The organism is Agrobacterium sp. ICMP 6402 (genome assembly GCF_009498615.1).
Lineage (GTDB): Bacteria > Pseudomonadota > Alphaproteobacteria > Rhizobiales > Rhizobiaceae > Agrobacterium > Agrobacterium burrii.
On record NZ_QSNV01000001.1, the window covers coordinates 752,560 to 808,246 of the forward strand.

56 protein-coding genes and 5 tRNA genes (2 of these 61 running past the window's edge) are annotated in these 55,687 nt (G+C 58.0%); 35 read left to right on the forward strand and 26 right to left on the reverse strand.

From position 1 onward, the window contains the following. Window positions 1–993 carry the 5' portion of a deoxyribodipyrimidine photo-lyase gene (locus DXT96_RS03785; protein ID WP_153513562.1) on the reverse strand. Its footprint begins 447 nt before the window's first position, so only the first 993 of its 1,440 coding nucleotides appear in the window; the start codon lies at window positions 991–993; its stop codon lies beyond the left edge, outside the window. A 188-nt stretch (window positions 994–1,181) separates the two neighbouring features. Here DXT96_RS03785 and DXT96_RS03790 point away from each other — a divergent pair, with 188 nt between their 5' ends. The 3 genes from DXT96_RS03790 to DXT96_RS03800 all read left to right on the forward strand — a co-directional run bounded on the left by DXT96_RS03790 (window position 1,182) and on the right by DXT96_RS03800 (window position 2,714). Next, window positions 1,182–1,463 (forward strand): DUF982 domain-containing protein, encoded by a 282-nt coding sequence (locus tag DXT96_RS03790; RefSeq protein WP_174373118.1) that lies wholly within the window; start codon window positions 1,182–1,184, stop codon window positions 1,461–1,463. A 136-nt stretch (window positions 1,464–1,599) separates the two neighbouring features. Further along, the gene (locus DXT96_RS03795; RefSeq protein WP_153513564.1) at window positions 1,600–2,157 is read left to right on the forward strand and encodes a methylated-DNA--[protein]-cysteine S-methyltransferase; all 558 of its coding nucleotides are present in this window, start codon (window positions 1,600–1,602) and stop codon (window positions 2,155–2,157) included. Window positions 2,158–2,270: 113 nt separating this feature from the next. Further along, entirely contained in the window at window positions 2,271–2,714 is a 444-nt protein-coding gene (locus DXT96_RS03800) for a TIGR02594 family protein (protein WP_153513565.1), read from the forward strand. Between the two features lie 65 nt (window positions 2,715–2,779). Here the strand turns inward: DXT96_RS03800 and DXT96_RS03805 are convergent, their stop codons facing one another. Next, window positions 2,780–3,019 (reverse strand): hypothetical protein, encoded by a 240-nt coding sequence (locus DXT96_RS03805; RefSeq protein ID WP_153513566.1) that lies wholly within the window; start codon window positions 3,017–3,019, stop codon window positions 2,780–2,782. Window positions 3,020–3,189: 170 nt separating this feature from the next. Between DXT96_RS03805 and DXT96_RS03810 the strand changes: the two genes are divergently transcribed. Next, a complete protein-coding gene (locus tag DXT96_RS03810; RefSeq protein ID WP_153513567.1) occupies window positions 3,190–3,609 on the forward strand; it encodes a DUF2934 domain-containing protein in 420 nt (139 codons plus the stop codon). Window positions 3,610–3,707: 98 nt separating this feature from the next. Here DXT96_RS03810 and DXT96_RS03815 read toward each other — a convergent pair. After that, window positions 3,708–3,782: transfer RNA gene (locus DXT96_RS03815), tRNA-Asn, on the reverse strand. Window positions 3,783–3,958: 176 nt separating this feature from the next. Here DXT96_RS03815 and DXT96_RS03820 point away from each other — a divergent pair. After that, a complete protein-coding gene (locus DXT96_RS03820) occupies window positions 3,959–4,237 on the forward strand; it encodes a hypothetical protein (protein WP_142839582.1) in 279 nt (92 codons plus the stop codon). Window positions 4,238–4,241: 4 nt separating this feature from the next. Here the strand turns inward: DXT96_RS03820 and DXT96_RS03825 are convergent, their stop codons facing one another. Continuing rightward, window positions 4,242–4,886, reverse strand: a complete 645-nt coding sequence (locus tag DXT96_RS03825; RefSeq protein WP_149897785.1) for an exopolysaccharide biosynthesis protein — start codon at window positions 4,884–4,886, stop codon at window positions 4,242–4,244. Window positions 4,887–5,406: 520 nt separating this feature from the next. Here DXT96_RS03825 and DXT96_RS03830 point away from each other — a divergent pair. Both DXT96_RS03830 and DXT96_RS03835 read left to right on the forward strand, forming a co-directional pair. After that, a complete protein-coding gene (locus DXT96_RS03830; protein ID WP_153513568.1) occupies window positions 5,407–5,994 on the forward strand; it encodes a YqaA family protein in 588 nt (195 codons plus the stop codon). Between the two features lie 138 nt (window positions 5,995–6,132). Beyond that, entirely contained in the window at window positions 6,133–6,687 is a 555-nt protein-coding gene (locus DXT96_RS03835; protein WP_188355896.1) for a dual specificity protein phosphatase family protein, read from the forward strand. Window positions 6,688–7,000: 313 nt separating this feature from the next. Here DXT96_RS03835 and DXT96_RS03840 read toward each other — a convergent pair whose 3' ends face one another. From DXT96_RS03840 to DXT96_RS03855, 3 genes are all read right to left on the reverse strand, one after another. Continuing rightward, on the reverse strand, window positions 7,001–7,204 hold the full coding sequence (locus tag DXT96_RS03840; protein ID WP_153514179.1) for a hypothetical protein: 204 nt from the start codon (window positions 7,202–7,204) through the stop codon (window positions 7,001–7,003). 877 nt (window positions 7,205–8,081) lie between these two features. Continuing rightward, window positions 8,082–8,342 (reverse strand): hypothetical protein, encoded by a 261-nt coding sequence (locus tag DXT96_RS03850; protein ID WP_153513569.1) that lies wholly within the window; start codon window positions 8,340–8,342, stop codon window positions 8,082–8,084. Between the two features lie 270 nt (window positions 8,343–8,612). Continuing rightward, window positions 8,613–8,689 (reverse strand) — tRNA-Pro (locus DXT96_RS03855). Window positions 8,690–8,917: 228 nt separating this feature from the next. On the opposite strand from DXT96_RS03855, the gene DXT96_RS03860 reads away from it, so the two are divergent. Next, window positions 8,918–9,454, forward strand: coding sequence for a DUF1269 domain-containing protein (locus DXT96_RS03860; protein WP_149897781.1), 537 nt, complete (start codon window positions 8,918–8,920; stop codon window positions 9,452–9,454). A gap of 73 nt (window positions 9,455–9,527) precedes the next feature. On the opposite strand, the gene DXT96_RS03865 is transcribed toward DXT96_RS03860, so the two are convergent. The 6 genes from DXT96_RS03865 to uppC all read right to left on the reverse strand — a co-directional run bounded on the left by DXT96_RS03865 (window position 9,528) and on the right by uppC (window position 15,338). Beyond that, on the reverse strand, window positions 9,528–10,172 hold the full coding sequence (locus DXT96_RS03865) for a hypothetical protein (RefSeq protein ID WP_153513570.1): 645 nt from the start codon (window positions 10,170–10,172) through the stop codon (window positions 9,528–9,530). Window positions 10,173–10,346: 174 nt separating this feature from the next. Next, window positions 10,347–10,496 (reverse strand): hypothetical protein, encoded by a 150-nt coding sequence (locus tag DXT96_RS03870; protein ID WP_188355895.1) that lies wholly within the window; start codon window positions 10,494–10,496, stop codon window positions 10,347–10,349. A 78-nt stretch (window positions 10,497–10,574) separates the two neighbouring features. Beyond that, window positions 10,575–11,816: a polysaccharide biosynthesis O-antigen ligase family protein UppF gene (gene uppF / locus DXT96_RS03875; RefSeq protein WP_153513571.1), complete on the reverse strand. Its 1,242-nt coding sequence runs from the start codon at window positions 11,814–11,816 to the stop codon at window positions 10,575–10,577. Beyond that, window positions 11,813–13,366, reverse strand: a complete 1,554-nt coding sequence (gene uppE / locus DXT96_RS03880) for a polysaccharide biosynthesis glycosyltransferase UppE (protein WP_153513572.1) — start codon at window positions 13,364–13,366, stop codon at window positions 11,813–11,815. Before uppE ends, uppF begins: the two co-directional genes overlap by 4 nt. 240 nt (window positions 13,367–13,606) lie before the next feature. Beyond that, a complete protein-coding gene (gene uppD, locus DXT96_RS03885) occupies window positions 13,607–14,749 on the reverse strand; it encodes a polysaccharide biosynthesis type 4 glycosyltransferase UppD (RefSeq protein ID WP_371418785.1) in 1,143 nt (380 codons plus the stop codon). 16 nt (window positions 14,750–14,765) lie between these two features. Then, a complete protein-coding gene (gene uppC / locus DXT96_RS03890; RefSeq protein ID WP_046800338.1) occupies window positions 14,766–15,338 on the reverse strand; it encodes a polysaccharide export protein UppC in 573 nt (190 codons plus the stop codon). A gap of 210 nt (window positions 15,339–15,548) precedes the next feature. Here uppC and uppB point away from each other — a divergent pair, with 210 nt between their 5' ends. After that, window positions 15,549–17,819, forward strand: a complete 2,271-nt coding sequence (gene uppB, locus DXT96_RS03895; protein WP_153513574.1) for a polysaccharide biosynthesis protein UppB — start codon at window positions 15,549–15,551, stop codon at window positions 17,817–17,819. 16 nt (window positions 17,820–17,835) lie between these two features. Here uppB and uppA read toward each other — a convergent pair whose 3' ends face one another. Further along, on the reverse strand, window positions 17,836–19,068 hold the full coding sequence (gene uppA / locus DXT96_RS03900; protein WP_153513575.1) for a polysaccharide biosynthesis GNAT family N-acetyltransferase UppA: 1,233 nt from the start codon (window positions 19,066–19,068) through the stop codon (window positions 17,836–17,838). A 97-nt stretch (window positions 19,069–19,165) separates the two neighbouring features. Next, the gene (locus DXT96_RS03905) at window positions 19,166–19,378 is read right to left on the reverse strand and encodes a DUF2842 domain-containing protein (protein ID WP_153514180.1); all 213 of its coding nucleotides are present in this window, start codon (window positions 19,376–19,378) and stop codon (window positions 19,166–19,168) included. Between the two features lie 228 nt (window positions 19,379–19,606). Here DXT96_RS03905 and DXT96_RS03910 point away from each other — a divergent pair, with 228 nt between their 5' ends. After that, the gene (locus DXT96_RS03910) at window positions 19,607–20,725 is read left to right on the forward strand and encodes a COX15/CtaA family protein (protein ID WP_149897772.1); all 1,119 of its coding nucleotides are present in this window, start codon (window positions 19,607–19,609) and stop codon (window positions 20,723–20,725) included. A gap of 6 nt (window positions 20,726–20,731) precedes the next feature. Here DXT96_RS03910 and DXT96_RS03915 read toward each other — a convergent pair whose 3' ends face one another. The 7 genes from DXT96_RS03915 to DXT96_RS03945 form a co-directional block, all read right to left on the reverse strand. Continuing rightward, complete coding sequence (locus tag DXT96_RS03915; RefSeq protein ID WP_153513576.1) at window positions 20,732–21,577, reverse strand: aminoglycoside phosphotransferase family protein; 846 nt, start codon at window positions 21,575–21,577, stop codon at window positions 20,732–20,734. 10 nt (window positions 21,578–21,587) lie between these two features. Continuing rightward, entirely contained in the window at window positions 21,588–22,520 is a 933-nt protein-coding gene (gene argC, locus DXT96_RS03920; RefSeq protein WP_153513577.1) for an N-acetyl-gamma-glutamyl-phosphate reductase, read from the reverse strand. A 69-nt stretch (window positions 22,521–22,589) separates the two neighbouring features. Beyond that, window positions 22,590–23,543 (reverse strand): agmatinase, encoded by a 954-nt coding sequence (gene speB, locus DXT96_RS03925; protein WP_153513578.1) that lies wholly within the window; start codon window positions 23,541–23,543, stop codon window positions 22,590–22,592. A gap of 123 nt (window positions 23,544–23,666) precedes the next feature. Beyond that, window positions 23,667–24,134 carry a 30S ribosomal protein S9 gene (gene rpsI / locus DXT96_RS03930; protein WP_149897768.1) on the reverse strand — a complete coding sequence of 156 codons (468 nt, stop codon included), beginning with the start codon at window positions 24,132–24,134 and terminating at the stop codon, window positions 23,667–23,669. A gap of 2 nt (window positions 24,135–24,136) precedes the next feature. Beyond that, the gene (gene rplM, locus DXT96_RS03935) at window positions 24,137–24,601 is read right to left on the reverse strand and encodes a 50S ribosomal protein L13 (RefSeq protein ID WP_149897767.1); all 465 of its coding nucleotides are present in this window, start codon (window positions 24,599–24,601) and stop codon (window positions 24,137–24,139) included. A 253-nt stretch (window positions 24,602–24,854) separates the two neighbouring features. After that, window positions 24,855–25,691 carry an EamA family transporter gene (locus tag DXT96_RS03940; protein ID WP_149897766.1) on the reverse strand — a complete coding sequence of 279 codons (837 nt, stop codon included), beginning with the start codon at window positions 25,689–25,691 and terminating at the stop codon, window positions 24,855–24,857. A 104-nt stretch (window positions 25,692–25,795) separates the two neighbouring features. Then, window positions 25,796–25,933 (reverse strand): hypothetical protein, encoded by a 138-nt coding sequence (locus tag DXT96_RS03945; protein WP_153513579.1) that lies wholly within the window; start codon window positions 25,931–25,933, stop codon window positions 25,796–25,798. Window positions 25,934–26,618: 685 nt separating this feature from the next. Between DXT96_RS03945 and DXT96_RS03950 the strand changes: the two genes are divergently transcribed. From DXT96_RS03950 to DXT96_RS03960, 3 genes are all read left to right on the forward strand, one after another. Beyond that, window positions 26,619–27,053, forward strand: coding sequence for a CoA-binding protein (locus tag DXT96_RS03950; protein ID WP_153513580.1), 435 nt, complete (start codon window positions 26,619–26,621; stop codon window positions 27,051–27,053). 74 nt (window positions 27,054–27,127) lie between these two features. After that, a complete protein-coding gene (locus tag DXT96_RS03955; protein ID WP_153513581.1) occupies window positions 27,128–28,411 on the forward strand; it encodes an O-acetylhomoserine aminocarboxypropyltransferase in 1,284 nt (427 codons plus the stop codon). Window positions 28,412–28,425: 14 nt separating this feature from the next. Continuing rightward, window positions 28,426–28,767 (forward strand): cupin domain-containing protein, encoded by a 342-nt coding sequence (locus tag DXT96_RS03960; protein WP_142839600.1) that lies wholly within the window; start codon window positions 28,426–28,428, stop codon window positions 28,765–28,767. Window positions 28,768–28,790: 23 nt separating this feature from the next. Here the strand turns inward: DXT96_RS03960 and DXT96_RS03965 are convergent, their stop codons facing one another. Continuing rightward, window positions 28,791–29,105 carry a helix-turn-helix transcriptional regulator gene (locus tag DXT96_RS03965; protein WP_149897762.1) on the reverse strand — a complete coding sequence of 105 codons (315 nt, stop codon included), beginning with the start codon at window positions 29,103–29,105 and terminating at the stop codon, window positions 28,791–28,793. Between the two features lie 102 nt (window positions 29,106–29,207). Between DXT96_RS03965 and DXT96_RS03970 the strand changes: the two genes are divergently transcribed. Further along, entirely contained in the window at window positions 29,208–29,966 is a 759-nt protein-coding gene (locus tag DXT96_RS03970; protein WP_149898140.1) for an SDR family NAD(P)-dependent oxidoreductase, read from the forward strand. Between the two features lie 20 nt (window positions 29,967–29,986). On the opposite strand, the gene DXT96_RS03975 is transcribed toward DXT96_RS03970, so the two are convergent. Both DXT96_RS03975 and DXT96_RS03980 read right to left on the reverse strand, forming a co-directional pair. Beyond that, window positions 29,987–31,234 carry a cytochrome P450 gene (locus tag DXT96_RS03975; protein ID WP_153513582.1) on the reverse strand — a complete coding sequence of 416 codons (1,248 nt, stop codon included), beginning with the start codon at window positions 31,232–31,234 and terminating at the stop codon, window positions 29,987–29,989. Between the two features lie 89 nt (window positions 31,235–31,323). Continuing rightward, window positions 31,324–32,571 (reverse strand): diguanylate cyclase, encoded by a 1,248-nt coding sequence (locus DXT96_RS03980; protein WP_153513583.1) that lies wholly within the window; start codon window positions 32,569–32,571, stop codon window positions 31,324–31,326. 454 nt (window positions 32,572–33,025) lie between these two features. Between DXT96_RS03980 and clpP the strand changes: the two genes are divergently transcribed. From clpP to DXT96_RS04010, 5 genes are all read left to right on the forward strand, one after another. After that, window positions 33,026–33,658 (forward strand): ATP-dependent Clp endopeptidase proteolytic subunit ClpP, encoded by a 633-nt coding sequence (clpP, locus tag DXT96_RS03985; protein ID WP_046800320.1) that lies wholly within the window; start codon window positions 33,026–33,028, stop codon window positions 33,656–33,658. 292 nt (window positions 33,659–33,950) lie between these two features. Beyond that, entirely contained in the window at window positions 33,951–35,228 is a 1,278-nt protein-coding gene (clpX, locus tag DXT96_RS03990) for an ATP-dependent Clp protease ATP-binding subunit ClpX (protein ID WP_149897759.1), read from the forward strand. A gap of 413 nt (window positions 35,229–35,641) precedes the next feature. Beyond that, the gene (lon, locus tag DXT96_RS04000) at window positions 35,642–38,059 is read left to right on the forward strand and encodes an endopeptidase La (RefSeq protein ID WP_149897757.1); all 2,418 of its coding nucleotides are present in this window, start codon (window positions 35,642–35,644) and stop codon (window positions 38,057–38,059) included. A 288-nt stretch (window positions 38,060–38,347) separates the two neighbouring features. Continuing rightward, the gene (hupB, locus tag DXT96_RS04005; RefSeq protein WP_003496481.1) at window positions 38,348–38,623 is read left to right on the forward strand and encodes a DNA-binding protein HupB; all 276 of its coding nucleotides are present in this window, start codon (window positions 38,348–38,350) and stop codon (window positions 38,621–38,623) included. Window positions 38,624–38,976: 353 nt separating this feature from the next. After that, complete coding sequence (locus tag DXT96_RS04010) at window positions 38,977–41,175, forward strand: esterase-like activity of phytase family protein (protein ID WP_153513584.1); 2,199 nt, start codon at window positions 38,977–38,979, stop codon at window positions 41,173–41,175. A 644-nt stretch (window positions 41,176–41,819) separates the two neighbouring features. Here the strand turns inward: DXT96_RS04010 and DXT96_RS04015 are convergent. Further along, window positions 41,820–41,895 (reverse strand) — tRNA-Val (locus tag DXT96_RS04015). Window positions 41,896–42,340: 445 nt separating this feature from the next. On the opposite strand from DXT96_RS04015, the gene DXT96_RS04020 reads away from it, so the two are divergent. The 16 genes from DXT96_RS04020 to nuoL all read left to right on the forward strand — a co-directional run. Further along, window positions 42,341–42,417: transfer RNA gene (locus tag DXT96_RS04020), tRNA-Asp, on the forward strand. A gap of 42 nt (window positions 42,418–42,459) precedes the next feature. Continuing rightward, window positions 42,460–42,536 (forward strand) — tRNA-Asp (locus tag DXT96_RS04025). Window positions 42,537–42,971: 435 nt separating this feature from the next. Beyond that, a complete protein-coding gene (locus DXT96_RS04030) occupies window positions 42,972–43,337 on the forward strand; it encodes an NADH-quinone oxidoreductase subunit A (RefSeq protein WP_046800315.1) in 366 nt (121 codons plus the stop codon). Continuing rightward, window positions 43,328–43,912, forward strand: coding sequence for an NADH-quinone oxidoreductase subunit B family protein (locus DXT96_RS04035; RefSeq protein WP_149897755.1), 585 nt, complete (start codon window positions 43,328–43,330; stop codon window positions 43,910–43,912). The genes DXT96_RS04030 and DXT96_RS04035 overlap by 10 nt, the downstream gene beginning before the upstream one ends. A gap of 20 nt (window positions 43,913–43,932) precedes the next feature. Next, entirely contained in the window at window positions 43,933–44,535 is a 603-nt protein-coding gene (locus DXT96_RS04040; RefSeq protein ID WP_046800314.1) for an NADH-quinone oxidoreductase subunit C, read from the forward strand. Beyond that, a complete protein-coding gene (locus tag DXT96_RS04045) occupies window positions 44,532–44,960 on the forward strand; it encodes a GFA family protein (RefSeq protein ID WP_153513585.1) in 429 nt (142 codons plus the stop codon). Before DXT96_RS04040 ends, DXT96_RS04045 begins: the two co-directional genes overlap by 4 nt. A gap of 1 nt (window position 44,961) precedes the next feature. Then, on the forward strand, window positions 44,962–46,152 hold the full coding sequence (locus DXT96_RS04050; protein ID WP_020012326.1) for an NADH-quinone oxidoreductase subunit D: 1,191 nt from the start codon (window positions 44,962–44,964) through the stop codon (window positions 46,150–46,152). Next, entirely contained in the window at window positions 46,152–46,412 is a 261-nt protein-coding gene (locus tag DXT96_RS04055; protein WP_046800312.1) for a hypothetical protein, read from the forward strand. The genes DXT96_RS04050 and DXT96_RS04055 overlap by 1 nt, the downstream gene beginning before the upstream one ends. Before the next feature lie 16 nt (window positions 46,413–46,428). Continuing rightward, a complete protein-coding gene (locus DXT96_RS04060) occupies window positions 46,429–47,538 on the forward strand; it encodes an NADH-quinone oxidoreductase subunit E (protein WP_153513586.1) in 1,110 nt (369 codons plus the stop codon). 10 nt (window positions 47,539–47,548) lie between these two features. Further along, window positions 47,549–48,853: an NADH-quinone oxidoreductase subunit NuoF gene (gene nuoF, locus DXT96_RS04065; RefSeq protein ID WP_149897752.1), complete on the forward strand. Its 1,305-nt coding sequence runs from the start codon at window positions 47,549–47,551 to the stop codon at window positions 48,851–48,853. 149 nt (window positions 48,854–49,002) lie between these two features. Beyond that, on the forward strand, window positions 49,003–51,084 hold the full coding sequence (gene nuoG / locus DXT96_RS04070; RefSeq protein WP_153513587.1) for an NADH-quinone oxidoreductase subunit NuoG: 2,082 nt from the start codon (window positions 49,003–49,005) through the stop codon (window positions 51,082–51,084). A 13-nt stretch (window positions 51,085–51,097) separates the two neighbouring features. Continuing rightward, the gene (gene nuoH, locus DXT96_RS04075; protein ID WP_010971512.1) at window positions 51,098–52,144 is read left to right on the forward strand and encodes an NADH-quinone oxidoreductase subunit NuoH; all 1,047 of its coding nucleotides are present in this window, start codon (window positions 51,098–51,100) and stop codon (window positions 52,142–52,144) included. Window positions 52,145–52,180: 36 nt separating this feature from the next. Continuing rightward, the gene (gene nuoI, locus DXT96_RS04080; RefSeq protein ID WP_149897750.1) at window positions 52,181–52,672 is read left to right on the forward strand and encodes an NADH-quinone oxidoreductase subunit NuoI; all 492 of its coding nucleotides are present in this window, start codon (window positions 52,181–52,183) and stop codon (window positions 52,670–52,672) included. 137 nt (window positions 52,673–52,809) lie between these two features. Next, entirely contained in the window at window positions 52,810–53,424 is a 615-nt protein-coding gene (locus DXT96_RS04085) for an NADH-quinone oxidoreductase subunit J (RefSeq protein ID WP_080809276.1), read from the forward strand. Between the two features lie 27 nt (window positions 53,425–53,451). Then, window positions 53,452–53,760 (forward strand): NADH-quinone oxidoreductase subunit NuoK, encoded by a 309-nt coding sequence (gene nuoK, locus DXT96_RS04090; RefSeq protein WP_003521516.1) that lies wholly within the window; start codon window positions 53,452–53,454, stop codon window positions 53,758–53,760. 7 nt (window positions 53,761–53,767) lie between these two features. Further along, a protein-coding gene (gene nuoL / locus DXT96_RS04095) for an NADH-quinone oxidoreductase subunit L (protein WP_153513588.1) crosses the window boundary here: on the forward strand, window positions 53,768–55,687 show its 5' portion. 78 nt of this gene lie beyond the right edge of the window; only the first 1,920 of its 1,998 coding nucleotides appear in the window; the start codon lies at window positions 53,768–53,770; its stop codon lies off the right edge, out of view.

Here is a 55,687-nt window from a genome sequence, read left to right on the forward strand (position 1 = left end):
GCCGGCATCGACGATGGGATAACCCGTCATGCCGCGCGTCCAGGCCTTGAAGGATTTCTCATCGTCCCGCCAGCCAAAGGCGTCGAAACTGTCGTTCCAGTTTTTCTCGTCCAGTTCGGGGAAATGAAACAGCAGGTGATAGCAGAATTCCCGCCAGACGATTTCCTTGCGAAAACGGCTGATATCGTTTGAGGCGATGTGGCGGGAAAGCCCCTTCGTTGCGTGCCAGACGGTGGCAGGCGATATTTCACCCAAGGCCAGATGCGGCGAGAGCATAGAGGTTGCGCCCTTTGCCGGAAAATCGCGGCCTTCCTCATATCCCTTCAAAGCGCCGTCGATAAAGTCATCGAGTTTTTCCCGCGCGCTGTTTTCGCCGGGTGCCCATATCTCGCTGAAATCCGTCGCCCAGTCAGGCTTGACCGGCAGCAGCTTCCAGTCATCAAGCTTTTCCGATTTCGGCCATGTCGCAGGTGCCTTGAGGCTCTTCGGCGCATCCGCCGGGGCATGTGGCTCCTCGCCACCCTCAAGCGCCCGCCAGAAGGGCGTATAGACCCGGTAGGGGCCGCCGGATTTCGTCTTCAACCGGGAGGGTTCGTGCAGCAGGTGGCCGGAAAAGCTGTGAACGGTCAGACCGTCATCCCTCAGGTTTTGTTTCAGCGCCTTGTCGGTCGCCAAGCCGGCTGGTTCGTACCGGCGATTCCAGAATACGGCTTCAGCGCCGGTTTCGGATATCAACTGGCGCAGCGTCTTTTCGGCGTCGCCGCTTCGAAGCAGCAGACGACCGCCTTTTTCTTGGAGTGCTGCGGAAAGCGAGGTGAGCGAATGGTGAAGCCACCATTCCTGCGCACCGCCGAGCGGACAAGAGGATTTTTCCCTGACATAGACGGGGATGATGGGACCGCCGTGATCCACTGCTGCGAGAAGGGCAAGATTGTCCGAAAGGCGCAAATCCTTGCGGAACCAGACGATGACGGGGGAGGCTGTTATTGGCATGAAAGAACCCGGTTCACTTCCGCTTGAACGAGTGTTGAAACGCTTTGTTCCGCAAATCGGCTAGAATGGAAAGATGGGGCACATGGTTTCTCGAGGGTTATTTTTTCGCTCTTGAAACAGCAGGTGAAGGGAACCAACTGGAGGAGCCGGCGTTTGTCGCGGGTTAATAGAGCATGGAAGTGCAATCAATGTTGCTGAAAGACGTTAAGTGGGAAAAGCCCGTTACCATCTCCCTTGAAAACGGTGCTCCCCGGATTTTCAACGGCGTTTACGAAGCCTTCGATTTTCTGCAGCACGAATGGCCGGAACGCGGCGATAAGGCGCATGAGCAGGCGCTTCGCCTGTGCCGCGCCTCGTTGATGGGTGATGTGGCGGGAGAAATCGCCCGTACCGCATTCGTTGCCGCAAGCCGGCAGGCGCAATGCCTGATGGAGGACAAGGCGGAGGAGCCGAATAAAATCGCATCCTGAGCGGATTTTCAGGACCGATCCGTTAAAGGCCACCCGCCAGAGCAGGGTGGCCTTGTTTTTTTTGAGATCAGGAAACGGGTTGTTTCGGACGCAGGATATGGCATCGTGTGCGCCCGAAAGCGGATGAATGAATGCGATGACCAACCACTACGGCTATATTGTTTTTCCAACCGCACTCGGCCATTGCGGCCTAGCATGGGCAGGACGCGGCATCGCCCGTCTGCAATTGCCCGGTGCTGACGCAGGGGAAACCGAAAAGCTTCTCCTTAAACGTTTTCCGTCGTCCACGATTGCGGTTCCCGACACACGCACGCGTGAAGTGATCGCGATGATCACCCGCTATTTCAATGGTGAGGCGATTGATTTTACCCCCGTCGAACTCGATCTTGCCGGACAGGATCGTTTCTTTCTCGATGTTTACGCGGTGGCGCGGCAAATCGGCTGGGGCCACACGACGACTTATGGCGGCATAGTAAGGGACCTTGGCCTTGGCATGGAAAAGGCCCGCGATGTCGGTCAGGCCATGGCGAAAAACCCGGTGCCGCTCATCATTCCCTGCCACCGCGTTCTGGCTGCCGGCGGCCGGCTGGGCGGCTTTTCCGCACCGGGCGGAACCAACACCAAATTGCGCATGCTGGATCTCGAAAATGGCGGCCGCAGCCGCGCCGATGAGGCGCAGGGCAGCCTGTTTTGAAGCAATGACAGATCAGGCCGCATGAATAGCTGTCTGATTTCTGCCCATTTCTCGTCAAATTGTCGCTAAATTGTCACAATACACGGACGCCCTCCAACATAAGGGCGAGACGTTTGAGAGTATCCGCGTTAATTCTATCCGCTGCCTTGGCTTTTACAGTCGCGGCGCCGGCCTCTGCCGGCATGCTGAACCAGGCAGAAAAATACACCGGGCTGCATGAGTCCAAGAACAACAAGAGCCTGAAGAATATTCTTGGGGCAAACCCCCGCAGCACCCCCTGGTGCGGCCTTTTCCTGCATGCCGTTGCCGGCAAGGCCGGCCGGCAGTCGCCGAAATCCTACGGATTTGCAAAATCCTGGACGTCTTTCGGTTATGCCGTTCCCGTCAGCCAGGCCAAGCCCGGCGATATCGTCGTCATCCGTAACGGCCGCGGTTATCACGCCGGAATTCTAAAGAGCATGAGCGGCAAGACCGCCCAGATCCTTGGTGGCAACCAGTCTGGCCGGGTGCAGGTATCCAATTTCAACCGCAAGGCAATCGTTTCCGTTCGCCGTTGACGACCGGACAACATCATATTTCTTATAAAGGCGGGCAATGACCCGCCTTATCCATTTTAAGCGGCCTATGGCTGCTCCCTGGTGCCCGGTGCGGCATCTCGCTGGTCGTCGTCCTCAAGGTCGGTGGCAACGATGAAGGCGTCCTCATGCTGGCGCGCTGCCTGCCGGCGGGCGCGCAGGTTCATCGTCTCATCCGGATAAATCTCACCATCCTTCGATTTGAGTTCGCTGTCGGTTTCGAAACGCGCCACATCTTCGTCGCGAATATCGAGCGGTTCGTTCTTCGGCTTCTTTGGGGTGTTCATGGATAATTCTCCTGCGGGGTTTCTGCGGGCAAACGATCCCGCCTCCATGACGGTTCCCTTTTTCGAAGAAATGCTCATTCGCAATCGGTCTGCGAGGAACAAAGTCTGGCTTTTTCTGTTTTTTCAGTGGCACAATCAAAACCGGTGCAACGCAAAGAGGGAGGCCCGTTATGAGCCATGATCGCGAAGCCGCAATCCGTGAAAAAGCGCGCGCAATATGGGAGAAGGAAGGCAAGCCTGACGGGCATCATGAGCGCCACTGGACCGAGGCAGAACGGGAAGTCTCCGCCGGTGCGGGAGCCGCAAAGACCACGGGTAAGAACGGCGTGAAAAAATCCGCTGCCGCCAAGACCTCGACAGACAAGACCTCGACGGACAAGGCGCCTGCGAAGAAAACGCCAGCGAAGAAGGCTCCGGCTGCAAAGGCTAAATCCCCGGCGGTAAAATCGCTCGAGAAGGAGCAGAAGTCGACGGACAAGGGTAAAGTTGACGATCTGACGGAGAGCCTTGAAGAAAGTTTCCCGGCAAGCGATCCACCGGCGCTGACCAACGCCGCAAAGGCAACGAAGCGTGTGGTCAAGAAGACCTGATTGCCTGTAGCCCGCTATTCCGGCGGGCGAAAGACGCCACGAGCCGGATCGGGCGAATGCAGCGGCACTTCGCTCTTCAAAACATATTTTGAGAGAAATGGCTCCCCGGGCCGGATTCGAACCGGCGACCTGTCGATTAACAGTCGAATGCTCTACCGCTGAGCTACCAGGGAACGTGCGCTGCTTGGCGCGGTGTGAGCGGGGTAATACAAATGCTTTTCCGATTTGCCAAGCGGTTTTTTCAAAAAAAACGCATTCCTCTTGTTTTATCCCTCTGAAGTCCCGATTTTCCGGGCTTATCGACGGTCAAAAAATTATCCACAGGCCAGACGCTGAAGGGCAGGATGGAATGAAATTCGGAATGAACCACAAGACGGGTCGCCTCCATGTCGGAAAATGGAGCCTTGCCATGCCGCGTTCGCGGGTTGGCAGGATCGCCACCGGCTCCGCTCTGGTGGTGGGCGGAACGTTGGGGTTTTTGCCGGTTCTCGGTTTCTGGATGATTCCGCTCGGTCTTGTCGTACTTTCGCACGATCTGCCGGCGGTGCGTCGCAGGCGGCGACGGCTGGCTGTATGGTGGGCCTCGCGTCAGAACGGCCGCGAGGCCCGTCGTAACAGGGGTCAGTAGGCCTTTATCCGCCGATCGAGCTGCTGATGCCCTGTCCGGCCCAGAAGGCTGCATAGGCAAGCGCTGCGAAATAAATCGCCGTCAGGCCGAGAAACAGATAACCGCCGAGCACGGTGACACCGTCACGCTGGATCATGCCCGCAGATAAAAGCAGGATGGCGACGCCGGGCAGGGTGTTGGAAAAAGGAATGAAGCCGAGCGGCATCATCAGCAGCACGCCCGCCGTCATCAGCGCCAGACCGTTTATCCTGTTGGCGACGATGCCGGTGGTGAGCACCGGTACACGCGGACGAATAAATCCATCCAGTTTGGAAACGATGGCGACACCTTTTTGAAGCGCCGGCACCAACTTTGCCGTTTCCATCTGCCGATCGAGAATCTTCGCCGGCAGCCATGGCAGGCGGTTCAGCGTGATTGCGAGGCTGACGAGGATGATCGCCGCGCCGAACACCGTGCTGACGCCGGGAATGGAGACCGGAATGAGAAAGGGCAGGGACGCAATTGCGCAGATGAGCAACAGGCCCTGTTCGCCGATTGCTTCCATCAGTTCGCGCAACGTGATCGTCTGGCCCTGCAACTTGCCTATAAGCTTCTCCAGCGTGGTGCTGAGCTTTTCAGACGTATCAGTGAATGCGAATTCGTTCGTCATGCCGCTTCCCGGAAGTTGTTTTAACTCCGGGTTTGATAACATTCATCCGGCCGCATGCCTATCGCCGATAGAAATCGGCAGCGTCATGGTTCGTCATATCTTTCGCTTTGTTAGTGCGAAACCCAGTGGCTATAGGCGCCGGCGAGAAGAACCACCAGCAGGATGGCGAGTATCACCGGATTGATCGAGGTAATGAAGTTTACATAGTCCATGATAACTTCCTCCACTTCTTACGCCTCTTATTCTACAGCAAAAAGGCGAGTTCATCTACCTCAGGGTGAAATTTCGCATCGCAGCAACCGACCGCCGGTGTGGACTGGAATTGCTGGCATTTCCCATTTTTCGCGATGCAAAAATAAATCTTCCAACATTTGCCATTCTCTTGCGTTGTGTCTAATCCTGCTGCGGCGCTGGCTCTTCTCCGTCTGCTGCGCGCCGTCTTAAATCGCCTCAATCATCGCTGAGATGCCTCGGCACTCCCGCTTTGACCTCGCTCCACACTCTTCCCCGGGGACATGAAATGCTGAAAAACATCTATGCCTGGACGATGGCCCTTGCGGCGCGCAAAACCGCCGTATGGTGGCTGGCGGTCGTCGCTTTTGTGGAAAGCTCCGTCTTCGTCGTGCCCGCGGATGTGCTTTTCCTGCCCATGGTGTTGGCCAAGCCGAAAAAGGCGATGTTTTATGCGTTTGTGGCGACGGTCGCCTCGGTCCTCGGCGGCATTGCCGGCTGGTTTCTCGGTCATTATGCTTTCGAGAGCATTGCGCGGCCCATCCTTGAATTTTACGGCAAGCTCGACAGTTTCGAACAGCTGAAAAACTCGGTGGACTACGAAACCATCATTCTCCTGCTGGTGACATCGGGGCTTGCGCACCTGCCGCCCATCAAGGTGGTGACGATCCTGTCGGGTGCGGCCAATATCAGCCTCGGCCTGTTCATTCTTTCAGCCGTCGTCACACGTGGCGCCCGCTTTTTCATTCTTGCCGGATTGCTGCAGAGATACGGTGATTCAGTGCGCCATTTCATCGAAAAACGCCTCGGCGTTATCACGGCAGCAGTGGCCGCGGCGCTCATCGCGGTCTATGCGGTTTACGTTTTCGTGCGTTGATCGAACGCAATTTTTCTACTCTTACAATACTGTCGCATAACTTTCAGCTTGCTGTCAGAATCCATCTGTATCGGTTCTCTTGTCGAGTAAGGGAACCGTTTTATTATGCGAAGATTTTGGAAGTGCTCCTTTGGGGGCATGGGCGTTGTTGTGCTTGCGGCAGGCGGATATCTCTACGCCATCCAGCTCCTCGGCAACTTTCACGAGGTTGTGGCCGGTCAGCTTTACCGCTCCAACCAGCCGAGCAACGAAGAGCTTGTCCGCTACACCAAAGATCACGGCATCAAGACGGTTATAAACCTGCGCGGGCCGAACGAATCCAAGGCCTGGTACCGGGACGAGGTCGAAACAGCGCGCGAGCTTGGGCTGAAGCACATCGATTTCGGCATGTCGGCCAGCCAGGAGCTCAACATGGATCAGGTCAACCAGCTCGTCGCGATCATGCGCGATGCGCCAAAACCGATCCTCATTCATTGCAAGGCCGGCGCTGACCGGACGGGCCTCGCCACCGCTCTTTATCTCAGCCGCGTCGCGCGTCTTGGTGAAAAGGAGGCGGAGAGCCAGCTTTCGGTGCGTTACGGCCACATCGGCATCCCCTATCTCTCGGCAACCTATGCCATGGATAGAACCTGGGAAAATGTGGAGCACATGCCAATCACCGACGACTTCGCCATCGCGTCAAATGAATTCTGAGGGCGTTTCGTGCTGATCCTGCGTAAATCATGGACCCTTCCCGGCATAAGGATTTGCGTTCCGTCTTGATTGCCGATGCGGTCAGGCTGGGCGCAATTCTCGGTGCAGGCGTGCTGAATTGGCGAGGCCATAACAGCAGTGGAGTGGTGAGAAGGCGAACGAGGATCCGGTCTGTAATCGACCCGACCAGCAACGCACTAACTTGTCGGAGAGCGATGCTGGCAGCTGAGCGCTCCATTCACATCAAAGGCTTGTTCCGTCAAAGTTACGGTATCCTCACCCGGTAAACCGCATCCAACGGCAAACAGCCAGCTCAATCGCCTGCCATATCCGGCGTCCAGCCACGCGTATATCCCCTGCCCATGATGGCAACCGCAAGGGAAAGCTGTTCCTGCAGATGTTCGATTTCACCAAGCAGCGTTTCGACGGCCGCCCTTGCATCGCCATCGTGACACTGGATGACGTATCCGGCTATGTCGTCAGGCCGTACAGGGGTGATTTTTGCAGCATCGGACATATCGGCGACCTCTCTTTTGTTCACTAAATGTTCCAATTTTAGCGAAGAGTCAACAAAGCAATGTGAGCAATCGTTCTCTTTGACGAGAGGTGAGTGGCATGAACAAAGAGTAAATCGCCAACCTGTTGATTACTTGGCATTCCTCGCTACCGAAACGAACGAAGGGTGGCTGATGAGCGCCATACGGCAGGGGATGGCTGGGGCATGAGGTAAGCGCCCCGGATGCAACAACCCGGGCGGGCCTGCGTCAAAAAGACCGTGCTTGCGTGCATGAATGAAGTTGCTGAAACAGCAGTTTTGACGTAGCTCTACCTGCGGGAGATTATGTCAAGTAATAGACTGGAAATATTCAAAATGACGGATTGGAATTGGGTGGATTTGTTCCCTATAGTCTTCTTCCCGTTCAAGATTATCGTATTGGGTACAGGCATGTACTTCGCCATCAAGTGGCATCATGATCAGGCGAAGAAGGAAAAAGAAACCAGCGGATCGTAAACGCCCGTCGGAAACACGCGTGACGCCCCAGATTACCCGGGCCAATATCCAGTGATGCGGCAGCAATTTGCGCAACAGGTCAAGGCCACGAGCACCTTCATCTAAAACACCTGTTCCAGCGACTGCTGCTCGAAAATCATTCTGATCACTTCAGCCGCATCGCTGTGCGTTGATTTATAAACACTAGTGCCAAGACTGAATCCCTGTAGTCACTACGATGGGCGATCTTTGCGTTTGATAAGCTTCAGCGGCAGGTCACCACTCCATGACGAAGCAACAATTGCGACCGACGCTAACGCCGAAAGCTTTTGTCCTACGCAGGGTGGTGAATACGGTTGGTAGCCCCTCAGCTATCCTGCGACGTGGTTCGTAGGGTCAAGCCCTAGTGGACTGCGGGATCCTCGTCTTCAAGAAAGCTACGAATGCCGTCCTTTTCGCACGTGGCAAGGAATTCTTCCCATGCATCTTTATCGGTGGCGAAAGGCTCGTCCCAGGTGGTGACAAGGTCATTTTCGCTTATGACCTCAAGCTTCCAATCCTGCTGCGTGCCGGCCGATCGGTAAATATCGACGAGGACCGTGATGCCGTCATCTTCGAATTCGCCTGAGAATTCCGAGTGTTCGATTTTTGATTTCTTCGTCATGTCTATGTCCTTCAGGCTCAGGCTTCGTCAGGTGCTGGGGGGGCCTTTAACGCGATAACCGTTAGAGAGGCGGCGATGGCGGTAAGAACAAATTTGGTCTAGCGCTCAATCCACCAGCCTCCAGCAAGTCAAATGCGCGCCGTCAGGGCGGGAGAGAACCAAACACCACGCAAAGCTAACGCGCAGTTGCGAGGGCGGACCCGCTGGCTACAATGTGGCTAAAACAAATATAGCCAGCTCTGGGGGAACTGGCTATCTATCTGATTTTTATGGTCGGAGCGGCGGGATTCGAACCCACGACCCCTTGACCCCCAGTCAAGTGCGCTACCGGGCTGCGCTACGCTCCGAACCTGAAAGCCGTTTATATATAAGCCTGTTAGGGCGCAAGCGGAAAATCGCCTTTTCTCAAAAAAAGGAACAAAGGGTGTGGATGGCGGGCAGGGGAGAGACTGTCGTTCCGTTTATTGCCGGTTGCTTCCGTCAAACGCCTGACACATCCTCTTTCCATCATGGCTGGAACCTGCCGTGAACTTCAGCGTTCAATTGCAGCGGAATTGAAACTCAGGGAGATAAATATGTCCGAACTCGTCGTTGTTGGTTTTGATGGAACGGAAGAGGCTGATCGGGTCCTTCTGAAGCTTGCCGGCCTGAAAAAGGAATATCTGGTCGATCTGGAAGACGCCGTGGTCGTCGTTCGTGATGAGAACGGCAAGGTGCATCTGAAGCAGAGCGTCAATCTGACGGCGCTTGGTGCAAGCTCCGGTTTTCTGTCCGGCGGCCTATGGGGCGGTCTTGTTGGCCTGCTGTTCCTCAATCCGCTGGCGGGCTTCGCAATAGGCGGCGCGATTGGTGCCGGCACGGGCGCGCTGGCGGGTTCACTGACCGATTTCGGCATCGATGACGATTTCATCAAATCCCTTGGCGAAACCATCCCCAATGGCTCGTCGGCGCTGTTTGTGTTGATACGCAAGGTACAGCCGGAAAAGGTTATGGCGGAACTGGAAGGGCTGCGCGGTCGGGTCATCAAGACCTCGCTGTCTCCGGAGCAGGAAGCGCAATTGCAAAAGGCCCTGTCGGGTGAAACCGCGCAGGCGGCAGCGCCCGTCGCTTGAATGGCAACAGGAACAACGCTGCGGCATGATCCATGCCGCAGCGTTTTGTCCAGATATGTCTGGAAGCGGCCGCTTAGACGGTCAGCGTGCCGGGTTTAGCCTGCGGCCAGGTGAGATAATAGTAGCGGCTGCCGACGCTGCCGAAAAACGCGTTGTCGCCGGAGATGCTGTCAACATAAGCGCCGCTGGTGCTCTTGGCGTAGGCTGAGCCGTCGCGTTTGAGGTGATCCTTCAGAAAATCGCTCCAGCCCGTCGTGGCGATCTCGGTTGCCGGTTTCGAAGTGGTTTTCGAATCGGCCTTCACGTCCCACGCCTTGATCTGCGCGCCTTCGGATGGATCGGATACGGTGAGCGTGCCGGCGGCCAGTGCTTCCAGCATCGCCTTTGCCTGCGAGCCCTTGTCCGGGTCCTTGGACAGGTCCTCCAGCATCGCCTTCAGATCCTTCATGAAATCGGCCTGTGTGATATCGCCGGATGACGCCTGAGGTGTAGTCTCGGTCTGCGTCTCTTCGCCGGAGGTCTGCGCATATTGCGCCAGAAGCTGTGTCAGCCTCGTATTGGTGGAAGAAGAAGACGTATCCACGCCATAGGTGCCAAGAAGCGCTGCCCGTGACGAGGAGGATGAGGTTGCGATGGAATTGTCATCCTGCTCCTTGATGGCCTTGAGGGCTAATCTGGTGGCAGTGAGGCGGGTGGACAGGTCGACGGAGGAAACCATCTCGGTAACTTTTCCATGATCAGCCCGATACGCATCATTCGTACCGAACCGGCTTGGCGCGGATCCTTGATCCCGCCTTTCGTCTTCTCTCATAAGAAGACCGGGTGCGTTCCGCGCCGCTTGGGCTTGGGGTGCACCCGGTCTAATGAAGGAAGTTTGCGCGACGCTTGCGCCTTAATTTTCCTGAACTGAAACGCCGTTCGGGCCGATATTCATCTCGATGCCCTTCGGCTTGCTTTCCTCGTGCCAGACATAGGCTCCAAGGCCAACAAGAACCACCATCAGTGCGCCGATGATGAGATAAAGATTATTGGTCTGCGTCATAAGATGTCTCCCCGTTTGACGATCGTAATCGGGGGCTAAACGCATGAAATCGCGCAGGGTTCCGTAAGGGGAAGCATTTTAGGCGCGGCTTGTGCGGCGGCGCAGGCTTTCGCGTTTTTCCAGCGCCATGCAGCCCCACAATATGCCGAGCAGCAGGAAGAAATGCCGCCAGTGATCGGTATCGATGACGGCGCCGATCATGACGTGGCCGACAAAGGTCACCCAGGAAATGATCAGGAACGGCTGCCATGGCCGCGGCCGCAGCAGTTGCCTGAAACCGGCAGCGATCGTCCAGCAGATCAGCGTCAGATAGATCACGAAACCGAACCAGCCATGCGTTGTCAGGCTTTTCAGCCAGATATTATGTTCGGCGGCGGGAAAGATATTGTCGAACACCATCGGCCCGATGCCAAGCGGATGCTCCATCGCCAACAGGAAACCGAGATAGTGACGGGCAAAACGCCCCAGATGCCCGCCATCATAGGATTGCACCGCCGAGGCGCGGCTGAAGAACAGGTCGGAGACCTGTTTGAATTGCAGCGCGATGATGACGGCTGCGACCATGAGCGCGACCGCAACAAGAAACAGCACGAGAATTTTCAGGCGAAACGCGGCTGTGCGCTCCTTCAGCAGCATGACGAAGACGAGCAGGAGGGCGGCGAATAAAAACAGGCCCCATGCCGCGCGCGAAAACGACAGGAACACGCCAAGCGACAGGATCAGCAGGCCGAGGATACGCCAGGGCGCATGCATCGCCTTGCCCGTAAGCAGGCCATAGATCAGGTAAAGCGACGGTGTCACCAGGAAGGGACCGAAGACGTTCGGGTCCTGAAAGGCACCCTTGGCGCGATCGTAAAGCGTGAAGACTTCGAAGCCGGGAAGGGCGTGAAAATATCCGATGATACCGAGCAGCGAGGTGATCAGCGCCGCCGCAAGCCAGGCGCGAAAAATCAGCAGCAGCCGCTGGTATTTGTCCTCGATGATCGCCGCGTAAAAAACCGAGGTCAGCGCCAGAAAGGTCGAGACGGCGAGGTAAAGCGGTCCCTCGTCCAGATCGGCCATGGTGGTCAGCGAAAGATAACCGCCGACATTAAAGGCAAGCAGCAGGCACAGCAGCAGCACGACGGTGCGGGAAAGGCGCAGGCCCAGAAGGAACCAGATGGCCACTTGCCCGACCATCATCAGTTCGTAGGGCGCCGGTTCGGAGATGACGAAGCCGGAGAGGAACACGCCGAAGGCAATGAAGAACGAACCGACGAGCCGCATGGCGGCGAGTGGCGCGTCAAAACCCGGTGCGTGCTGGTAACCGACGTGGGTCAATAGGCGTTTTCCGATTTGAGCAGCCGTATCGGCGTCAGAAACAGGATCTTGAGATCGAGGAAAAGCGACCAGTTCTCGATATAATAAAGATCGTATTCGGTGCGGAACTTGATCTTGTCGCCATGGTCGATTTCGCCGCGCCAGCCATTGATCTGCGCCCAGCCGGTCACGCCCGGCTTGACCTTGTGGCGCGCGAAATAATGCTCCACCACTTCGGTATATTTCAGATCACCCGTCTGGGCATGCACTGCGTGCGGGCGAGGGCCGACCAGCGAGAGATCGCCATAGAGAACGTTGAAGAGCTGCGGCAGTTCGTCCATCGACGATTTGCGCAGGAAACGGCCGACGGGTGTGACGCGCGGGTCGTTCTTGGTGACGGCCTTCTTGGCGGTGGGGTCGCTGAGTTCCGTATACATGGAACGGAACTTCCAGACATTGATCGTCTCATTGTTGAAGCCGTGACGCTTCTGTTTGAAGAGGACGGGGCCTTTGGAAGTGGCCTTGACGGCAATCCCGGCACCCAGCATCACCGGCCAGAAAAGGGCGATGCCGAGGAGGCTGAAGGTGATGTCGAATATCCGCTTCGCCACCGAATCCCAGTCGCGGATCGGCTTGTCGAACACATCGAGCATCGGCACATTGCCCACATGCGAATAGGCGCGCGGACGGAACCGCAATTTATTGGCATGTGCTGCGATGCGAATATCAACCGGGAGTACCCAGAGTTTGCGCAAAAGCTGGAGAATGCGAGCCTCTGCACTGAGCGGCAGGGCGATGATCAACATGTCGAGCTTCGTCAGACGGGCAAATTCCACCAGTTCGGCAAAGGTGCCGAGTTTGGGATAACCGGCGACAACCTCTGGCGAGCGCTCGCTTTTCCGGTCATCAAAAATCCCGCAGATGCGGATATCATTGTCCGACTGCTGCTCCAGCGAACGGATGAGGTCTCTGGCAGCATCGCCGCCGCCGACGATGACGGCGCGGCGTTCCATGACGCCATTACGGCCCCAGTGGCGAATGGCGAAGCCAAGGATCAGCCGTCCGGTGAAAATGGCTACCGCGCCTATCGCGTACCATATGCCGAAAGCCGGCCAGGAATGCAGCGCATCGGGAAAAAAGGCGAGAAGGAAGCAGGCGATGCCCACGAAAGACAGACACACTGCGCCCTGAATGCGGGCAAACATCTTCAGCGGCGTGCGCAGCGTCGGCAGTTGGTAACAATCGCTCGCCTGCAGCAGGAACACGCAGAGCGCCGCGCCCAGAACGCCGGCCGCGAAAACCGAGAGAAAGGTTTCAAGACCCCGGTCGGCGGCGATGCCGTTGACGATGGCGGCGATGACCACGAGCATCGTGAATTCCAGCAGCCGCAACTGGCCGATCACCATATTCGGTGAATGGTTGCCGGCACGCAGCTGGTTGGCGATCTGCCGAGCAAGCGGATTGAGAACAACGGTCTCGGACGCCGAAGGCTCACCGGCTTCGCGCTCGGAGATTTGCTTGCGCAACGACGCCAGATCGAATTGCAGTCTGTCCTTGTCAGCCTTGGTCATTACTTGGTCCGCACCCTCTAGCGGATCGGCCCGAAAATCGAGATCGATTTTCGATGGGAACGATGCGCAACTTCAAAGTGGTAAAGCCTCCTTGCGTAGCGTCCGAACGGACACACGCGCTCTACGAGCAGGAAACTAGCCGAAACATGCTAAGAAACGTTTATGATGCTTTTCTACAGGATGGCGGAATATACAATTAAAAATCGTGTTTTTAAAATGTCTTTAGACGTGAGGCGCGCTTTAGCGTGAAAGCAGGTCGCGATAGAGCTTCATCATGTCATCGGCCATGACAGGCGTTGAAAACTTCGCCTTAAAGCTGTTTGGTGGGGGCATCACCCGCTTTGACCAATCGCCGTCTTCAGCGTCCCTGACCATGATTTTCGCCAGCGCCTCGGCGTCCCCGGCCGGAACCAGCGCCTCGCTGTCTTCTCCCAGAACCTCGGGAATGCCGCCGACATGTGAGGCGATAACCGTCTTGCCCGCCGCCAGCGCCTCAAGCACGATATAGGGCATGGCTTCGGCGCGTGAGGGAACCACCACTGTCTCCGCCAGCTCGAAGGCCTGTCTGGCGGGCATGGCGGCATGCATGGAAATTCGCCTGGAAAGCCCTGATTTGTCGATCATATCAGCATATTTGTCCCTGTCCGGTCCGTCACCGACGATAACGCCGGACATGGGGTGGCCGATGCTGCGCTCCATCCTGGCGAAGGCCTTGATGAAGACATCAGGCCCCTTGAGGTCGCGCAACATGCCGATATAGAGGAAACGGGCGGCATCCTCGCGAGCCGGCACGGTTTCGAACTCGCTTTCCTGCACGCCGTTATAGATCATCGCCGTTCGGGTGCGCGGCTTGCCGACCTTGGTTTCATAAGTCCGCTGTTCGAAATTGCAGACGAAACAGAGCGCGTCGGTGAAATGTTCCTGAAACCGCTCGAGCCGCAGGAACAGCTGCCCCTTCAGGCTCTTGCGGTCATAATGCAGGCTGCCGCCATGCGGCGAGTAGAGGCGGGCTACGCGATACCTGTTCGCCCGCAACAATGAGCCGATCAGCCGGGCAAGAGCGCCACCCTTGGCGCTATGCCCGTGCAAGATGTCCGGCCGCAAACTTTTTATCTGCTTGTAGGATCTCCAGAGCGCCGGCAGGTCGCCTGGGCCGATGGAGCGCCTGATGGGCAGGCGGGTAAGTCCCAGCTCCAGCATCGGGGCTATCTGGGTGAAAAGCCGTTCCTCATGCGCGCCGCCGGTCGAGCTGTCGCAGACGATGCCGACCTTGTGGCCCTGTTTGACATGTTCTTCGATCAGGTCGCGCACATGGCGGAAGACACCGCCGACGGGGGAGCGGAAACAGTGAATGATGCGCAGGGGAGGGCCGTCATCCGACACGTATGCCACTCCGTTTTCAGAAGAAGCGTTCACGCACATAGACCGTATCGCCCGCAAGAATGGGTGCGGTGATGCCGATCCGGCCGGTCATTACCTCGGCATTGATCTTGCGGGTAAGATCGACATCGGCCTGATTGGCGCGCGGGGTAAATCCGCCGGCAATAGCAATGGCGTTCTGCACCGTCATGCCGGGCACATAGGAATATTGGCCGGGACGACCAACTTCACCCATGATGAAAACGGGGCGATACCGGTCGATCTCGATCGTCACATCAGGGTCGCGCAGATAACCCTGGCGCAGTTTCGCGGCAATCGCAGCTTCGAGCTGCGGCAGCGTCTTGCCGCGGGCTGGAACCTGACCGACAAGCGGGAAGGCGACATAACCGGCCTGATCGACCGTGTAGGTGTTTGTCAGTCCCACCTGTTCGAAAACGTTGATGCGCAGCCTGTCGCCGCTATCGACATGATAGGGTTGCAGGGCGGCCTCATTGAATGAGCGCGGCGCGGGTTGATATGCCGCGCAACCGGAAAGGGCCGTCAGAACGGCAAGCGTCAGTGCGGTGACATGTCGTGATCCGGCGAGCGGCATCTCATCTGGCTCCGAGTCGATCTATGAGCATTCTTATCGTTCTGTTAGGGTTAATGCGCGGTAAACGGTCGGTCCGGAGTATTGCAATATCTGATTTATTTTGTCGGATTCGCCGGGATTAACTGTTGTGTTACCGCCAAGACTTACAATCCGCGAAAATTGGCCATCTATATTTGAGCGCCCGAGATTTGTCTCGGTTACGGAGCTTACATGAACGGCGATCGCATTGATGACAGGGATGTGGATATCGATCTGGGGCAGCTTGTCGCGGCCATATGGCGGCGCAGGGGCCGGATCGCGGCCGTCACGCTTCTGGCCGGCGGCGCCGCCTTTGTGATCGCCAGTATGATGTCGCCCGCCTATAAAGGCGAGGCACGTGTCCTCATCGAATCCCGCGCGGCCTCCTTCGGCGCTTCGCAGCAGTCGAATGCGCCGGCAGAACCTGTGCTCGATGAATTGACTGTTTCCAGCCAGGTGCAGATTCTGCAATCGGTCGACCTCATCAAGCAGGTCGCGAAAAATATGAAGCTTTATGAGTTGCCGGAATTCGATCCGGAGGCGCGTCCTTCTCTCCTGTCGGGACTGCTGGTCGCCGTCGGTATCAAGAAGGATCCGCTTCAGGTGCAACCCGAAGAGCGGGTGCTGAAGGCATTCCGCGAGAAATTGCAGGTCTATCAGGTCGAAAGCTCGCGTGTCATCACCGTTGAGTTCTCCTCGGAAGATCCGAAGCTCGCCGCCGCCATCCCCAACGAGATGATGAAGGCCTATATCGCGCTGCAAAGCGGTGCGAAACTCGATACCAGCACGGAAGCGGCACGCTGGCTGGAGCCGGAAATCGCCAGTCTGCGCGAAAAGGTGCGCGATGCGGACAGGAAAGTCGCGGACTACCGCGCCTCATCCGATCTCCTGTCGGCCGGGCAGGGCGAAACGCTCGCCACCCGCCAGCTCAGTGATATCTCGACCGAACTCGGCCGTATCCGTGGAGAGCGTGCGAATGCGGAAGCGCGGGCGGAAGGCGTGCGCAATGCGCTTTCAAGCGGCCGCCCGCTCGATACGTTTCCGGATGTCGTCGGTTCCCCAACGATCCAGCGGTTGAAGGAAAACGAAACGGGCATCCGCAGCCAGATTTCCGATCTGACCTCCTCGCTGCTGGAAGGCCATCCACGCATCAGGGCGCTACGCAACCAGCTGGACGGCATACAGCGGCAGATTCAGGAAGAAACCCGCAAGGTGCTGGCAAGCCTTGAAAACGAGGCCAATGTTTCCCGCCTGCGCGAACGGCAACTGGTTCAGCAATTGAACGTCTTGAAAACGGAAAGCGTACGTGCCGGTGAGCAGCAGGTTGGTTTGAACGATCTGGAGCGCGAGGCTTCGGCCCAGCGCCAGCTTCTGGAAACCTATCTTGCCCGTTATCGTGAGGCGACCTCGCGCGCCGGTTCGGTGGATTCCACGCCCGCCGACGCGCGCGTGATCTCAGGCGCGGTGGAGCCGCGTGAACCCTATTTCCCGAAAACCGGAGCCATCACCATCGTCGTCACGCTGGCGGCCTTTCTGCTCTCCTGCATCGTTGTCATGCTGGTGGAACTCTTCACGGGGCGCGCCTTAAAGCCGGTGGGCAGAAATCAGGTTCCGCCGCTCTCCGATCCGCCTGCGCCGACGCGTGCGCCCGCCGATACGGATGAGACTATGGATCTGCCCGAACAGCCGGTTGCCACACATCATGAGACTTCACCACCAGCCGTCCAGGCCCTGCCTGTTGCTGCCTACCAGCAGCCACCTGTTGTCGAAGAGCAGCGGCCGGTACCGGTCGCCGCCGTCGCTGCTGCTTCGGTTTTACCGGCGAAAGAGGTCGCAACTTTGAAAGAAGAGGCGGTGAAAGAGGAGATCGAAACCTCCGACGATTTCTCGATCGATGCCGTTGCGGCCTTTCTGGCCACCCGCCTTGCCAAGCCCGTCGCCGCCGTCGTCTCGCCAGCCGGAGACAGCGGTTCGACCACCACCGTCATGCTGGCGCGCGCCCTGTCTGAAATGGGTCGCTCTGTCGTTCTTGTCGACATGACGGCTTCGGCCTGTCCCACGCGTCTGATGGCGCCAGAGGCCGGGCTGCCGGGCGTCATGGACCTTCTGGCCGGCGCCGCCGCCTTTGGCGAAACCATTCACGGTGATCGGCTATCTGACGCCCATATCGTGCCGCGCGGCAATGCGCAGCCGCGTGAGGCCATGCGCGCCATCGACCGCCTGACGATGATTCTAAGCGCCCTGTCTGACGCCTATGATACGGTTCTGGTCGAATGCGGCGCGGTGCAGATTTCGAGCCTTGAAAAAATGCTACGCAATCTGCCGGCGGAAATCATCGTTTCCGTGCCCGGCAAGGATGGCGAGATGCTGGAAAAGACGCTCGGTGAGCTGGTGGCCCAGGGCTACGAACAGGCATTGCCGATGACCGGCATGCGCAAGCCGGGTCATCTGAGCGCCGCCTGACGGACGGCAAACCCTCTCAGTCAGTAACAGACATGGCATCCGTTCTTGGCCGCCCGGCGCGAAAACGCTGGATCAGCGCATAGAGCGCCGGGTTTGACTTGATCAGGCTCTTCGTCCTGGCGATGGCGACATAGGCCGAGGCCGCTGCGCGCCCCTTCAATGTCACCGGCAGGAATATATCGTGCTGGGCGGTGGAAAGCGGACACCAGCTGCGTTTGTAAAGCTGGTCGCCAACGCCGAAATCGAAGAGTGCGGCTTTCTCCTTGCAGGCCCGTTCGATCATCAGCCAGAACAGCAACTCGCCGGGGCTGAGGTCCGAGACCGACTCATCGATCGATCCGAACTGGCAGATGATGTGGTCCTGCTTGCGCGAAAGCCCGGATATGGCGGCAATAACGCCTTCGTTTTCTCCATGCAGGCGAATGGCGTGCAGCTCCAGAAGACTGTCCGTGCCCGTTTCCGGAAAGTTGGCCAGATCGTAGAAAAAGTCCTTCACCGATTGGCTCCGGAAAACATCCGGGATGCCCTGTGAGGCGAAGCGGGTGGCCTTTTGCCGGAAGAAAGCCTGCAATAACTCGCATTTTTCCTGTGGCGAACGGACAATCACATGGCTGTAACCGCCCATTTCCTCGGCCCTTCGGCTCTGGATACGGAATTTCTTCCGCCGCCTCTTGGCGTTGACCTGCCGCAAGGTGCTTTCAAAACTCTCCAGCAGCGGCAGTTGAAAGGCGGGGTTCTGATTTTCGACGGAGGCCAGATACGAAAGCGGATTGGTCCTGCCGCGCCAGGTGAGCGGTATGTTCTGCAAGGCCAGAATATCTGCCCGGCCATGCAGCAGTTTTCGCGCCTCGCGGGCAATCGCAGCCGCTGTCTTATGTTCTGCCTGTTCGGCAAAGGACGGATCGAAAAGCCCGGTATTGATATTGTTGAAACGGCCGCCCGGAAAACGCGCCTTGCGGATGCCGCCTTCCTGCACGATTTCAAGCGGCAACAGGAAAACCGTCTTTCCGACCTGTCTGCCGCGAATGATGAGCAGCGGGCTTTTTTGTGTCTGCGCCCAGATGGAGCACCAGCCGAAACCCTGATGCAGGGAGTTGAGCGGATCTCTCTCCATCTGCTCCCAGTCGGCGCGGATGGTGGAAGCATCATCGACGAGATCGATCACCAGACGGTCGGCACCTCGCCGTTCGCCTTGCATGGCGGTCGACGTTTTGCTCTCGCTGATTGTGACCGGCCCCTCAGCCGCCATCCACTCTCTCCGGTTGTTTCGGTGGGACTATATCGCTGAGCGGCAAACAATCGGTTTATAAAATTGCGACCTCAGGGTGTTGCGCGAACGTTGGCGCTTATCCCTGCTTTTTGGGTCCGGCCATCCATTTGATGATGAGCATGGCCGGCAATATCCACAAAAGCCCGCTCAGTACGAAATAGGCGAGATGCACCCACCAGGGCGATTGCGCCAGCATCGCCGATGCGATGGCCGTCGCCGCCACGGCGTAGATGACGACGAGGCAGATGATGACGACGGTGCCGATAAGCGATCTGAAGCGAGGGTGCATGAAATCTTCCATCATGAGAGCATGTCTCCCCAAAGTGTCATCGGTTTTGGGAAAAAGACATGCGTAAAACAAAAAATCAGATCGTCTTGGCGATTCGAAGAAGAGGCAGGACGATCTAATATCTGGCGTGACTATACCGCCGCGACCGCATGCCGCAAACCCTGAGGCCTTGTTTTGTGGTGCCGGTTGGGGCTAATCAACATGACTGTATGAGGGAGACCTGAAAAGATGCGTTCAAGCAGCATGACGATGGCAAACGGTTCCGCGGAAATGGTGGTGGAGGCTGCCCTGCAGAAGCAGGAAAAGAACCGCCGCCTGCTGCGCATCTGGCTGCGCGTCGTTCTCTTCACGCTTTTCTGTCTCGTGCTGGTCGGCGGCGCCACGCGGCTCACCGAATCCGGCCTGTCGATCACCGAATGGAAACCCATCCACGGCGCTATCCCGCCGCTTTCGGTTGCCGAATGGGAAGAGGAATTCCAGCTCTATAAGCGCATTCCGCAATATCAGGAAATCAACAGGGGCATGTCGCTTGACGAGTTCAAGACGATTTTCTGGTGGGAATGGGCGCATCGCCTGCTGGCCCGCGCCATCGGTCTCATCTTCGCCCTGCCGCTCGCCTTCTTCTGGCTGACCGGCCGCGTTGAAAAGCGTTTGCGCCTGCCATTGGTCGGCCTTCTGGGGCTCGGTGGTTTTCAGGGCTTTATCGGCTGGTGGATGGTATCATCAGGTCTCGTCAATCGCACGGATGTCTCGCAATATCGTCTTGCCACGCATCTGACCATTGCCTGCCTCATCTTCGCCGGCTGCATGTGGATATTGCGCGGCCTGTCGCATCATTCGCCTGAGGCAGCTGACGAAAAGACGGGCAGGGGCTTTGCCGGCCTGTTGACGGTGCTCTGTCTGTTCCAGATTTATCTCGGCGCGCTGGTGGCGGGGCTGAACGCCGGCCTTTCCTACAACACCTGGCCGTTGATGGACGGCTCACTGGTGCCGGGCGATCTCTTCCTGCAGCAGCCCTGGTGGATCAACCTCTTTGAAAACCCGAAGACGGTGCAGTTCATCCACCGTGTCGGTGCCTACACCCTGTTTGCCGCCACACTGTGGCACATGGTGTCGATGGCGCGCGCCTTGCCGAATACGCCACACGCACGCCGCGCCGTGCTGTTCTTCGTGCTCGTTTCCATTCAGGCGGCGCTCGGCATCACCACGCTTCTCATGCATGTGGATATTCATGTGGCGCTCGCCCATCAGGGCATGGCACTGTTCGTCCTTGGTTTTGCAGTCGCCCACTGGCGCGGGTTCATTGGCGAATATCCGGCACCTGTCGCCGTCGAAGTCAGGGACTGAGCGCACTCAGAACTGCTTCAACACCGTTTTGAGGGTGGCCGCGACAGCGAGTTCGTTGTCGCGCTCTTCCGCATTGCCGTCTTCTTCGTGCCACGCGGCCGAGAGGCAGCCATAAGCGAAGGCATATTGCAGCAACACCCGTTCATCCCGCTGTAGCGCTCTCGAAAAAATCGCCGCCATCGAGGCGATGCGCGCTTCGCTGCGTGTCAGATCGAAGCGGTCGAGTGGATTGGAGAACATGTTGGCGACATCGAGCGCCGCATCGCCGATCAGGCCGGCCGGGTCGATGATGATCCAGCCGCGCCCGCTGCGCATGATGTTCTCGTGATGCAGATCGCCATGCAGCGGCTTCACATCCCGTTGCCCGTCGATAAGCTCCTGCGCCAGCGTGGCGGCTTCGATATAAATGCTCTCGACGCCATCGGTGCGATCCTGTTCGGCCTTGCGGAACAGGCTTTCGAAATAGAGAGGCAATGTCAGCAGGCTTGAGGGCGGGGGCTGCTGCGATGGCTGATGGTATGTGAGCAGAACATCGGCGGCGATTTCCGTGGCCGCATCGTCGTCACCGTCGCGGAACAGCACATCGCGCAGCGTCTCCGCGCCGGCATGTTCCATCAGCAGAATATCATCGGAACGCTCGAGTAGTTCCACGCAGCCGACACCCGCGCGCCACGTGATGAAATCCGCACCGCGAAGGCTGTCCTTCAGCACCTTCTTTTTCAGGACCTTGGCGACGGCTGGAGACCCGTCACCACGCGTCACCGCGTAGACCACCCCGGCCGGCGTGTCGGCAATCTGTTTTGCGGCCTCGATATTCCACGAGGCCGGAAAAGACGGGGTGGTTCGGCTCATGCAAAAAGCCTTATGCCGACAGCATCAGTTCCATGTTCTGCACAGCCGCGCCGGATGCGCCCTTGCCGAGGTTGTCGAGCAGCGCCACGAGATTGATGTGTTCGCCGCCCGGCGTGCCGAAAACGAACAGCTTCATCGTGTCCTTGCCCGCCAGTTCCTCGGCATCGATGCGGGAAAGCCCCTTGCTTTCGGCAAGCGGCACCACACTGACAATATCCTGGCCCGCATAATGAGCGGTGAGCGCGGCATGCACCGTCTCGATGCTCGTACCTTCCTTGAGGTCGGCGGCAAACAACGGAACCTGCACGATCATGCCCTGTGCGAAACGTCCGACGGAAGGCGCAAACAGCGGCGCGCGGTCAAGCTGGCCGTGAATGGTCATTTCCGGCACATGCTTGTGGGCGAGCGTCAGGCCATAGAGGAAATTATTGGCGCTGATCGCGTCGTCGCGGCTCTGGTCTTCCATCTGCGCGATCATCTGCTTGCCGCCGCCGGTATAACCGGAAACCGCATTGACGCTGATCGGATAACCATCGGGCAGGATGCCGGTAGCGCGCAGGGGACGGATGAGGCCGATTGCGCCGGTCGGGTAGCAGCCCGGATTGGCGACGAAGCGGGCGGAACGAACCTTGTCGCCCTGCTCGCTGTCCATCTCGGCAAAACCGTAAGCCCAGTCCTTGTGGACGCGGTAAGCCGTCGAGGTGTCGATGATGCGGACATTGTTGTTGCCGGCCACCATCGAGACGGCTTCTTTGGAAGCATCATCCGGCAGGCAGAGGATCGAAATGTCGGCATTGTTGAGCATATCCTCGCGCATAGCGCCATTGCGGCGCTCTGCTTCGGGAATGGACAGCAGTTCAATATCGCGGCGACCAGCAAGGCGCGTGCGGATCTGCAGACCCGTGGTGCCGTGTTCGCCATCGATGAAGATCTTCGCTGTCATGTCCTTGTCCTGACTTTTCAAAGGGTTGTAAGGGTAATCGGAATCAGTTTGGCAAGTGCCGTTTTTGTGTCAGCCGGCCTTGGCCAGCCGTTCGGCACGCAGGCCAAGCATATACATTGCAACGGTGGCTCCGGCAATGGCGGTAATATCCGCATGGTCGTAAGCGGGCGCGACCTCCACCACATCGGAACCGCGAATATCGAGCTGGCCAAGCCCGCGCAGAACGGAGAGGATCTTGGCGCTTGTCGGCCCTCCGGCCACGGGCGTGCCGGTTCCGGGCGCGAAGGCGGGATCGAGGCAATCAATGTCAAAGGTCAGATAGGCAGGCATGCCGCCGGTATGTTTGACGATCAGCGAGGCGATATCGCCCGCCCGCATCTCCTCCACCTCGTAACCGTGAAGAATGCGAATGCCGAAATCTTCCGGCGCATGGGTGCGGATGCCGATCTGGATCGAGCGGTCGGGATCGATCAGTCCGTCACGCACGGCGCGCGCCACGAAAGAGCCGTGGTCGATGCGCTTGCCGTCGTCGAACCATGTATCCTGATGCGCATCGAAATGCACCAGCGCCAACCGCCCGTGTTTGGCCACATGCGCCTTCAGCAGCGGCCAGGTAATGAAGTGGTCGCCGCCGAGCGTCAGCAGATAATCTGTCTTGGAGATGATCCTGCGCGCTTCCTTTTCGATCGTCTCCGGCGTCTTCCAGTGATTGCCGTAGTCGAGCAGGCAGTCGCCATAATCGACGGTCGGCATATGGGCGAAGAGATCGCGCGCGAAGGGATATTGCGGGTCGTTATCGAAGATCGCCGAAGCGCGGCGGATTGCCTGCGGCCCAAAGCGCGCGCCCGGCCGATTGGATGTAGCGGCATCGAAGGGAATGCCCCAGACGGCTGTCGAAACGCCCTTGAGGGTTTTGGTGTATTTGCGCCGCATGAAGGAGAGGACGCCCGCATGGGTCGGGTCGGTCGCAGCCGATGTCAGCGTTGTGGCGGTAAAGGCGTGGTCGATGGTTTTGGATGGCATTGATCACCCCTGTTGCGGTTTGCGCTGAGGGTGCTGTCTTCTCGTCCAAAAAACAAGGGAAACGGCAATAAAAAAAGGCGGAGCCGAAGCCCCGCCTTTCTAATGTATTGCACCAGCAAGCGATTAACGCTTGGAGAACTGGAACGAACGGCGGGCCTTGGCCTTACCGTACTTCTTACGCTCGACAACGCGGCTGTCGCGGGTCAGGAAGCCACCCTTCTTCAGAACGGGGCGCAGGCCCGGTTCGAAGTAGGTGAGGGCCTTGGAAACACCGTGACGAACGGCGCCGGCCTGGCCGGAAAGACCGCCGCCTGCAACCGTTGCGATGATGTCGAACTGACCAGCGCGGGCAGCTGCGACCAGCGGCTGCTGGAGGATCATCTGCAGAACCGGACGTGCGAAATAAGCAGAGAAATCGCGACCGTTGATGATGATCTTGCCAGAACCGGCCTTCACCCATACGCGGGCGACGGCGTTCTTGCGCTTGCCGGTCGCGTAGGAGCGGCCGAGGGTATCAACCTTGCGGACGTGCACGGGAGCCGAAGCTTCCGATGCCGGGGCGAGGTCTTTCAGAGAGGAAAGATCGGCCATTATCAGGCGCTCCTTACGTTCTTCTTGTTAAGCGCGGCCACGTCGAGAACGGTGGGCTGCTGTGCTTCGTGCGGATGGTTCGAGCCGGCGTAAACGCGCAGGTTCTTCATCTGGCGACGGCCGAGCGGGCCGCGCGGGATCATGCGCTCGATGGCCTTTTCAACGACGCGCTCCGGGAAGCGGCCTTCGATGATCTGGCGAGCGGTGCGCTCCTTGATGCCACCCGGGTGACCGGTGTGCCAGTAGTACTTCTTGTCGGCGTATTTGTTGCCGGTGAAGGCAATCTTTTCCGCGTTGATAACGATGACATTGTCGCCATCATCGACGTGGGGGGTAAAGGTGGCCTTGTGCTTACCGCGCAGGCGGGTTGCAACGATAGTGGCGAGGCGACCAACAACGAGGCCTTCGGCGTCGATGATGATCCACTTCTTCTCCACCTCAGCAGGCTTCTGAACGAAAGTAGACATTGGTTTCACTTTCTAACGTGGACCCGTGATCCTCTTTTTGAATAAGAGCAAACGGGCGTTTCTTGTTGCTTGGTTTGGTTGCCCTGAGGGTAACCGCAAATGACCCTATTCCGGCTGGAATCCGATCTGGCGCGCTTATACGGTGCGCTGGCAGAGGCGTCAATATGACATTTTTTGAAGGTCTCAAAAATAATTAAGCAAAAACAATAATTTATTCATGTGGTAATATTTTACCCCATTAAATTTGTCTATTTTATCCCAGTCTCATGACCAGAACGCCTGCTGCGATGATGCCGCCGGCGAGATAACGCCAGATGCTGGCGCGCTCTTTCAGGATCACGACGGAGATGACCAGCGCAAACAGAATGGAGGTTTCCCGGAGCGCCGCAACGACGGCGACGGGGGCCTTGGTCATGGCGTAAAGCGCCAGCCCGTAAGAGAGAATCGAGCCGCCGCCGCCGATCAGGCCGCGCCACCAGTTGCGCCGTACATGCGCCGCGACGGTGCTTATTCCGCGTTGGTAAAAGGCGAAGCTGAAAAGCAGCACGGGCGGCAGCAGTGACATCCACAGCGTATAGGAAATCGCATTGCCCGAAAGCCTTGCACCGACACCGTCCACGAAGGTGTAGGAGGCGATGACGAAGGCATTGATGAGCGCAAGGATGATCGCCTTTCCGCCGCCGCGCCGCGCCTCGAAGGCGAGTGTCAGGATGCCGCCGGAAATGATGGCGATCCCGGCAAGCGCCAGCGGGCTCAGTACCTCGCTCAGGAAAAGGCTGCTCGTCGCTGCAACGATCAGGGGGGCCACGCCGCGCATGACGGGATAGACAAGGCCGATGTCACCGATCGTATAGGCAGCGGCGACAAGGCGGAAATAGGCAAATTGCAGAAAGGCAGACGCGATCAGAAAAGGAATGGCGACCGGAGCAGGAAAAGGCAGGAAGGGCAGAAACGGCAACGAGCAAGCCGCCGCGCCCGCCGCAATCAGCGAGGCGTCAAGTGACTTGTCGGAGCCGGACTTGACCAGCGCATTCCATCCGGCATGCAGGATGGCACCCAGAAGAACCAGAAAAAGAATGTCGATTGTCACAATAGGGACTCGCTCGCAGGCTACTTTCCGAAACCTATAGCATGGGTTTGAATACCGGAATCCATTTTCGATGGAGGTCGGGAGGCGTTGTGGACGCTTTGCGATCATTCGAAAATGATTGCCGGTTTCGTCTGATCATCGGCGCGAGTATTCAGCCTTCCGCCAATAATGACATGCGTCAAATTTTGGGTTTGTGCATGTCGCGAGACTTCCTGCTTCGCGAGCGAAATCGCTTTGCTCATGATTTCATCCGCGGGACGGGCATGCCGGCTCCGGATGCACAGCTCCAGTCTCGCCGAAATCTTGCGCGTTTTCTAAAAATCAGGGTTATTTCAGCGGATTTTCGCGCGTAATTCGCGTTTCTAGCGGAGCGTGAGAGTGTAGTATTTTCAGCGCCTATTTCTTTCACTGTTATGAAAATAAATTTCACCGCCGTGTAAAATAACAAACTGCAACGTTGTAGATTTACAGATGGATTGATTTACAGAATAACTTTCTGAAAATTAGTCAAGTCTAATTGATCGGTGAACGGAATGAAAACAAACAGGAGACGAATGGCGCATAAATTGCACGCTAATGTTGTTTGAGCCAACGTTCCTTCGCATATGGATCGTTTTGGAAACTGGATGAAAATACTCAATACCAGCTTATGCAGGGTGCTTTCGTGAAATCATTTTGCGTGAATGAAATACACCATATCGAGCGATGACGAGGCCATGTTCACGTGGTTTTAAACCGGGCAGGGGGTTCAAGAAAGCCACAACGCTTCCTAAATGACAATGAAAGCAACGGACAAAAGCAAGCGACGGTAGCGTGCAAACGTAGCTGCGGATTTATGCAGGAAACGCGATACTCGCGCTGATCTCTCGGAAGGGGTGCCTGCCAGCATCTCTCAAACTGCGTGATGCGCCAAAGGGACAAGTTGACATGCAGCATGATACTTACGAACCGGACTATCTCAGAAAAATCCTGACCGATGTCAGGACCATCGCCCTGCTTGGCGCCTCACCCAATCCGGACCGTCCGAGCCATGGCGTCATGCGCTTTTTATTGTCGAAGGGCTACCGGGTGTTTCCGGTCAATCCCGGTCAGGCGGGCAAGGAGATATGGGGGCAGAAGGTCTATGCCCGGCTTGCCGATATTGCCGAACCTGTGGACATGATCGATGTCTTCAGGGCGCCGGAATATCTGTCGGCGATCGTCGAGGAGGCGATATTGCTGCCACAGCGCCCTAAAGTGATCTGGGGCCAGCTATCCGTGCGCGATGACAATGCCGCCGCCAAGGCCGAGGCCTATGGCATGGCTGTGGTGATGGACCGTTGCCCCGCAATTGAGTATCCGCGTCTCAATATTGTGCGATAGTTGGTACAGATCGGGCTTATCATTTCGCCGCAAGGCATTATGATCCTTCCAAAATTGTAATTGGAGGAAACATCATGTCGAGCAGCAATCCCGGTTTTTCAACGCTTGCCGTCCATGCAGGCGCACAGCCAGACCCGACCACCGGGGCGCGCGCGACGCCCATCTACCAGACGACCGCTTACGCGTTCCGTGATGCCGATCATGCCGCGGCGCTGTTCGGACTGAAGGAATTCGGCAATATCTATACCCGCATCATGAACCCCACCCAGGCGGTTCTGGAAGAGCGTGTCGCAGCGCTTGAGGGCGGCACGGCGGCGCTCGCGGTCGCATCCGGCCACGCCGCGCAATTGCTGGTCTTCCACACGCTGCTGCAACACGGCGATAATTTCGTTGCCGCCCGCCAGCTTTATGGCGGCTCCATCAACCAGTTCGGCCACGCCTTCAAGGGGTTCGACTGGCAGGTACGCTGGGCCGATGCGACCGATCCGGCCAGTTTCGAGCGGCAGATCGACGAGCGCACCCGCGCCGTCTTCATTGAAAGCCTTGCCAATCCCGGCGGTACCTTCGTGGATATCGCTGCAATTGCCGAGATTGCTCACCGCCATGGTCTGCCGCTGATCGTCGACAACACGATGGCAAGCCCCTATCTGCTGCGGCCGTTGGAACATGGCGCTGACATCGTGCTGCATTCACTGACGAAATTCCTTGGCGGCCACGGCAATTCCATGGGCGGCATCATTGTCGATGGTGGAACCTTCGACTGGTCGGCGACCGACAGATATCCGGCGCTGTCGCAGCCCCGGCCGGAATATTCGGGCGTCGTGCTGCATCAGACCTTTGGCAATTTTGCTTTCGCCATCGCTTGCCGCGTGCTTGGCCTGCGTGACCTCGGCCCGGCCATCTCGCCCTTCAACGCCTTCCTCATCCTCACCGGCATCGAAACCCTGCCATTGCGCGTTCAGCGCCATTCCGACAATGCGCTCGCTGTCGCCAAATGGCTGAAGGCGCATCCAAAAGTCGGCTGGGTGCATTATGCCGGGCTGGAGGACAGCGACAACTATGCCATCCAGCAGCATTATTCGCCAAAAGGGGCGGGCTCCGTCTTCACCTTCGGCGTCAAGGGCGGTTATGCCGCCGGCAAGGCACTGGTGGAAGGGCTGCAGCTTTTCTCGCATCTCGCCAATATCGGCGATACGCGCTCGCTCGTCATCCACCCGGCGTCCACCACCCACGCGCAGCTGACGCCGGAACAGCAGACGGCGGCAGGTGCGGGGCCGGATGTCGTGCGCCTGTCCATCGGCATCGAAGATGTGAAAGACATCATCGCCGATCTCGAACAGTCGCTTGAGAAAATCTGAGAGGGCGGCCGACCATGACGAACTTGCTGACATTTGATGTTTCGGTCGAAGCGGAGCATGGCGCGCCTGCGCCGGAACGATTGATTTCCGGCGATCCCAGATTCACCACGTGGAATCTGGAGGAAGCACCGGGCGGCATCTATGCCGGCATCTGGCAATCCACGCCGGGCAAATGGCGGGTGGTCTATGACGAATGGGAATATTTCAACATTCTCGAAGGCCATTCCATCCTGACGGAAGATGGCGGGGCGCCGCGCCACCTGAAGCGGGGCGACCGGCTGGTCCTGCAGCCTGGCTTTACAGGCACCTGGGAGGTCGTGGAAACGACAAGGAAGGATTACGTTATCCGGCTGTGATGGCGTAGTATTACCACCGCGCTTTACGGCCGGTCGAAGGATATGATCGACCGTATAAGCCCTGGAAAGCGTGCTTCCAGATCATCGTGGCGCATGACGTTGATGTTTTCGACGCCCTGTTTGTGGGTGCGTATCAGTCCTGCTTCGCGCAGGATACGCAGGTGGTTGGAAAGCGTCGAGCGTGGCATATCCGGGCAGGGTGCTGCACAAGCGCAATTCTGCCCGGCTTCCACTTCCCATAATTTCCGAACGATACCCATTCGGGCGGGGTCGCCGAGTGCGGCCAGCATGGCGGTGAGCGATATGTCTTCGCGGGCGGGGTGAAAAAACTGAACCATAAAACCGCTCTAGCACAAGGCTTGACAGGCTTCAATATTTCAATAAAACCGAAATACCGAATTATGGTAATTCGGAAGTTTAGATATTTTCAGGAGATTGCAATGTCTGGAATGTTCAGCGGGCAGGTCGTCGTCGTCACAGGCGGATCGACGGGCATTGGTTTTTCAGTTGCGAAGCTGTTTTTGGAAGGTGGTGCCGCTGCGGTTTATGTAACGGGCCGTAGTGCGGCCAATCTCGATGCCGCTGTCGCCAGACTTGGGGAGCGTGCAATCGGCGTCGTTTCCGATGTTGCGAATCTGTCGGAGCTGGAACAGCTCAAAAGCCGTATCGAAGCTGATGGGCGAACATTGGATGTCCTGGTCGCCAATGCCGGAATCGCGGAAAACAACGATCTTGGTGCAACTCACGAAGCGCTCTATGACCGGATTTTCGACATTAACGTAAAGGGCGTGTTCTATACCGTGCAGACGTTGTTGCCGGTGCTACGGGACGGCGGTTCGATCGTGCTGACCGGTTCGATCGTCGGCAATAAGGGCTTGGAAAAATTGAGCGCTTACAATGCTTCAAAGGCGGCGGTTCGCTCGTTCGCCCGCAGCTTTGCCAATGACCTGAAGGCGCGGGGAATCCGCGTCAATACGGTAAGCCCGGGTGTCACCCGCACGCCGATCATGGAAAATGGTCTTAAGATGGACGATGAAAAGATCGCCGGTTTCGAGGCCTATCTCAAGGACGCAGCGCCGATCGGCCGTATGGCCCATCCCGACGAAATTGCCGAAGCGGTACTGTTTTTGGCGTCAGCCAAGGCCAGCTATATCACCGGAGTGGAACTTTCCGTTGATGGTGGTTTGGCTCAGATCTAAAGGCGACCTCGCCTCCCGATTCACCACGCCAGATCAAGCCGCTCCAGACCATGGAAATGATAGACGTCTTTGACCTTCGGCGGCTGGGCGATCCTGAGACCCGGCAGGCGCTTGAACAGCAACGGCAGGGCAAGATTAAGCTCCAGCCTTGCCAGCGGTGCGCCGATGCAGAAATGGATGCCGGCGCCGAAAGAGACGTTGGCGCCTTCGTTGCGGTCCGGCCGGAAAGCGAGCGGATCGGAGAATTTTGCTGGATCGAGATTGGCGGCGGCCAGAATGAGGCTGACCTTGTCACCGCGTTTGAAGGTCACACCGTCGATCTCGACCGGTTCCAGAACCCAGCGCTGGAAAATATGGACGGGCGCGCAGATGCGTAGCGTCTCTTCAATCGTGCGTTCCGTTGTGGTCTCGTCGCGGAACAGGGTTTCGGGCGGGATGCCGCTTTCGAGAATGATGCGTACGGAATTGCCGATCTGGTGCACGGTCGCCTCGTGCCCGGCGTTCAGCAGCACGATGGTAGTGGAAATCAGCTCGTCATCGGTCAGGTACTGGCCCTTATGCTCCGTGTGGATCATGTGGCTCAGCAGGTCATCTTGCGGCTCCGCCCGGCGTTCCGCGATCACGCTGCGCACATATTCCGAAAATTCGAGCGCTGCCTTGTCGGCGAGAAGCTCGTCCTCGGGGGTGCGCTTGAACATGTACATGCCGACATAGGCATGTGACCATTTCAGGAGCTGCGGTCCCATCTCTTCGGGAATGCCGATCATGCGGGCGATCATCGTCACCGGAATGATATCGGCATAGGTGGAGAGCAGTTCCGTTTTGCCATCGGCTTCGAAAGCGTCGATCAGGCGGTTGGCGAGTTCTTCGATTTCCGGCTTCATCTTGTCGACATGCCGGGACACAAAAGCGCGGTTGATAAGCGTGCGCAGCCGGGTGTGTTCCGGCGGCTCCAGTTCCAGCAGCGAATGCTGCTCGGCGGCATCGAAGTGCTTCACATGCTCCAGCGGTTGCGCAAGGCCGATTTCCTCGCGGCTCGCCACATGCAGGATTTGCCTCCCGAACCGACGGTCGCGCAGAAGCGCGCTGACATGGTCGTATTCGGTGAAGAACCATTGCCGCTGCTCTTCCCAGTAGAAGGTGGGACATTGCGCGTGAAGCGCCGCATAGACCGGGTTCGGATCATTGTAGAAGGCCGGGTCGCGGGCATCAAGTGAAACGCGGCGCGTGGCGGGGTCGATGGTGAGGAAGGGAAATGTCGCTGTCATGCTCAAGGTTTAGTCCGCGTCCTGTGCTTTGGAAAGGGTGGGGAAAAACTGCTGCCTGTTTTTCCGCCTGTCATCGCATGGGCATCATGTCACCGGCTGGCGATGGCCGATATCCGGTTCAGCGCTGCAACCTGCCGGTCGGCATTATTGTCCATCGGATTTTCGTCCCGGTCTGAGGAGGGGACGACGACATTGGCCGAATTCACGTGGATGACGGTCCTGTTGCGACCGGCTTTTTTCGCGGCATAGAGCGCACGGTCGGCTTCCGTCATCATCACGCTCAGGTCTGCATCCTTGACCATCGCTTCGGAGATGCCGACGCTGGTGGTGACTTCGATACCTTCGCCACGCGAACTGATCTTGGAAAGACGCAGATTGCTGCGAATGGCTTCCGCCAGCGTCACCGTGCTGGACGGGCTTTCGACTTCGGCGACCAGTGCGAATTCCTCGCCGCCCATTCTGACGAAAAGGCCACGATCGCCGATGACGCGCCGCGCCATGTCGCAGAAATGCACGAGCACCGCATCGCCGGACTGGTGGCCATATTTGTCGTTGATCTTCTTGAAATGGTCGATATCGAACAGCACCAGCGCCACATAGCGACTGGAAGCCTGTGACCGCTTCTTGATGCGCTCGAACTCCTCCAGCAGACCACGCCGGTTGAGAACGCCGGTGAGGTGGTCAGTCATCGCCAGCCGGTGCAGGCGGTTTTCGGAATCCTCCATGATGATCTTCGCGCTGATCATGATGATGATGGTAAAGCCGAGAATGCCTGAAAAGGCGAGTGGCGACGTCAGTGCGACGGCACTGGGGGACGTGATGTCACCGGGAATGACGACCAATGCGATGATGGCGCCGAAAAAGGCCTGTAAAATGAAAATCGCGGCAAGAACCTTGCGGCTGAGCGATGCCCGGCTCCTGTTTGCCAGAACGACACCGGCCAGCATGAAATAAGCGACTGCGGCACAGGCATGGTAAAGCAGGATACGCGAAGCCATGCTTTCCCGCACTGGCGGGATGAGCATGCCGCCCACCCACAAAAGCGCTGGAATGGCGATCCAGCCGGCGAGCTTGCGCTGTTCGAAGGAGAGAAGGCCGGCCAGCCAGAAACCGAAAGCTGAAAGCGCCAGCGTGTTGCCGACTTCAATCGACAGGTAGTTGGGAATGTCGCCGCGCAGGGCGACAAGAATGGCGCCGATGCCCGTCGAAAGGAAACCGGCGGCGAAATAGAGATTATGCTGGCGCGAAGGGCGGTGCAGCCACAGGGTTCCCAAAAGGACGGCAAGGGTGAACGTCTCCGACGCCCAAAGCAGCATGCCCGTTTTTGCATCCAGCATTGCAAAATCCTATCTGCGCTATCATGCCGTGAAAGCGGGCTTTGTGGCACGATGTGCGCAATGCCCGCCGAAATTGTTGAGATGCCATATCGCCCGAATGGGGCGCCCGCCTCCTGACGGAAACCGGAAATTCGCCGCGCAGTATCAGCAGTAAATCCCTAACGAGTTCTTGCCGGTAAGAAGTTATATCTGTGCATGGCCACGGGTTTTTGCATTTGCGGGTCGCTTCGATGAAAAATAATGTCGGCAAGGGCAGGTAGTTCAGGATGCGCCCGCCGGTTTGAAGCCGTTGCCGTCAGAGGCTTCAAACGCCTGCAATCGCTGTTGAGCCGTTAAGGATATGCGGCTTCGTGTCTTGAAGTACGGGGCAGGGACACTCTATGTAGGGAGTATGAAGGTTAGAAGTGATTCCGGAGCGGTTTCCCGCGAAGGGCAGAGTTGACAAAGGACGGACATGAAAAATCCAGTTGATACCGCCATGGCTCTGGTGCCGATGGTCGTAGAGCAGACCAATCGCGGCGAACGCTCCTATGACATATTTTCCCGTCTTCTCAAGGAACGCATCATTTTCCTCACCGGTCCGGTGGAAGACCAGATGGCTTCGCTCGTCTGCGCGCAGCTGCTTTTCCTCGAGGCTGAAAACCCGAAGAAGGAAATCGCGCTCTATATCAATTCGCCGGGTGGCGTCGTGACCGCCGGCATGGCGATCTACGATACGATGCAGTTCATTCGCCCTGCGGTATCGACGCTCTGCGTTGGCCAGGCCGCATCGATGGGTTCGCTGCTTCTGGCCGCCGGCGAAAAGGGAATGCGTTTCGCAACCCCGAACGCCCGCATCATGGTGCACCAGCCTTCCGGTGGTTTCCAGGGCCAGGCCTCGGACATCGAGCGTCACGCCCGCGACATCATCAAGATGAAGCGTCGCCTGAATGAAGTCTACGTGAAGCATACCGGCCGCACGCTCGAAGAGGTTGAAAAAACCCTTGATCGCGACCACTTCATGGATGCGGACGAGGCGCAGAATTGGGGTGTGATCGACAAGATCCTCACCTCGCGCCAGGAAATGGAAGGCGCCGCCGCGAATTGAGGCGCGCCGCTTTTTGACGTTTGTTTGATCCCGCAAAAGTAATTTCGGGGCTTTCAACCGCAACAGAAAGCGATATTAGTATATATTAAGGCTGTGTTGAATTTTTATGACGTGGCCTTTGGTTTGATGGGGAATTCGTTGCAGCCGGTTGTCAGCTCCTGTATCTGACACGGCTAGTACCCCGGGAAACGAGGTGGATACGGCAATGCACCCCAAGGCGAGCCGTATCTGCGGGCGGTAAGTTGACCGCGATCCGTTTGGCGGACCTGCGGCGTGCTGGAAGGAAAGAGATATGAGCAAAGTCAGCGGCAGCAACGGCGGCGACTCTAAAAATACACTCTATTGTTCATTCTGCGGCAAGAGCCAGCACGAAGTCCGGAAACTCATTGCCGGGCCGACAGTATTCATCTGCGATGAATGTGTCGAATTGTGCATGGACATCATCCGCGAGGAGAACAAGACGTCTATGGTGAAGTCGCGCGAGGGTGTTCCCACCCCGCAGGATATCATCAAGATTCTCGACGAATATGTCATCGGTCAGAAACAGGCGAAGAAAATCCTGTCGGTGGCCGTTCACAACCATTACAAGCGCCTCGCGCACGCCTCCAAGAACGGCGATGTCGAGCTTGCGAAGTCGAACATCATGCTCGTCGGTCCGACGGGTTGCGGCAAGACCTATCTTGCGCAGACGCTCGCCCGCATCATCGACGTTCCATTCACCATGGCGGACGCAACGACGCTGACCGAAGCCGGTTATGTCGGCGAGGATGTGGAAAACATCATCCTGAAGCTTCTGCAGTCTGCGGATTACAACGTCGAACGCGCCCAGCGCGGCATCGTCTATATCGACGAAGTCGACAAGATTTCCCGCAAGTCGGACAACCCGTCCATCACGCGCGACGTGTCGGGCGAGGGCGTTCAGCAGGCGCTTCTGAAGATCATGGAAGGCACGGTCGCTTCCGTTCCGCCACAGGGCGGCCGCAAGCATCCGCAGCAGGAGTTCCTGCAGGTGGATACGACCAACATCCTGTTCATCTGCGGCGGCGCTTTTGCCGGCCTCGACAAGATCATCTCGGCCCGCGGTGAAAAGACCTCGATCGGCTTCGGTGCGACCGTCAAGGCGGAAGACGATCGCCGTGTGGGCGAGGTGCTGCGCGAACTGGAGCCGGAAGATCTGGTGAAGTTCGGCCTCATCCCGGAATTCATCGGCCGTCTGCCCGTTCTCGCAACGCTGGAAGACCTTGATGAAGATGCGCTGATCCAGATCCTGTCCGAGCCGAAGAACGCGCTGGTCAAGCAGTATCAGCGCCTGTTCGAGATGGAAGATGTGGAGCTGACCTTCCACGAGGATGCGTTGCGCGAGATTGCCCGCCGGGCGATCACCCGCAAGACCGGCGCCCGCGGCCTGCGCTCGATCATGGAAAAGATCCTGCTGGATACCATGTTCGAACTGCCGACGCTGGAAGGTGTGCGCGAAGTGGTGATCTCCAATGACGTCGTCAGCGGTGTCGCCCGTCCGCTCTACATCTATGCGGATCGTCAGGAAGAAAAGACCAACGTCTCGGCGTGATCGACTGATCCGGATTGTCGTGAATGTGAAAGGCCCGCACCCGTGCGGGCCTTTTCTGTTGGGTCCGGGTGCGAAACTTGCGCCTAACTTGGCGGAGCCCGATTTTGCGTTTGGAGCGGATTGCGCTTTGCTGATAAAGTCTTACAACTGATTTGCAGCGCGATGTGACGGAAATGTGAATTGCCGTCGGCGACCCGGTTCCTGATCCTTATGGATAACCGGAAATGTCGGGAGTAATAGCCGGCGCTGGGTTTTGTTGAATTTCACGGTTCTGCCGGTGCGCGGGGCCGTCTCTTCCGGCGACTTGAAATCGGTGTTTCGAAACTCCACTTTCAGTCTCGAGAAATGAATATGCCGGACGCCCCCAAGATGTCCGGCAAGGTGTCCCGAAAGGGACCATGAAAGGAAATGATATGACGAACATCACGTCTGCGGCATCTGGCGGTACCTATCCGGTACTTCCCCTGCGCGACATTGTCGTTTTCCCGCATATGATCGTTCCCCTGTTCGTCGGGCGGGAAAAATCCATTCGTGCGCTCGAGGAAGTCATGGGTTCGGACAAGCAGATCATGCTTGTCACCCAGATCAACGCCAGCGATGACGATCCGACCCCGGACGCCATCCACAAGGTCGGCACGGTTGCCAATGTCCTCCAGCTTCTGAAGCTGCCCGACGGCACCGTGAAGGTGCTTGTGGAAGGCAAGGGCCGCGCGCAGATCGATGAATACACCGGCCGCGAGGATTTCTACGAAGCCTCCGCGACGCCGTTGCAGGAGCCTGCTGAAGACCCGGTCGAGATCGAAGCGCTGTCGCGCTCCGTCGTTTCGGAATTCGAGAGCTATGTGAAGCTCAACAAGAAGATTTCGCCCGAGGTGGTCGGCGCCGCCGGCCAGATCGACGATTATTCGAAGCTGGCCGATACGGTTGCTTCGCACCTGTCGATCAAGATCACCGAAAAGCAGGAAATGCTGGAAACCGTCAGCGTGAAGCAGCGGCTTGAAAAAGCGCTCGGCTTCATGGAAGGCGAAATTTCCGTGCTTCAGGTCGAAAAGCGCATCCGTTCGCGCGTCAAGCGCCAGATGGAGAAGACCCAGCGCGAATATTACCTGAACGAGCAGATGAAGGCGATCCAGAAGGAACTCGGTGACGGCGAAGATGGCCGTGACGAGATGGCCGAACTGGAAGAGCGCATCGCCAAGACCAAGCTTTCCAAGGAGGCCAAGGAAAAGGCCGAAGCGGAAATGAAGAAGCTGCGCCAGATGAGCCCGATGTCGGCGGAAGCCACCGTCGTGCGCAACTATCTGGACTGGCTGCTCAGCCTGCCCTGGGGCAAGAAGTCGAAGGTCAAGACCGACCTCAATGCCGCCGAGACGATCCTCGATCAGGATCATTTCGGTCTGGACAAGGTCAAGGAACGCATCGTCGAATATCTGGCCGTGCAGGCACGCGCCACGAAGATTCGTGGCCCGATCCTGTGCCTCGTCGGTCCTCCCGGCGTCGGCAAGACCTCGCTCGCCAAGTCGATCGCCAAGGCGACCGGCCGCGAATATGTCCGCATGGCGCTGGGCGGCGTGCGTGACGAAGCGGAAATCCGCGGTCACCGCCGTACCTATATCGGCTCCATGCCGGGCAAGATCGTCCAGTCGATGAAGAAGGCAAAGAAGGCGAACCCGCTGTTCCTGCTCGACGAAATCGACAAGATGGGCATGGATTTCCGTGGCGATCCGTCGTCTGCACTGCTCGAGGTTCTCGATCCGGAACAGAACTCCACCTTCATGGATCATTACCTTGAAGTGGAATACGACCTGTCCGACGTGATGTTCGTGACCACCGCCAACACGCTGAACATTCCAGGCCCCCTGATGGACCGCATGGAAGTGATCCGCATCGCCGGTTACACGGAAGACGAAAAGCGCGAAATCGCCAAGCGTCACCTGTTGCCGAAGGCGATCAAGGAACACGCCCTGCGTCCGGAAGAGTTCTCGGTCAGCGATGACGCCCTGATGATCGTCATCCAGCAATATACCCGCGAGGCGGGTGTACGCAGCTTCGAACGCGAGCTGATGAAGCTTGCCAGAAAGGCCGTCACCGAGATCATCAAGGGCAAGACCAAATCCGTGGAAGTCACCGCCGCCAATGTTCCGGATTATCTGGGCGTTCCGCGGTTCCGCCACGGTGAGGCCGAGCGCGAGGATCAGGTCGGTGTCGTCACCGGTCTTGCCTGGACGGAAGTTGGCGGTGAGTTGCTCACCATCGAAGGCGTGATGATGCCGGGCAAGGGCCGTATGACGGTCACCGGCAACCTCAAGGAAGTGATGAAGGAATCCATTTCGGCAGCGGCATCCTATGTCCGTTCGCGCGCCGTGGACTTCGGCATCGAGCCGCCGCGCTTCGACAAGAGCGACATCCACGTTCACGTCCCGGAAGGTGCGACCCCGAAGGACGGTCCGTCCGCCGGCGTTGCCATGGCAACCGCCATCGTCTCCATCATGACCGGTATTCCGGTTTCGAAGGATGTGGCGATGACGGGCGAGATCACGCTTCGTGGTCGCGTGTTGCCCATCGGCGGCCTGAAGGAAAAGCTGCTCGCAGCGCTTCGCGGCGGCATCAAGAAGGTGCTGATCCCGGAAGAAAACGCCAAGGATCTGGCGGAAATTCCGGACAATGTGAAGAACGAGATGGAGATCATCCCGGTTTCGCGCATGGGTGAGGTCATCGCACACGCGCTTCTTCGCACGCCGGAGCCCATCGAGTGGGATGGCAGCATCGAAACGCCGGTGATCGCTACGGTCGAAGGCGTCGACGACGGCGGCCAGACGATCGCGCATTGATACATGCATCCGCGCGGAAGCCGGAATCGGTTTTCGCAAAGGCGATGCATAGAATCAATGTGTTAGGTGTCGGAAGACAAGAGGCGGTGTTCCGCCCCGCGCAAGTGATGCCAAATTGGCACGAATATGTGGAAGGCCGGCAGAAATGTCGGCCTTTTTTGTGAAAAACCCCGTAGACCCCTTGTTTTTCAGGCGATTCCAGCGCTTTTGAGTTGCTGCGCGCGGATGCAAATGTATTCTGCGCCGGCTTAATTTTAGTCGTTTCAAACCATTGAAAGGGGTGGAAACATGAACAAGAACGAGCTCGTCTCTGCTGTTGCCGAAAAGGCTGGTCTCACGAAGGCAGATGCTGCTTCCGCTGTTGATGCCGTATTCGAAACCGTACAGAACGAACTGAAGAGCGGTGGCGACATCCGCCTCGCTGGCTTCGGCAGCTTCTCCGTTAGCCGCCGTGAAGCCTCCAAGGGTCGTAACCCTTCCACGGGTGCTGAAGTCGATATCCCGGCTCGCAACGTACCGAAGTTTTCCGCAGGCAAGGGCCTGAAGGACGCTGTTAACTCGTAAGGTTTCCGGAAGACCGTGATGCCCGGCGGCGGGCATACGGTTTTTCAGGTTCACGAGGAAACATGTTTTGACGCGCTCGCACCATCAGCAGGCATGAAGAGGGCGGTCTTTCGAAAGTGTCTTTCGGGCAGACCAGTTTCTCGGCCAGTATGGTGTGGATTGAAAGTGTCGATACGTGGCTGTGTAGCTTCCATCCGGAAACACGGCGTTTCGATACACGGAATGTGCGCATAAACAGGAAAGCCCGGCCTTCACGGCCGGGCTTTTTGATTCACCCCACAGGAAATGTCATCCCACTGTCATGTCTTTGACGCAGAAGCCATGAGGTATTTCTGGACCCAAGGGGGATTATAATGGCGTTCCGATTTTCTCATATGGCTTTGACTGCTGCGCTGCTGACATCCGCAGCTTTCCCGGCCGCTGCCGAGCCGGTTTTCAACCGCATCGCATCTTTCCCGGTGGCGAAAAATCTGCCCGCGGACAAGGACGCCAAGTCCGTCACGTCGGCTGAAATCGTTACCGCCAGCGAAGACGGCAAGACGTTGATCTATTCGGACAGCCCGCTTGGCGGCATCGGCTTCATTGACATCACCGACGCCAAGGCCCCCAAGGCCGGCGGCGCGTTGCTGCTCGAAGGCGAGCCGACTTCGGTTGCCGTTGCCGGCGTCAAGGTTCTGGCCGGTGTCAACACGTCGGAAAACCGCGCCAAGCCGTCCGGCAAGCTGGTCACGGTCGACATCGCCACCAAGAAGATCGAGGCAAGCTGCGATCTCGGCGGCCAGCCAGATTCGGTTGCCGTTTCTCCCGACAAGACCTTTGCCGCCATCGCGATCGAAAACGAACGCGATGAAGACGTGAACGAAGGCGCTCTGCCGCAGATGCCTGCCGGTTATCTGGTAACGGTCGGTCTGAAGAACGGCGTTGCCGACTGCGCGACGTTGAAGAAGATCGAACTGACCGGCCTTGCCGAAATCGCCCCGGAAGATCCGGAGCCGGAATTCGTTTCGATCAACTCCATCGGCGAGATCGCGCTGACGATGCAGGAAAACAACCATATCGTCATTCTCGACGGCAAGACCGGCACGGTGAAGTCACATTTCTCCGCCGGCAAGGTTGATCTTGAAGGCATCGACACCAAGAGCGACGGCCAGCTGAAGTTCACCGACAAGCAGGAAGGCCGCAAGCGCGAGCCTGACGCCGTGAAGTGGCTGGACAATGACCGTATCGTCATCGCCAATGAAGGTGACTGGCAGGGCGGTTCGCGCGGCTTCACCATCTTCGACAAGACCGGCAAGCTTCTCTATGAGGCCGGCTCCTCGCTCGAGCATGCTGTTGCGGCCATCGGCCACTATCCGGAAAAGCGCTCCAAGGCCAAGGGCATCGAGCCGGAAGGTCTGGAAGCGGCAACATTCGGCGGTCAGAAATATTTCTTCGTGCTCGCCGAGCGTGCTTCTGTCGTCGCCGTCTACAAGGACACCGGAAAAGAGCCGGAACTGACGCAGCTCCTGCCTTCGGGCGTTTCGCCGGAAGGTGCCGTCGCCATCCCGTCGCGCAATCTTCTTGTCACGGCGAACGAAGTTGATCTGATCGAGGATGGCGGCGTTCGCTCGCACGTCATGCTTTATGAGCGCGCTGAAGGCGAAGCAGCCTATCCGCAGCTGGTTTCCGCCACCGTCGATGGCGCGCCGATCGGCTGGGGCGCTCTTTCGGGCCTGGTCGGCGATGCCGAAAAGCCCGGCATTCTTTATGCCGTTTCCGACTCGGTTTATGGCAACCAGCCGTCGATCTACACCATCGACGCAACGAAGAAGCCCGCAACCATCACCAGCGTGCTGCGCGTCAAGCGTGATGGCATCGCTGCCCAGAAACTCGACATCGAAGGCATAACGCTCGATGGCAAGGGTGGCTTCTGGCTGGCCTCGGAAGGCGACAGCGCCAAGCTCGTGCCGCACGCTCTCTACAACGTCAACGCCAAGGGCGAAATCAAGGCTGAGATCGCGCTGCCGAAGGAACTTCTTGCCGGCGACACCCGCTTCGGTTTCGAAGGCGTGACCATGATCGGCAAGGGCGACGATGCAACGCTGTGGATGGCCATGCAGCGCGAATGGGGCACGGACGAGAAGGGCTTCGTCAAGCTCGTCTCCTACAATCCGAAGTCCAAGGAATGGGGCGCCGTGCGTTACCAGCTCGACAAGACCGAGGCAGGCTGGGTCGGCCTTTCTGAAATCACCGCGCAGGGCGAATATGTCTATATCGTCGAGCGCGACAACCAGATCGGCGACAAGGCCAAGATCAAGAAGCTCTACCGCGTTGCGATCGCAGACCTGAAGCCGGGCAAGATCGGTGGCGAACTGCCGCTGGTGGCCAAGCAGGAAGCGCATGACTTCCTGCCCGACCTCAAGGCCCAGACTAACGGTTATGTCGTCGACAAGCTGGAAGGCTTCACCTTCGACAAGGCGGGAACGGCCTATGCCGTGACCGACAATGACGGTGTGGACGATTCTTCCGGCGAGACGCTGTTCTTCAAGGTCGAGATGAAGGCGATCAACTGATCGTACCGATTGGCTTCGCAAACGAGAAAAGCCGGGCATAGCCCGGCTTTTTTGTGGCAGAAGCGACCCTGTGCGGAGGGCCTATTTGGCGCGATGTTTCGCAATGCAGGCCGTTAAAACCGGTCTTGCCGCTTCGCTATCGGTCATTGAGAATTTGTCGGAGGGGGCGCCAGGCAAAAGCTGCGGACCGATCACAAAGGATCATCGCCCCATGGAATTCTTGCTTTTGGGAGTACTGTCTTTTTCCGAGTCCTGCTGGACCCAACGGAAAAAAATATAAACAGGCAGCGCAATAAGCGCGAGTGTAACAAACGCGTCGACCATGGTTTCATCCATTATTTCTACCGTTCATCATGAAACGGCTCGAAAACAATGCCTGAAATCTGTTTAAAAAGTCTGAATCTGCTTATTTTCCGGTATGTTGCGGGGTGATACACGAACTCGGCAAAGCTGTCGGAATCTGAAACAGGAGTGTCGATCTGGCATAGAAAAATCGCAAAACGATTCCATCCGCTCGAAACACAGGCCCGGCATTCGTTGATGTGGGGCAGGGGTGATTCCCGATTTGAGGAATTTACGACAAATCAAAATCGCATCCGAACGATATTCGGTTGAAGGCATCAGAATTTAAAGGGCTTGGGAAATGGTGGGCGATGAGAGACTCGAACTCCCGACATCCTCGGTGTAAACGAGGCGCTCTACCAACTGAGCTAATCGCCCTTCGCGTTTTGCAGATCATGTCCGCCGCGTCGGTGGCCGTGATGTATTCGGATCGGAAAAAAACCGCAAGGGCTTTTGTGAAGTTTTTTTGTTTTTTTTGCCGACAGCTTTTCCCTTTATGTGAGGTTGGTGGCGAAAAGCCGGGAACTGTGGGCTTTCCGGTAAAAACTTATCCTCAGCGACCTTAAGAGACATGCGGAAATCTTGCCTGAGACGCCTATGGCTGTGGACAAGTTTTTTGTTTTCGTTGGGAAAAGCCCGCAGAACAAGGCATTTGCGCCAGCGCCCGCCAAAGGCCTCTAAGTTTTTCCCGATCAAAATGCAGAAGCTTATTCTTTTGTCGTGAAACCTGCTTGACACCCCCGCACGAACGCCGTAGTTAGCCGCTCAACGAACAGCCGAGGCTAGTTCGTGCGGCGGGACACGGTCCTGTCCGTCAGGAGATGCGGGTGTAGCTCAGTTGGTTAGAGTGCCGGCCTGTCACGCCGGAGGTCGCGGGTTCGAGCCCCGTCACTCGCGCCATCCTGTCCTCGAAATATAAACGAACGGTCACGTTCGTCATGCGCGGGTGTAGCTCAGTTGGTTAGAGTGCCGGCCTGTCACGCCGGAGGTCGCGGGTTCGAGCCCCGTCACTCGCGCCATTTCTTTTCAAGAAATGTCTCCATGAAAATCCAGCCGATGCGCCGACAAAGCGCCTCGGCATTGGTGATTCCGCCACCTGATTCCCGCCTGCGCGGACGCGATTTTTCCTGCATTTTTTAGTCAAGTTTCGATTTCTGGAGATCGTCACTTCGCCGCTATTTCGACGTGAAATTTGCCTGACTTTTTTGCGGTTGCGTCCTTCATTCGATTATTATTGTATTTGAGGGGCTTAGGTCGGAATTGTGGCCCAAATTTGCGTCAATTCGGGCAATATTGTTGCCAATCAATGCGGCAGGTGTCTTGAAATGGTGCCTAAACTCTTGCAGAGAGGGCGCGGCTGCGCTAACCACTTTGGCGTTGCAACATATTTGTGCGCCTTGAGACTTATCGGTCGCAAAGGCAGGTCCGGCACCCGGCCGGGCAAGGAAGAGACCATGACTGAACTCCTCAGTTCCTACATTCCGATCGCAATATTCATCGGTATCGCTCTTGTCATTGGCCTGGCGCTTCTCATTGCGCCGTTTGCTGTCGCTTACAAGGCGCCGGACCCGGAAAAGCTTTCTGCTTTCGAGTGCGGTTTCAACGCCTTCGACGACGCCCGCATGAAGTTCGATATCCGCTTTTATCTGGTGTCGATCCTGTTCATCATCTTCGATCTGGAAGTTGCTTTCCTGTTCCCCTGGGCGGTGTCGTTCGGTGATATGGGCTGGTTCGGTTTCTGGTCGATGATGGTGTTCCTTGGTGTCCTCACCATCGGCTTTATCTATGAGTGGAAGAAGGGAGCGCTGGAATGGGCATGAGCCAGGACAACAGCACGCTCGTTGCACAGCAGCCGAAGGGGATCATCGATCCCTCGACCGGCAAGCCGGTTGGCAGCAACGATGCCTACTTCACGGAAATCAACGACGAGCTGGCCGACAAGGGCTTTCTCGTCACCTCGACCGACGAACTAATCACCTGGGCGCGCACCGGCTCCCTGATGTGGATGCAGTTCGGTCTTGCCTGCTGCGCCGTTGAAGGCCTGATGCAGGCTTCCGGTCCGCGTTATGACATGGAGCGCTTCGGTGTCGCCCCGCGCGCTTCGCCGCGCCAGTCGGACGTGATGATCGTTGCCGGCACGCTGACCAACAAGATGGCGCCTGCGCTGCGCAAGGTCTATGACCAGATGCCTGAGCCGCGTTACGTCATTTCCATGGGCTCCTGCGCCAATGGCGGCGGTTATTATCACTATTCCTACGCCGTTGTGCGTGGCTGCGACCGAGTCGTGCCGGTGGATATCTACGTTCCGGGCTGTCCCCCCACGGCCGAAGCGCTGCTTTACGGCGTGCTTCTGCTGCAGAAGAAGATCCGGCGTACCGGTACGATCGAGCGCTAAGGGCAAAGGACGGATAGATAATGAGCGAAGCTCTCAACGATCTGGCTGCTTACGTTAAGGAAGCGCGCGGTTCTCTCGTGGTATCTGCCGATATCGCCTATGGCGAGCTGACGCTGAACACGACCACTGAAAGCGTGATTGCGCTTTTGACCTTCCTGCGCGACGACGTTCAGTGCGGTTTCGTCAACATCATCGATATTTGCGGCGTTGACTGGCCGCAGCGCGAAAAGCGTTTCGATGTCGTCTACCATCTTCTGTCGCCGCGCCAGAATCTGCGCGTGCGCATCAAGCTGCAGGTGGCGGAAGACGAAGGCGTTCCTTCATCGACCTCCGTCTACATGGGCGCGGAATGGTTTGAGCGCGAAGCCTGGGATATGTATGGCATTCCTTTCGAGGGCCATAAGGACCTGCGCCGCATCCTCACGGATTACGGTTTTGAAGGCCATCCGCTGCGCAAGGATTTTCCGGTTACCGGCTTTGTGGAAGTGCGTTACGATGACGTTCTGAAGCGGGTTCTTTATGAACCGGTCGAACTGAAGCAGGAATTCCGTAACTTCGACTTCCTTTCCCCCTGGGAAGGAACCGAATATGTTCTCCCGGGTGACGAAAAGGCCAAGCAATGAGCCAAGCCCCCGCGACAGAGCATGGACAATGTCTTTGCGGTGCCGTTGGCTTTACTGCCAGCATCGGCGCCCGCGAATTCGGCGTTTGCCATTGCTCCATGTGCCGCCGCTGGTCCGGCGGTGCGTTCATGGCTGTCGAATGCGCTGATATCGCCTTCGAAAACGAGCAGAACCTCGGCGTCTATTCTTCGTCGGAGTGGGGCGAGCGCTGCTTCTGCAAGACTTGCGGCAGCACGCTGATGTGGCGTTCCAAGGATGGCAAACATTTTGCCGTTTCGCTGCAGGCTTTCGACAACCCTTCCAGCTTCACGTTCGCGCAGCAGATTTTCACGGATGAGAAGCCTTCGAGCTATTCTTTCGCAGAAGCCACGCAGAACATGACCGGCCCCGAATTCATCGCCATGATCACCTCGGCGGAGCACTAGAATGACTGAGCATAACGTCCGCAATTTCACGATCAACTTCGGTCCGGAACATCCCTCCGCGCACGGTGTGCTGCGTCTGGTTCTGGAACTGGACGGCGAAATCGTCGAACGCGTCGATCCGCATATCGGTCTCTTGCATCGCGGCACCGAAAAGCTGATCGAAACCAAGACCTATCTGCAGGCCGTTCCTTATTTCGACCGTCTCGACTATGTCGCGCCGATGAATCAGGAACATGCTTTCGCGCTCGCCGTCGAAAAGCTGCTCGGCCTTGAAATCCCGATGCGCGGCCAGCTGATCCGCGTGCTTTATTCGGAAATCGGCCGCATCCTGTCGCACATCATGAACGTGACCACGCAGGCCATGGACGTTGGCGCGATGACGCCGCCGGTCTGGGGTTTCGAAGAGCGCGAAAAGCTGATGGTGTTCTATGAGCGCGCCTGTGGCGCCCGTATGCACTCGGCCTATGTCCGTCCGGGCGGCGTACATCAGGATCTGCCGCCGGAGTTGGTGGACGATATCGGCAAATGGTGCGATCCGTTCCTCACCGTTCTCGACAATATTGAAGGCCTGTTGACCGACAACCGCATCTACAAGCAGCGTAACGTCGATATCGGCGTCGTCTCGCTTGAAGATGCCTTCGCCTGGGGTTTCACCGGCGTCATGGTTCGCGGTTCCGGCGCTGCCTGGGATCTACGCCGTTCGCAGCCCTATGAGTGCTATTCCGATCTGGAATTCGACATTCCCGTCGGCAAGAACGGCGACTGCTACGACCGTTACCTGATCCGCATGCAGGAAATGCGTGAATCGGTGAAGATCATGAAGCAGTGCGTCGATCTTCTGTCCGGCAAGCATCGCATCGGTCCGGTTTCCTCGCTTGACGGCAAGGTGGTTCCGCCCAAGCGCGGCGAGATGAAGCGGTCGATGGAAGCTTTGATCCACCACTTCAAGCTTTACACCGAAGGTTACCACGTTCCTGCCGGCGAAGTTTACGCCGCCGTCGAAGCGCCGAAGGGCGAGTTCGGGGTCTATGTGGTTGCTGATGGTTCCAACAAGCCCTACCGTTGCAAGATTCGCGCGCCGGGCTACGCACATTTGCAGGCGATGGATTTCCTGTGCAAGGGCCATCAGCTTGCCGACGTTACAGCCGTGCTCGGCTCCCTCGACATCGTGTTCGGGGAGGTCGACCGCTGATGCGTCTGCCGCTGGCCATATTGGCTTTTCTTGCTGCGATGTCTGCCCCCGTTCTCGCCCAGACGGCGACCGGCGAGGGTGGCGTGTCGCTGTCAAGCGGCGGCGGTTCAACCATCAAGCAGCTTCTGTCGTCGGGATACGAGATCAAGGCCTCGGTTCCGAACGGCAGCAAGTTCATTGTGTTCATGCAAAAAGACAAGGCGGCTTACGCCTGCGAATTCGTCACGGTGGCGAGATCGCGTTGTGAGACGTTAAACTGAAAAGGCGTGAGGAAGTATGTCCGTTCGTCGACTAGCCGAAGATCAGTTCCAGCCCGTGGCGTTTGCCTTCAACGCGGATAACACCGCTTGGGCGGAAAAGACGATTCTGAAATATCCGCAGGGACGCCAGCAATCGGCGGTTATCCCGCTGCTCATGCGTGCGCAGGAGCAGGATGGCTGGGTTACCCGCGCCGCCATCGAAAAGATCGCCGACATGCTGGATATGGCCTATATCCGCGTCATGGAAGTGGCGACCTTCTATACACAGTTCCAGCTGAAGCCGGTCGGCACGCGCGCCCACGTTCAGGTGTGTGGCACCACGCCCTGCATGCTGCGCGGTTCCGAAGCGCTGATGGATGTCTGCCGCAAGAAAATTCACCACGATCCGCTGCACACCAACGACAGCGGCACGCTGTCCTGGGAAGAAGTGGAATGTCAGGGCGCCTGCGTCAACGCGCCGATGGTCATCATCTTCAAGGATGCCTATGAGGACCTGACGCCTGAGCGCCTGGAAGAGATCATCGACACATTCGAGGCCGGCAAGGGCGACACGGTCAAGACCGGCCCGCAGATCGACCGTCACGAATCGGTTCCAGTTGGTGGCCTGACGACGCTGACGGAAGAGATCAAGCCGGATCGTTCCAACCTCGACAAGCCGGCCGAAGTGGCGGCGGATGCGGCACCGGTTCCGCCGGCCAATGCCGCCAAGCCGAAGACCGATGCTCCGGAAACCGATCCGAAGCTGAAGACGCCGGTTACTGAACCGAAAGCCGCTGCTGAAAATGCAAAGGCCGGGGAAAAGGAATCGGCTGGCAAGGAAGCGACAGCATCCAAGCCGTCGCTTGATTCCGCCGATCGTCCGGCAGGCATCGAACGCCCGGCGGCACCCGACGACCTGAAGCTGATTTCCGGCGTCGGTCCGAAGATCGAGGGCACGTTGCACGAGCTTGGCATCTTCACCTTCGCGCAGGTTGCCGGCTGGAAAAAGGCCGAGTGCGACTGGGTCGACGGTTATCTGAATTTCAAGGGCCGCATCGAACGCGACGAGTGGATCAAGCAGGCCGAGGCGCTCGCCAAGGGTGGCGAAGCCGAGTATATCAGGGTCTTCGGCAAGAAGCCGCGGTAAAGGGTGAAGCATGTTAAAAGATCAGGATCGCATCTTTACCAATCTCTATGGCCTCAAGGACAAGTCCCTGAAGGGCGTGAGAGCGCGCGGCCATTGGGACGGCACCAAGCAGATCATCGAAAAGGGCCGTGACTGGATCATCAACGAGATGAAGGCTTCCGGCCTTCGCGGTCGCGGCGGCGCAGGCTTCCCGACGGGTCTCAAATGGTCCTTCATGCCGAAGGAAAATGACGGCCGTCCGCATTACCTCGTCGTCAATGCCGACGAATCCGAGCCCGGCACCTGCAAGGACCGCGAAATCCTGCGCAACGATCCGCATACGCTGATCGAAGGCTGCGTGATCGCCGGTTTCGCCATGGGTGCTCACACTGCCTATATCTACGTTCGCGGCGAATATATGCGTGAGCGCGAGGCGCTGCAGGCGGCCATTGACGAATGTTACGATGCCGGCCTGCTCGGCAAGAACAACAAGAACGGCTGGGACTACGACATCTACGTCCATCACGGCGCCGGCGCCTATATCTGCGGCGAAGAAACGGCTCTGCTGGAAAGCCTTGAAGGCAAGAAGGGCCAGCCGCGTCTGAAGCCCCCGTTCCCGGCCAATATGGGTCTTTACGGCTGCCCGACGACCGTCAACAACGTTGAATCCATCGCCGTTGCACCGACCATCCTGCGCCGTGGTGCGGCATGGTTCTCGGGGATCGGTCGTCCGAACAATGTCGGCACCAAGCTGTTCATGGTGTCGGGCCATGTCGAGCGTCCCTGCACCTTCGAAGATGCGCTGGGCCTGTCCTTCCGTGAGCTGATCGAAACCCATTGCGGCGGCATTCGCGGCGGCTGGGACAATCTGCTCGGCGTCATTCCCGGCGGCGCATCCTGCCCCATCGTGCGCGGTGAGGACATGAAGGACGCCATCATGGACTTCGACGGCATGCGCGAAGTGAAGTCTTCCTTCGGCACCGGCGGCATGATCGTCATGGACAAGTCCACTGACGTCATCAAGGCGATTGCCCGCATCGCGGCCTTCTTCAAGCATGAAAGCTGCGGCCAGTGCACGCCGTGCCGCGAAGGCACCGGCTGGATGTGGCGCGTGCTGGAACGCATGGTCAAGGGCAATGCGCAGAAGCGCGAAATCGACATGCTGTTCGAAGTGACGAAGCAGATCGAAGGCCACACCATCTGTGCGCTCGGCGACGCCGCCGCATGGCCGGTACAGGCGCTGATCCGCAATTTCCGTCCGGAAATCGAAAAGCGCATCGACCAATATACCTACAGGGCCATGGATGATGGCGCTGTTCTGGAAGCCGCTGAATAAGCATCAAAGGCTTCGAGCGGAGCCGGAAATTTCCGGCCCCGCAACACCATGAAACGTCTGGCGAACCTTCGGATGCCGGGCGCGATTAAGGATTTGTTGCGGACCGTGTGAGACATGGGACGAACAGGCAACAGGACGTAAGTAGAACCATGGCAAAGCTCAAGGTTGACGGTAAAGAGATCGAGGTTCCGGATCATTTCACGCTGTTGCAGGCGTGCGAGGAGGCTGGTGCCGAAGTTCCGCGCTTTTGTTTTCATGAGCGCTTGTCGGTCGCGGGTAACTGCCGCATGTGTCTCATCGAGGTGAAGGGCGGACCGCCCAAGCCCGCCGCATCCTGCGCCATGGGCGTGCGCGATGTTCGCGGCGGCCCGAATGGCGAATTGCCTGAGGTTTTCACCAACACGCCGATGGTCAAGAAGGCCCGCGAAGGCGTGATGGAATTCCTGCTCATCAACCATCCTCTTGATTGCCCGATCTGCGACCAGGGCGGTGAATGCGACCTGCAGGACCAGGCCATGGCCTTCGGTATCGCCGGTTCGCGTTATGCGGAAAACAAGCGTGCGGTTGAAGACAAATATATCGGCCCGCTCGTCAAGACGGTGATGAACCGCTGCATCCACTGCACGCGCTGCGTCCGTTTCACCACGGAAGTTGCCGGCATTGCCGAACTCGGCCTCATCGGCCGCGGCGAAGATGCTGAAATCACCACCTATCTCGAACAGGCCATGACCTCCGAGTTGCAGGGCAACGTCGTTGACCTCTGCCCGGTCGGTGCGCTCACCTCCAAGCCTTTCGCTTTCACCGCCCGTCCGTGGGAACTGAACAAGACCGAAACCATCGACGTGATGGACGCGCTCGGTTCGGCCATCCGTGTCGATACCCGTGGCCGCGAAGTCATGCGCGTCATGCCGCGTGTCAACGAGGCGATCAACGAAGAGTGGATTTCCGACAAGAGCCGCTTCATCTGGGACGGCCTGAAGACGCAGCGTCTCGACCGGCCTTACGTCCGCAAGGACGGCCGTTTGCAAGCCGCTACCTGGGGTGAAGCCTTCGGTGCGATCAAGCAGGCGGTTGCCGCGACATCCGGCAACAAGATCGGCGCGATTGCCGGCGATCTGTCTTCGGTCGAAGAAATGTTCGCGCTGAAGTCGCTGCTGGCGTCGCTCGGCTCGGCAAATGTCGATTGCCGTCAGGATGGCGCAGCGCTTGATCCGTCCTTGGGTCGCGCCAGCTACATCTTCAATTCCACCATTGAAGGCATTGAGCAGGCCGACGCGCTGCTGATCATTGGTTCCAACCCGCGTTACGAAGCTGCCGTGCTGAACGCCCGCATTCGCAAGCGCTGGCGTCGCGGCGGTTTCCCGATCGGCGTGATCGGTGAAGCCGGCGAGTTGCGCTATAACTACGAATATCTCGGCTCGGGTGCCGAAACGCTTTCCGATCTGGCCGGCGGCTCGCACAGCTTCGTTGAAAAACTGAAGTCTGCGAAGAACCCGCTGATCATCATCGGTCAGGGCGCTCTGGCACGCGCCGACGGTGCCGCCGTTCTGGCTGCTGCTGCAAAGCTTGCTGCTTCGGTGGGTGCTATCAGCGACGAATGGAACGGCTTCTCGGTGCTGCACACGGCTGCTTCGCGCGTCGGCGGTCTCGATATCGGCTTCGTGCCGGGCGAGGGTGGTGTTGCCGCCTCCGACATGGTTGCCTCCATGGACGTTCTCTTCCTGCTGGGCGCCGATGAACTCGACCTGTCCAACAAGGGCGCGAAGTTCACCGTCTATATCGGCAGCCATGGCGATCAGGGTGCGATGAACGCCGACGTCATCCTTCCGGGTGCGGCCTATACCGAAAAATCCGGTATCTGGGTCAACACCGAAGGCCGCGTGCAGGTGGGCAACCGCGCCGGTTTCGCACCGGGCGAGGCCCGTGAAGACTGGGCGATCCTGCGTGCGCTTTCCGATGTGCTCGGCAAGAAGCTGCCGTTCGATTCGCTGTCGGCGCTTCGCGGCCAGCTTTATGTCGCGCATCCGCATCTGGCGGAAACCGACGAGATCGCCGCCGGCAATGGCCAGGATATCGAGGCTTTGGCTGGCAAGACCGGCTCACTCAACAAGTCGGCGTTTGCTTCGCCGGTAAAAGACTTTTATTTGACGAACCCGATTGCGCGCGCATCCGCCGTCATGGCCGAGTGTTCCGCATTGGCCCGCAACAATTTCCAGGCTGCGGCAGAGTAAGGGTAGGGGATTTATGGAACAGTTTTTCTGGAGCTACGTCTGGCCCGCGCTGATCATGGTCGGCCAGTCCCTGCTGCTTCTCGTTTGCCTTCTGGTGGCCATCGCCTTCCTGCTGCTTGCCGACCGCAAGGTCTGGGCAGCGGTGCAGCTGCGCCGTGGTCCGAACGTCGTTGGTCCCTTCGGTCTCTTCCAGTCCTTCGCCGACCTTTTGAAGTTCATCCTCAAGGAGCCCGTCATTCCGGCTGGCGCCAACAAGGCGGTCTTCCTTCTGGCGCCGCTGGTTGCCGTGACGCTGGCGCTTGCCACCTACGCGGTCATTCCCTTCGCCGATGGCTGGGTCGTCGCCAATATCAATGTCGGCATTCTCTACATCTTTGCGATTTCTTCGCTTGAAGTGTACGGCATCATCATGGGCGGCTGGGCTTCGAACTCGAAGTATCCGTTCCTCGGCGCGCTGCGTTCGGCCGCGCAGATGGTGTCCTACGAAGTGTCGATCGGTCTCGTCATCGTTACCGTTCTGCTCTGCGTCGGCTCGCTCAACCTGACAGACATCGTTCTGGCCCAGCGCACGGGTCTCGGCACCATGATGGGCCTGCCTGCCTCGTTCCTCGACTGGCACTGGCTGTCGCTGTTCCCGATGTTCATCGTGTTCTTCATTTCGGGCCTTGCCGAAACCAACCGGCCGCCGTTCGACCTTCCGGAAGCGGAATCGGAACTGGTCGCCGGTCACATGGTCGAATATGGCTCGACGCCTTACATGATGTTCATGCTCGGCGAATATGCTGCGATCGTTTTGATCTGCTGCCTGACGACGATCCTCTTCCTTGGCGGCTGGCTGCCGATCGTGGATGTGTGGTTCCTGAACTGGGTGCCGGGCATTGTCTGGTTCGCGCTGAAGGGCTGCATGGTCTTCTTCATGATCGCGCTCACCAAGGCTTTCGTTCCGCGTTACCGTTATGACCAGCTCATGCGCCTCGGCTGGAAGGTGTTCCTGCCGCTGTCGCTCGCCATGGTCGTGATCGTTGCATTCGTACTGAAGTTGACGGGGTGGGCCGGTTGATGTCTGAACTCCTCGCTCAAAGATCTGGAGACTGAGATGGCAAGCCTGTCCCAAGCCGTCAATTCGCTGTTCCTCAAGGAATTCGTCGGAGCGATCTTCCTGACGATGCGCCACTTCTTCAAGCAGAAGGCGACGATAAACTATCCTTTCGAAAAGGGTCCGGTCTCTCCGCGCTTCCGTGGCGAACATGCGCTGCGCCGTTATCCGAACGGTGAAGAACGCTGCATCGCCTGCAAGCTGTGTGAAGCGATCTGTCCCGCTCAGGCGATCACCATCGAAGCCGGCCCGCGCCGCAATGACGGCACCCGCCGCACGGTGCGTTACGACATCGACATGGTGAAGTGCATCTATTGCGGCTTCTGCCAGGAAGCCTGCCCGGTCGACGCCATCGTCGAAGGTCCGAACTTCGAATTCGCGACGGAAACCCGCGAGGAGCTTTATTTCGACAAGCAGAGGCTTCTCGAAAATGGCGATCGCTGGGAGCGTGAAATCGCACGCAACCTCGCACTGGATGCGCCTTACCGTTAAGGTGCAACCGTCTTTCCGGGGGCGACCCCGGAAAGCGATGACAACGTAAAATGCCTGCGCGGTTTTCGCCGGCGGGGACGAAACGGGTGAGGGGGCGGCTGCGTCATTCTTCCCGATGAGGACAAGAAGGCACCAAGATGGGTCTGCACGCTGTATTCTTTTATATATTCGCTTTCGTCGCCGTGGCGTCTGCGTTCATGGTCATTGCATCGAAGAACCCTGTTCATTCGGTGCTCTTCCTGATTTTGACCTTCTTTAACGCAGCTGCGCTGTTCCTGCTGACGGGGGCCGAGTTCCTCGCCATGATCCTGCTGGTGGTTTATGTCGGCGCGGTCGCGGTGCTCTTCCTCTTCGTCGTCATGATGCTGGATGTGGATTTTGCCGAGCTGCGCTCCGGCGTGCTGCAATATGCCCCGGTTGGTGCGCTGATCGGCGTCATTCTGGCGGCTGAACTGATCGTTGTGGTCGGCGGCAGTGTGCTGAACCCGGTCGCGGCAAAATCGATCACCATGCCGATACCGTCGCCGGCCGTGCGCACCAATACGGCCGCCCTCGGCGATGTGCTCTATACCAATTACGTCTACTTCTTCCAGCTGGCCGGTCTCGTGCTGCTGGTGGCCATGATCGGCGCCATCGTGCTGACCCTGCGTCATCGCACCGACATCAAGCGGCAGGATATCTCCACGCAGGTCGGCCGTGACCCGAAGACCGCCGTCACCACGGTCAAGGTCAAGCCGGGCCAGGGCATCTGAAGGCGAACGGATCCAAGGAAACAGAACATGGAAATCGGTCTTTCCCACTACCTGACGGTCAGCGCCATTCTCTTCACGATCGGCGTGTTCGGCATCTTCCTCAACCGGAAGAACGTCATCGTCATCCTCATGTCGATCGAGCTTATCCTGCTTGCGGTCAACATCAACATGGTGGCGTTTTCGGCGTTCCTGAACGATATCGTCGGCCAGGTCTTCGCCTTGTTCATTCTGACCGTCGCAGCCGCCGAAGCGGCCATCGGTCTTGCAATACTCGTTGTCTTCTACCGCAACCGCGGATCGATCGCCGTCGAAGACGTCAATATGATGAAGGGCTGATAAGGCTATGATCTACAAGGCTATCGTCTTTCTTCCCCTGATCGGCTTCCTGATCGCCGGCCTGTTCGGCCGCTCGATCGGCGCCAAGGCGTCTGAATATGTGACCACCGGTCTGATGATCGTGGTCGCGATCCTGTCGTGGATCGTCTTCTTTACCGTGGCGCTTGCCCATGGCGAGCCGGGCGAGGTGATCAAGGTCACCGTTTTGCGCTGGATCCAGTCCGGCGGCATCGACGTCGAATGGGCTTTCCGCATCGATACGCTGACGGCCGTCATGTTCGTCGTGGTCAACACGGTCTCGACGCTGGTGCACCTCTATTCGATCGGCTACATGCACCACGATCCGCATCGTCCGCGCTTCTTCGCCTATCTGTCGCTCTTCACCTTCGCCATGCTGATGCTGGTGACCTCTGACAACCTGCTGCAGATGTTCTTCGGCTGGGAAGGCGTGGGTCTGGCGTCCTATCTGCTGATCGGCTTCTGGTTCAAGAAGCCGTCTGCCTCCGCCGCTGCCATGAAGGCCTTCATCGTCAACCGTGTCGGTGACTTCGGCTTCATCCTCGGCATTGGCGGTGTGTTCGTGCTGTTTGGCTCGATCAATCTGGAAACGATCTTTGCCGCCGCCAGCACCTATCTGCCGGCCGAAGGCGCCGCTTCCACCGAAACCGTCATCAACCTGTTCGGCATGCAACTGGACAAGGCCAATGCGATGACGGGCGTGTGCCTGCTGCTCTTCATGGGCGCGATGGGTAAGTCGGCGCAGTTCCTGCTGCACACCTGGCTGCCGGACGCCATGGAAGGCCCGACCCCGGTGTCCGCCCTCATTCACGCCGCAACCATGGTCACCGCCGGCGTCTTCCTCGTCGCCCGCATGTCGCCGCTGTTCGAACTGTCGCCGGATGCACTGACCGTCGTGACATTGATCGGCGCGATCACCGCCTTCTTCGCGGCGACCGTCGGTCTGGTGCAGAACGACATCAAGCGCGTGATTGCTTACTCGACCTGCTCGCAGCTCGGTTACATGTTCGTGGCCCTCGGCGTCGGCGCTTATGGTGCTGCCGTGTTCCACCTCTTCACGCACGCCTTCTTCAAGGCCCTGCTGTTCTTGTGCGCCGGCTCGGTTATCCATGCCGTCGATGGCGAACAGGACATGCGGTACATGGGCGGCCTGCGCAAACATATCCCCATCACCTTCTGGACCATGACTGTCGGCACGCTGGCGCTGACCGGCGTCGGTATTCCGGGCACGATGATCGGCTTTGCCGGTTTCTTCTCGAAGGACGTCATCATCGAATCCGCTTATGCATCCCATTCGGTGCTGTCAGGTTTCGCCTTCACGCTGCTGGTCATCGCCGCGCTGTTCACCAGCTTCTATTCCTGGCGTCTGGCCTTCATGACCTTCTTCGGCAAGCCGCGCGCTTCGGCCGACGTCATGCACCATGTGCATGAATCGCCGATGGTCATGCTGATCCCGCTCTTCATTCTCACCATCGGCGCGATCTTTGCCGGTGTCCTGTTCGAAGGTCACTTCTTCGGTGAGGAATATGCCGAATTCTGGAAGGGCGCTTTGTTCATGCTTCCGGAAAACGAAATCCTCGAGGAATTCCACCATGTGCCCCTCTGGGTAAAGTGGAGCCCGTTCTTCGCCATGGCGCTTGGTTTCGTGACCGCATGGTACATGTACATCAAGTCGCCGGAGACGCCGAAGCGTCTGGCAGCGACCCATCGCGGCCTCTACCAGTTCCTTCTCAACAAGTGGTACTTCGACGAGCTTTACGACTTCCTCTTCGTTCGTTCCGCAAAGGCGCTTGGCCGCTTCCTGTGGAAGAAGGGCGACGTCGCCGTCATCGACCATTATGGACCGAATGGCATTGCAGCGCGTGTGGTTGACGTGACCAACCGCATGGTCCGCCTGCAATCCGGTTAC

Bases quoted from the DNA above. Each gene is read 5' to 3' on its own strand.
- lon (WP_149897757.1), top strand. From the start codon at position 35,642: ATGACGAACATCACGTCTGCGGCATCTGGCGGTACCTATCCGGTACTT.
- DXT96_RS03820 (WP_142839582.1), top strand. From the start codon at position 3,959: ATGAAATTCGGAATGAACCACAAGACGGGTCGCCTCCATGTCGGAAAA.
- DXT96_RS04060 (WP_153513586.1), top strand. From the start codon at position 46,429: ATGTCCGTTCGTCGACTAGCCGAAGATCAGTTCCAGCCCGTGGCGTTT.
- nuoG (WP_153513587.1), top strand. From the start codon at position 49,003: ATGGCAAAGCTCAAGGTTGACGGTAAAGAGATCGAGGTTCCGGATCAT.
- DXT96_RS03945 (WP_153513579.1), bottom strand. From the start codon at position 25,933: ATGAGCAAAGCGATTTCGCTCGCGAAGCAGGAAGTCTCGCGACATGCA.
- rpsI (WP_149897768.1), bottom strand. From the start codon at position 24,134: ATGGCCGATCTTTCCTCTCTGAAAGACCTCGCCCCGGCATCGGAAGCT.
- nuoF (WP_149897752.1), top strand. From the start codon at position 47,549: ATGTTAAAAGATCAGGATCGCATCTTTACCAATCTCTATGGCCTCAAG.
- DXT96_RS03865 (WP_153513570.1), bottom strand. From the start codon at position 10,172: ATGGTTTCCTCCGTCGACCTGTCCACCCGCCTCACTGCCACCAGATTA.
- uppB (WP_153513574.1), top strand. From the start codon at position 15,549: ATGAACGGCGATCGCATTGATGACAGGGATGTGGATATCGATCTGGGG.
- DXT96_RS03860 (WP_149897781.1), top strand. From the start codon at position 8,918: ATGTCCGAACTCGTCGTTGTTGGTTTTGATGGAACGGAAGAGGCTGAT.
- DXT96_RS03970 (WP_149898140.1), top strand. From the start codon at position 29,208: ATGTCTGGAATGTTCAGCGGGCAGGTCGTCGTCGTCACAGGCGGATCG.
- DXT96_RS03805 (WP_153513566.1), bottom strand. From the start codon at position 3,019: ATGAACACCCCAAAGAAGCCGAAGAACGAACCGCTCGATATTCGCGAC.
- nuoH (WP_010971512.1), top strand. From the start codon at position 51,098: ATGGAACAGTTTTTCTGGAGCTACGTCTGGCCCGCGCTGATCATGGTC.
- DXT96_RS03980 (WP_153513583.1), bottom strand. From the start codon at position 32,571: ATGCTGGATGCAAAAACGGGCATGCTGCTTTGGGCGTCGGAGACGTTC.
- speB (WP_153513578.1), bottom strand. From the start codon at position 23,543: ATGCCATCCAAAACCATCGACCACGCCTTTACCGCCACAACGCTGACA.
- DXT96_RS03905 (WP_153514180.1), bottom strand. From the start codon at position 19,378: ATGCACCCTCGCTTCAGATCGCTTATCGGCACCGTCGTCATCATCTGC.
- DXT96_RS04030 (WP_046800315.1), top strand. From the start codon at position 42,972: ATGACTGAACTCCTCAGTTCCTACATTCCGATCGCAATATTCATCGGT.
- rplM (WP_149897767.1), bottom strand. From the start codon at position 24,601: ATGTCTACTTTCGTTCAGAAGCCTGCTGAGGTGGAGAAGAAGTGGATC.
- DXT96_RS04035 (WP_149897755.1), top strand. From the start codon at position 43,328: ATGGGCATGAGCCAGGACAACAGCACGCTCGTTGCACAGCAGCCGAAG.
- argC (WP_153513577.1), bottom strand. From the start codon at position 22,520: ATGACAGCGAAGATCTTCATCGATGGCGAACACGGCACCACGGGTCTG.
- DXT96_RS03910 (WP_149897772.1), top strand. From the start codon at position 19,607: ATGCGTTCAAGCAGCATGACGATGGCAAACGGTTCCGCGGAAATGGTG.
- DXT96_RS03960 (WP_142839600.1), top strand. From the start codon at position 28,426: ATGACGAACTTGCTGACATTTGATGTTTCGGTCGAAGCGGAGCATGGC.
- DXT96_RS04010 (WP_153513584.1), top strand. From the start codon at position 38,977: ATGGCGTTCCGATTTTCTCATATGGCTTTGACTGCTGCGCTGCTGACA.
- DXT96_RS03955 (WP_153513581.1), top strand. From the start codon at position 27,128: ATGTCGAGCAGCAATCCCGGTTTTTCAACGCTTGCCGTCCATGCAGGC.
- DXT96_RS03830 (WP_153513568.1), top strand. From the start codon at position 5,407: ATGCTGAAAAACATCTATGCCTGGACGATGGCCCTTGCGGCGCGCAAA.
- nuoI (WP_149897750.1), top strand. From the start codon at position 52,181: ATGGCAAGCCTGTCCCAAGCCGTCAATTCGCTGTTCCTCAAGGAATTC.
- DXT96_RS03850 (WP_153513569.1), bottom strand. From the start codon at position 8,342: ATGACGAAGAAATCAAAAATCGAACACTCGGAATTCTCAGGCGAATTC.
- DXT96_RS03870 (WP_188355895.1), bottom strand. From the start codon at position 10,496: ATGACGCAGACCAATAATCTTTATCTCATCATCGGCGCACTGATGGTG.
- DXT96_RS03975 (WP_153513582.1), bottom strand. From the start codon at position 31,234: ATGACAGCGACATTTCCCTTCCTCACCATCGACCCCGCCACGCGCCGC.
- DXT96_RS04055 (WP_046800312.1), top strand. From the start codon at position 46,152: ATGCGTCTGCCGCTGGCCATATTGGCTTTTCTTGCTGCGATGTCTGCC.
- DXT96_RS03965 (WP_149897762.1), bottom strand. From the start codon at position 29,105: ATGGTTCAGTTTTTTCACCCCGCCCGCGAAGACATATCGCTCACCGCC.
- hupB (WP_003496481.1), top strand. From the start codon at position 38,348: ATGAACAAGAACGAGCTCGTCTCTGCTGTTGCCGAAAAGGCTGGTCTC.
- nuoK (WP_003521516.1), top strand. From the start codon at position 53,452: ATGGAAATCGGTCTTTCCCACTACCTGACGGTCAGCGCCATTCTCTTC.
- DXT96_RS03825 (WP_149897785.1), bottom strand. From the start codon at position 4,886: ATGACGAACGAATTCGCATTCACTGATACGTCTGAAAAGCTCAGCACC.
- clpX (WP_149897759.1), top strand. From the start codon at position 33,951: ATGAGCAAAGTCAGCGGCAGCAACGGCGGCGACTCTAAAAATACACTC.
- DXT96_RS03790 (WP_174373118.1), top strand. From the start codon at position 1,182: ATGTTGCTGAAAGACGTTAAGTGGGAAAAGCCCGTTACCATCTCCCTT.
- clpP (WP_046800320.1), top strand. From the start codon at position 33,026: ATGAAAAATCCAGTTGATACCGCCATGGCTCTGGTGCCGATGGTCGTA.
- uppE (WP_153513572.1), bottom strand. From the start codon at position 13,366: ATGACCAAGGCTGACAAGGACAGACTGCAATTCGATCTGGCGTCGTTG.
- uppC (WP_046800338.1), bottom strand. From the start codon at position 15,338: ATGCCGCTCGCCGGATCACGACATGTCACCGCACTGACGCTTGCCGTT.
- DXT96_RS03840 (WP_153514179.1), bottom strand. From the start codon at position 7,204: ATGTCCGATGCTGCAAAAATCACCCCTGTACGGCCTGACGACATAGCC.
- DXT96_RS04045 (WP_153513585.1), top strand. From the start codon at position 44,532: ATGAGCCAAGCCCCCGCGACAGAGCATGGACAATGTCTTTGCGGTGCC.
- DXT96_RS03795 (WP_153513564.1), top strand. From the start codon at position 1,600: ATGACCAACCACTACGGCTATATTGTTTTTCCAACCGCACTCGGCCAT.
- DXT96_RS03835 (WP_188355896.1), top strand. From the start codon at position 6,133: ATGGGCGTTGTTGTGCTTGCGGCAGGCGGATATCTCTACGCCATCCAG.
- uppA (WP_153513575.1), bottom strand. From the start codon at position 19,068: ATGGCGGCTGAGGGGCCGGTCACAATCAGCGAGAGCAAAACGTCGACC.
- DXT96_RS04040 (WP_046800314.1), top strand. From the start codon at position 43,933: ATGAGCGAAGCTCTCAACGATCTGGCTGCTTACGTTAAGGAAGCGCGC.
- DXT96_RS03950 (WP_153513580.1), top strand. From the start codon at position 26,619: ATGCAGCATGATACTTACGAACCGGACTATCTCAGAAAAATCCTGACC.
- DXT96_RS04050 (WP_020012326.1), top strand. From the start codon at position 44,962: ATGACTGAGCATAACGTCCGCAATTTCACGATCAACTTCGGTCCGGAA.
- DXT96_RS04085 (WP_080809276.1), top strand. From the start codon at position 52,810: ATGGGTCTGCACGCTGTATTCTTTTATATATTCGCTTTCGTCGCCGTG.
- DXT96_RS03915 (WP_153513576.1), bottom strand. From the start codon at position 21,577: ATGAGCCGAACCACCCCGTCTTTTCCGGCCTCGTGGAATATCGAGGCC.
- DXT96_RS03810 (WP_153513567.1), top strand. From the start codon at position 3,190: ATGAGCCATGATCGCGAAGCCGCAATCCGTGAAAAAGCGCGCGCAATA.